The sequence below is a fragment of the Ancylobacter sp. G4_0304 genome (assembly GCF_047501495.1).
GTDB lineage: Bacteria > Pseudomonadota > Alphaproteobacteria > Rhizobiales > Xanthobacteraceae > Ancylobacter.
This window is the reverse complement of sequence record NZ_JAZDRM010000016.1, coordinates 1-55,926: the sequence shown is the minus strand read 5'-3', so window position 1 is coordinate 55,926 and position 55,926 is coordinate 1. Positions and strand designations below refer to the sequence as shown.

Annotated in this window: 55 protein-coding genes (1 of these 55 only partly in view); 27 read left to right on the top strand and 28 right to left on the bottom strand. The window is 66.6% G+C overall.

What is annotated here, in order from left to right:
* Both VRZ77_RS11095 and VRZ77_RS11090 read right to left on the bottom strand, forming a co-directional pair.
* Positions 1-1,253, bottom strand: the 5' portion of a protein-coding gene (locus VRZ77_RS11095) for a putative bifunctional diguanylate cyclase/phosphodiesterase (protein ID WP_414592716.1). It extends 244 nt beyond the left edge of the window; only the first 1,253 of its 1,497 coding nucleotides appear in the window; the start codon lies at positions 1,251-1,253; its stop codon lies beyond the left edge, outside the window.
* 50 nt (positions 1,254-1,303) lie between these two features.
* On the bottom strand, positions 1,304-1,918 hold the full coding sequence (locus tag VRZ77_RS11090; RefSeq protein ID WP_414592715.1) for a PAS-domain containing protein: 615 nt from the start codon (positions 1,916-1,918) through the stop codon (positions 1,304-1,306).
* Between the two features lie 159 nt (positions 1,919-2,077).
* Here VRZ77_RS11090 and VRZ77_RS11085 point away from each other — a divergent pair, with 159 nt between their 5' ends.
* The 4 genes from VRZ77_RS11085 to VRZ77_RS11070 all read left to right on the top strand — a co-directional run bounded on the left by VRZ77_RS11085 (position 2,078) and on the right by VRZ77_RS11070 (position 5,668).
* The gene (locus VRZ77_RS11085; RefSeq protein ID WP_414592714.1) at positions 2,078-2,302 is read left to right on the top strand and encodes a hypothetical protein; all 225 of its coding nucleotides are present in this window, start codon (positions 2,078-2,080) and stop codon (positions 2,300-2,302) included.
* A gap of 60 nt (positions 2,303-2,362) precedes the next feature.
* Positions 2,363-2,953, top strand: a complete 591-nt coding sequence (locus VRZ77_RS11080) for an SCO family protein (RefSeq protein WP_414592713.1) — start codon at positions 2,363-2,365, stop codon at positions 2,951-2,953.
* A gap of 299 nt (positions 2,954-3,252) precedes the next feature.
* On the top strand, positions 3,253-4,743 hold the full coding sequence (locus tag VRZ77_RS11075; RefSeq protein WP_414592712.1) for a hypothetical protein: 1,491 nt from the start codon (positions 3,253-3,255) through the stop codon (positions 4,741-4,743).
* A 67-nt stretch (positions 4,744-4,810) separates the two neighbouring features.
* Positions 4,811-5,668, top strand: coding sequence for a DNA adenine methylase (locus tag VRZ77_RS11070; protein ID WP_414592711.1), 858 nt, complete (start codon positions 4,811-4,813; stop codon positions 5,666-5,668).
* Positions 5,669-5,867: 199 nt separating this feature from the next.
* On the opposite strand, the gene VRZ77_RS11065 is transcribed toward VRZ77_RS11070, so the two are convergent.
* The 9 genes from VRZ77_RS11065 to VRZ77_RS11025 form a co-directional block, all read right to left on the bottom strand.
* Positions 5,868-6,881 carry a phage late control D family protein gene (locus VRZ77_RS11065; RefSeq protein ID WP_414592710.1) on the bottom strand — a complete coding sequence of 338 codons (1,014 nt, stop codon included), beginning with the start codon at positions 6,879-6,881 and terminating at the stop codon, positions 5,868-5,870.
* Entirely contained in the window at positions 6,881-7,114 is a 234-nt protein-coding gene (locus tag VRZ77_RS11060; RefSeq protein ID WP_414592709.1) for a tail protein X, read from the bottom strand. The genes VRZ77_RS11065 and VRZ77_RS11060 overlap by 1 nt, the downstream gene beginning before the upstream one ends.
* Positions 7,111-7,848, bottom strand: coding sequence for a hypothetical protein (locus tag VRZ77_RS11055; RefSeq protein WP_414592708.1), 738 nt, complete (start codon positions 7,846-7,848; stop codon positions 7,111-7,113). Before VRZ77_RS11055 ends, VRZ77_RS11060 begins: the two co-directional genes overlap by 4 nt.
* Positions 7,848-8,606, bottom strand: a complete 759-nt coding sequence (locus VRZ77_RS11050) for an AAA family ATPase (RefSeq protein ID WP_414592707.1) — start codon at positions 8,604-8,606, stop codon at positions 7,848-7,850. The genes VRZ77_RS11055 and VRZ77_RS11050 overlap by 1 nt, the downstream gene beginning before the upstream one ends.
* A gap of 24 nt (positions 8,607-8,630) precedes the next feature.
* Positions 8,631-10,757, bottom strand: coding sequence for a DDE-type integrase/transposase/recombinase (locus VRZ77_RS11045; protein ID WP_414592706.1), 2,127 nt, complete (start codon positions 10,755-10,757; stop codon positions 8,631-8,633).
* Positions 10,757-11,221 carry a hypothetical protein gene (locus VRZ77_RS11040; RefSeq protein WP_414592705.1) on the bottom strand — a complete coding sequence of 155 codons (465 nt, stop codon included), beginning with the start codon at positions 11,219-11,221 and terminating at the stop codon, positions 10,757-10,759. The genes VRZ77_RS11045 and VRZ77_RS11040 overlap by 1 nt, the downstream gene beginning before the upstream one ends.
* Positions 11,218-11,439, bottom strand: a complete 222-nt coding sequence (locus VRZ77_RS11035) for a hypothetical protein (protein WP_414592704.1) — start codon at positions 11,437-11,439, stop codon at positions 11,218-11,220. The genes VRZ77_RS11040 and VRZ77_RS11035 overlap by 4 nt, the downstream gene beginning before the upstream one ends.
* 1 nt (position 11,440) lies before the next feature.
* Positions 11,441-11,728 (bottom strand): hypothetical protein, encoded by a 288-nt coding sequence (locus VRZ77_RS11030; protein ID WP_414592703.1) that lies wholly within the window; start codon positions 11,726-11,728, stop codon positions 11,441-11,443.
* Between the two features lie 156 nt (positions 11,729-11,884).
* Entirely contained in the window at positions 11,885-12,223 is a 339-nt protein-coding gene (locus VRZ77_RS11025; RefSeq protein ID WP_414592702.1) for a helix-turn-helix domain-containing protein, read from the bottom strand.
* Positions 12,224-12,362: 139 nt separating this feature from the next.
* Between VRZ77_RS11025 and VRZ77_RS11020 the strand changes: the two genes are divergently transcribed.
* Positions 12,363-13,037 carry an XRE family transcriptional regulator gene (locus tag VRZ77_RS11020; RefSeq protein ID WP_414592701.1) on the top strand — a complete coding sequence of 225 codons (675 nt, stop codon included), beginning with the start codon at positions 12,363-12,365 and terminating at the stop codon, positions 13,035-13,037.
* Positions 13,034-13,504 carry a hypothetical protein gene (locus VRZ77_RS11015; RefSeq protein WP_414592700.1) on the top strand — a complete coding sequence of 157 codons (471 nt, stop codon included), beginning with the start codon at positions 13,034-13,036 and terminating at the stop codon, positions 13,502-13,504. Before VRZ77_RS11020 ends, VRZ77_RS11015 begins: the two co-directional genes overlap by 4 nt.
* A 162-nt stretch (positions 13,505-13,666) precedes the next feature.
* On the opposite strand, the gene VRZ77_RS11010 is transcribed toward VRZ77_RS11015, so the two are convergent.
* Positions 13,667-15,313 carry a glycosyltransferase gene (locus VRZ77_RS11010; RefSeq protein WP_414592699.1) on the bottom strand — a complete coding sequence of 549 codons (1,647 nt, stop codon included), beginning with the start codon at positions 15,311-15,313 and terminating at the stop codon, positions 13,667-13,669.
* Between the two features lie 237 nt (positions 15,314-15,550).
* Between VRZ77_RS11010 and VRZ77_RS11005 the strand changes: the two genes are divergently transcribed.
* The 4 genes from VRZ77_RS11005 (at position 15,551) to VRZ77_RS10990 (ending at position 20,123) form a co-directional block, all read left to right on the top strand.
* Positions 15,551-16,315, top strand: coding sequence for a transporter substrate-binding domain-containing protein (locus tag VRZ77_RS11005; protein ID WP_414592698.1), 765 nt, complete (start codon positions 15,551-15,553; stop codon positions 16,313-16,315).
* A gap of 149 nt (positions 16,316-16,464) precedes the next feature.
* Positions 16,465-17,715, top strand: coding sequence for a mechanosensitive ion channel family protein (locus VRZ77_RS11000; protein ID WP_414592757.1), 1,251 nt, complete (start codon positions 16,465-16,467; stop codon positions 17,713-17,715).
* A gap of 149 nt (positions 17,716-17,864) precedes the next feature.
* Positions 17,865-19,538, top strand: a complete 1,674-nt coding sequence (locus tag VRZ77_RS10995) for a lysine--tRNA ligase (protein WP_414592697.1) — start codon at positions 17,865-17,867, stop codon at positions 19,536-19,538.
* Between the two features lie 87 nt (positions 19,539-19,625).
* Positions 19,626-20,123 carry a cupin domain-containing protein gene (locus VRZ77_RS10990; protein WP_414592696.1) on the top strand — a complete coding sequence of 166 codons (498 nt, stop codon included), beginning with the start codon at positions 19,626-19,628 and terminating at the stop codon, positions 20,121-20,123.
* Between the two features lie 110 nt (positions 20,124-20,233).
* Here VRZ77_RS10990 and VRZ77_RS10985 read toward each other — a convergent pair whose 3' ends face one another.
* From VRZ77_RS10985 to VRZ77_RS10920, 14 genes are all read right to left on the bottom strand, one after another.
* The gene (locus VRZ77_RS10985) at positions 20,234-21,919 is read right to left on the bottom strand and encodes a thiamine pyrophosphate-binding protein (protein ID WP_414592695.1); all 1,686 of its coding nucleotides are present in this window, start codon (positions 21,917-21,919) and stop codon (positions 20,234-20,236) included.
* Positions 21,920-21,997: 78 nt separating this feature from the next.
* Complete coding sequence (locus tag VRZ77_RS10980; RefSeq protein WP_414592694.1) at positions 21,998-22,462, bottom strand: DUF6644 family protein; 465 nt, start codon at positions 22,460-22,462, stop codon at positions 21,998-22,000.
* 7 nt (positions 22,463-22,469) lie between these two features.
* Positions 22,470-22,856 (bottom strand): DUF6152 family protein, encoded by a 387-nt coding sequence (locus VRZ77_RS10975; protein ID WP_414592693.1) that lies wholly within the window; start codon positions 22,854-22,856, stop codon positions 22,470-22,472.
* 295 nt (positions 22,857-23,151) lie between these two features.
* A complete protein-coding gene (gyrB, locus tag VRZ77_RS10970; protein WP_414592692.1) occupies positions 23,152-25,575 on the bottom strand; it encodes a DNA topoisomerase (ATP-hydrolyzing) subunit B in 2,424 nt (807 codons plus the stop codon).
* 57 nt (positions 25,576-25,632) lie between these two features.
* Positions 25,633-26,247 (bottom strand): LysE family translocator, encoded by a 615-nt coding sequence (locus VRZ77_RS10965; RefSeq protein ID WP_414592691.1) that lies wholly within the window; start codon positions 26,245-26,247, stop codon positions 25,633-25,635.
* 58 nt (positions 26,248-26,305) lie between these two features.
* The gene (locus VRZ77_RS10960; protein ID WP_414592690.1) at positions 26,306-26,698 is read right to left on the bottom strand and encodes a VOC family protein; all 393 of its coding nucleotides are present in this window, start codon (positions 26,696-26,698) and stop codon (positions 26,306-26,308) included.
* A 2-nt stretch (positions 26,699-26,700) separates the two neighbouring features.
* Positions 26,701-27,873 (bottom strand): DNA replication/repair protein RecF, encoded by a 1,173-nt coding sequence (gene recF, locus VRZ77_RS10955; RefSeq protein WP_414592689.1) that lies wholly within the window; start codon positions 27,871-27,873, stop codon positions 26,701-26,703.
* Positions 27,870-28,985, bottom strand: a complete 1,116-nt coding sequence (gene dnaN, locus VRZ77_RS10950; protein WP_414592688.1) for a DNA polymerase III subunit beta — start codon at positions 28,983-28,985, stop codon at positions 27,870-27,872. Before dnaN ends, recF begins: the two co-directional genes overlap by 4 nt.
* 226 nt (positions 28,986-29,211) lie before the next feature.
* Positions 29,212-30,708 carry a chromosomal replication initiator protein DnaA gene (gene dnaA, locus VRZ77_RS10945; protein ID WP_414592687.1) on the bottom strand — a complete coding sequence of 499 codons (1,497 nt, stop codon included), beginning with the start codon at positions 30,706-30,708 and terminating at the stop codon, positions 29,212-29,214.
* 1,166 nt (positions 30,709-31,874) lie between these two features.
* Positions 31,875-32,141 carry a 30S ribosomal protein S20 gene (gene rpsT / locus VRZ77_RS10940; protein WP_414592686.1) on the bottom strand — a complete coding sequence of 89 codons (267 nt, stop codon included), beginning with the start codon at positions 32,139-32,141 and terminating at the stop codon, positions 31,875-31,877.
* A gap of 179 nt (positions 32,142-32,320) precedes the next feature.
* Positions 32,321-33,094 carry an enoyl-CoA hydratase gene (locus VRZ77_RS10935; RefSeq protein ID WP_414592685.1) on the bottom strand — a complete coding sequence of 258 codons (774 nt, stop codon included), beginning with the start codon at positions 33,092-33,094 and terminating at the stop codon, positions 32,321-32,323.
* 31 nt (positions 33,095-33,125) lie between these two features.
* Positions 33,126-34,007, bottom strand: a complete 882-nt coding sequence (mutM, locus tag VRZ77_RS10930; RefSeq protein ID WP_414592684.1) for a bifunctional DNA-formamidopyrimidine glycosylase/DNA-(apurinic or apyrimidinic site) lyase — start codon at positions 34,005-34,007, stop codon at positions 33,126-33,128.
* Positions 34,008-34,040: 33 nt separating this feature from the next.
* The gene (locus VRZ77_RS10925) at positions 34,041-34,664 is read right to left on the bottom strand and encodes an HAD family hydrolase (RefSeq protein WP_414592683.1); all 624 of its coding nucleotides are present in this window, start codon (positions 34,662-34,664) and stop codon (positions 34,041-34,043) included.
* A gap of 10 nt (positions 34,665-34,674) precedes the next feature.
* Complete coding sequence (locus VRZ77_RS10920) at positions 34,675-35,190, bottom strand: invasion associated locus B family protein (RefSeq protein WP_414592682.1); 516 nt, start codon at positions 35,188-35,190, stop codon at positions 34,675-34,677.
* 315 nt (positions 35,191-35,505) lie between these two features.
* Here VRZ77_RS10920 and coxB point away from each other — a divergent pair, with 315 nt between their 5' ends.
* The 16 genes from coxB (at position 35,506) to VRZ77_RS10840 (ending at position 50,334) form a co-directional block, all read left to right on the top strand.
* Positions 35,506-36,414 carry a cytochrome c oxidase subunit II gene (gene coxB / locus VRZ77_RS10915; RefSeq protein ID WP_414592681.1) on the top strand — a complete coding sequence of 303 codons (909 nt, stop codon included), beginning with the start codon at positions 35,506-35,508 and terminating at the stop codon, positions 36,412-36,414.
* 78 nt (positions 36,415-36,492) lie between these two features.
* Entirely contained in the window at positions 36,493-38,088 is a 1,596-nt protein-coding gene (gene ctaD / locus VRZ77_RS10910) for a cytochrome c oxidase subunit I (protein WP_414592680.1), read from the top strand.
* Between the two features lie 164 nt (positions 38,089-38,252).
* Positions 38,253-39,209 carry a heme o synthase gene (locus tag VRZ77_RS10905; RefSeq protein WP_414592679.1) on the top strand — a complete coding sequence of 319 codons (957 nt, stop codon included), beginning with the start codon at positions 38,253-38,255 and terminating at the stop codon, positions 39,207-39,209.
* 25 nt (positions 39,210-39,234) lie between these two features.
* Positions 39,235-39,417, top strand: coding sequence for a hypothetical protein (locus tag VRZ77_RS10900; protein ID WP_414592678.1), 183 nt, complete (start codon positions 39,235-39,237; stop codon positions 39,415-39,417).
* Between the two features lie 17 nt (positions 39,418-39,434).
* On the top strand, positions 39,435-40,088 hold the full coding sequence (locus VRZ77_RS10895) for a cytochrome c oxidase assembly protein (RefSeq protein ID WP_414592677.1): 654 nt from the start codon (positions 39,435-39,437) through the stop codon (positions 40,086-40,088).
* Positions 40,089-40,185: 97 nt separating this feature from the next.
* Positions 40,186-41,037: a cytochrome c oxidase subunit 3 gene (locus VRZ77_RS10890; protein WP_414592676.1), complete on the top strand. Its 852-nt coding sequence runs from the start codon at positions 40,186-40,188 to the stop codon at positions 41,035-41,037.
* Between the two features lie 151 nt (positions 41,038-41,188).
* Positions 41,189-41,575: a DUF983 domain-containing protein gene (locus VRZ77_RS10885; RefSeq protein ID WP_414592675.1), complete on the top strand. Its 387-nt coding sequence runs from the start codon at positions 41,189-41,191 to the stop codon at positions 41,573-41,575.
* Positions 41,572-42,321, top strand: coding sequence for an SURF1 family protein (locus VRZ77_RS10880; RefSeq protein WP_414592674.1), 750 nt, complete (start codon positions 41,572-41,574; stop codon positions 42,319-42,321). The genes VRZ77_RS10885 and VRZ77_RS10880 overlap by 4 nt, the downstream gene beginning before the upstream one ends.
* 136 nt (positions 42,322-42,457) lie before the next feature.
* Positions 42,458-43,864 (top strand): threonine synthase, encoded by a 1,407-nt coding sequence (gene thrC, locus VRZ77_RS10875; RefSeq protein ID WP_414592673.1) that lies wholly within the window; start codon positions 42,458-42,460, stop codon positions 43,862-43,864.
* Positions 43,861-45,162, top strand: a complete 1,302-nt coding sequence (locus VRZ77_RS10870; protein WP_414592672.1) for a M16 family metallopeptidase — start codon at positions 43,861-43,863, stop codon at positions 45,160-45,162. The genes thrC and VRZ77_RS10870 overlap by 4 nt, the downstream gene beginning before the upstream one ends.
* 35 nt (positions 45,163-45,197) lie before the next feature.
* Positions 45,198-45,863 carry a GNAT family N-acetyltransferase gene (locus VRZ77_RS10865; protein WP_414592671.1) on the top strand — a complete coding sequence of 222 codons (666 nt, stop codon included), beginning with the start codon at positions 45,198-45,200 and terminating at the stop codon, positions 45,861-45,863.
* Positions 45,864-46,022: 159 nt separating this feature from the next.
* Positions 46,023-46,259: a bacterioferritin-associated ferredoxin gene (locus VRZ77_RS10860; RefSeq protein ID WP_414592670.1), complete on the top strand. Its 237-nt coding sequence runs from the start codon at positions 46,023-46,025 to the stop codon at positions 46,257-46,259.
* Between the two features lie 130 nt (positions 46,260-46,389).
* Positions 46,390-46,866, top strand: coding sequence for a bacterioferritin (gene bfr / locus VRZ77_RS10855; RefSeq protein ID WP_414592669.1), 477 nt, complete (start codon positions 46,390-46,392; stop codon positions 46,864-46,866).
* Positions 46,867-47,052: 186 nt separating this feature from the next.
* A complete protein-coding gene (locus tag VRZ77_RS10850; RefSeq protein ID WP_414592668.1) occupies positions 47,053-48,105 on the top strand; it encodes an extracellular solute-binding protein in 1,053 nt (350 codons plus the stop codon).
* Positions 48,106-48,213: 108 nt separating this feature from the next.
* Complete coding sequence (locus VRZ77_RS10845) at positions 48,214-49,878, top strand: ABC transporter permease (protein WP_414592756.1); 1,665 nt, start codon at positions 48,214-48,216, stop codon at positions 49,876-49,878.
* Positions 49,879-49,950: 72 nt separating this feature from the next.
* The gene (locus VRZ77_RS10840) at positions 49,951-50,334 is read left to right on the top strand and encodes an Ig-like domain-containing protein (protein WP_414592667.1); all 384 of its coding nucleotides are present in this window, start codon (positions 49,951-49,953) and stop codon (positions 50,332-50,334) included.
* A gap of 9 nt (positions 50,335-50,343) precedes the next feature.
* On the opposite strand, the gene VRZ77_RS10835 is transcribed toward VRZ77_RS10840, so the two are convergent.
* Positions 50,344-52,323, bottom strand: a complete 1,980-nt coding sequence (locus VRZ77_RS10835) for an acetoacetate--CoA ligase (RefSeq protein WP_414592666.1) — start codon at positions 52,321-52,323, stop codon at positions 50,344-50,346.
* Positions 52,324-52,577: 254 nt separating this feature from the next.
* Between VRZ77_RS10835 and VRZ77_RS10830 the strand changes: the two genes are divergently transcribed.
* Positions 52,578-54,377: an AsmA family protein gene (locus VRZ77_RS10830; protein WP_414592665.1), complete on the top strand. Its 1,800-nt coding sequence runs from the start codon at positions 52,578-52,580 to the stop codon at positions 54,375-54,377.
* Positions 54,378-54,385: 8 nt separating this feature from the next.
* Here the strand turns inward: VRZ77_RS10830 and VRZ77_RS10825 are convergent.
* A partial coding sequence (locus VRZ77_RS10825; protein WP_414592664.1) for a PAS domain-containing sensor histidine kinase occupies positions 54,386-55,926 on the bottom strand: 1,541 nt, incomplete at its 5' end.

The window sequence follows — 55,926 nt, the reverse complement described above, 5'->3', positions numbered from 1 at the left end:
AGCTGCTTGAGCGTCTCGAACGAATTGTAGCCATGGCCGAAATCATCGAGATAAAGCCGCAGGCCGCGTGCGCGCAGCACATCGAGGAAGGCGACGGTCTGCTGAAGGTCGTCGACCTCCTCGGTCTCGGTGATCTCGACGCGCAGGGCCTGCTCGATGCCCGGTGTCATCTCCAGCATGCCGATGAAATTGCTCTGGAATGCGGGGTCCGCCAGCGTGCCGGCGCCGATGTTCACCGAGACATATTGATGCCGGCCGCGCGCCAGCAGCCGGTTCGCGACCTCGGCGGCCCGCCGGCACACCCAGAGGTCGATGCGGCCCATCAGCCCGAGCCGGCGCGCGGCGGGAAGGAAATGGGCCGGGCTGCAATAGGCGCCGTTCTCGTCGCGCATGCGCAGCAGTGCCTCGTAGCCGAGTACCGCGCGGCTGTCGTCGACGATGGCTTGCAGGTGCAGCTCGAAACGGTCGTGCTCCAGCGCAAGGCGCACGCGCTCCGCCCAGCTCAGGCGCTGCTGCGTGACGTTCACGCGCGGATCGGCGAGGTCGTAGAGCTGCACCCGGTCGCGGCCGGCTTCCTTGGCGACGCGGCAGGCGGTGTCGGAAGTGGCGAGCAGGCTGGAGACGCTATGGCTGCCGGGCGTAGCATGGACCAGCCCGATGCTGAGCGTGAGTGAAAAGCTCCGCCCGCCGCCGACAAAGCTGTGGCCATGCGCGGCGGCGTTGATGCGGCGCATGATGCGCACCACCTCAGTCTCGTCGAGCTCGGTCAGGATCACCACGAATTCGTCGCCCCCGACCCGCCCCAGCATGTCGTCGGCCCGCAGCAGGCCGCGCAGGAAATGGGCGACGTCGCGCAGGAGATCGTCGGCCGCGGCGTGGCCGAGCGCGTCGTTGACGCCTTTGAAATGGTCGATATCGATGAAGCCGACCCAGATTCGCCGGGTCTGGCCGTCGCGCAGCACGCTGTCGAGTCGCTCTTCCAGCGCGAAGCGGTTCGGCAGGCCAGTCAGCTGGTCGGCACGGGCCTGGCGGGCGATCAGCCGCGCGAATTCCGCCAGCGCTTCGCTCTGCTGTTCGAGCTGGCTGCGCAGCAGGATGAGCTCTATCTCGCGCTTCTTCTGGGCGGTGACGTCGGTCCAGATGCCGACCGTATTGCCGTCGGCCATGCGGTGGTGGCTCACCAGCATCCAGTCGCCGTTGCTCAGCGGAATTTCGAAGCGACGCTCCTCGGCCTCGCCGAACCGGGCGCCCATGAAGGCGATCAGGTGCTCGGGATCGTTGACCGGCTCGGCGAACAGCCCTTTCAGCGCGGCCTGATGCAGAAGGTCGGGCAGCCGCCGGCCGGTTTGTAGGCTGACCCCGGCATGGCGAAAAGCTGCGCCATGCGCTGGTTGAACAGCAGGACGCGCTCGCCGGCATCCAGCAGCAGGAAACCTTCATTGATGCCGCCGATGGCTTCGAGCAGCTTGCGCTCGGCGAGCTTGTGCTGGCTGATGTCGGTCCAGGTGGACACGATCCAGCCTTCGCGGGTGCGCCGCTCGCGCACGCGCGCAAAGCCGCCGCCGGCGAGCGGAATGTCGAAGGGTTCGCCGTCGGCAAGGTCATGGCGCTGGAGCCGCTCGGACAGCACGGCTTGGCGCTCGTCGATCCCGCCCAGGGCGTTCTGCGGCACGCTGGCCATTTCGTGCGCGGCGATTTCCGCGAAGGTGAGGCCCTGCATGTTGCCGAGGAACGGAAACAGTTCCTCCAGCCGGCGGTTGTGCACCACCAGCCGGTCGGCCTCGTCGAACAGGGCGAAGCCTTCGCTCATGGCATCGAGCGCGGCGTTGAGGCCGATCAGCCGTGCCGGCACGGCGACCGAACGCCCCGGCGAGGGGTCGCGTTCGCTCAGACGGCCGGAACGTCCCGCCTTGCTCATGTTGACCGGCTCGCCCGCTTTGCTCGCCTCGGGTGGTGTTGCCAAGTCCGCCCGAAACACGTCCCACCCGCTCTTCACGCCTGCTTTATCGCTCTGTTCAGGCCTGAGCGTATTTGATTACTATTCGTCGGACCGGGCAAGCCTCATCGGAGACGAGGTTTGGTTTTGAACCAACAGGCTTTACATCGTGCAAACGCGCGATGGCTGGAGGCGACATTGGAGGCGAATCGTTCCCCTGCGGAAGCGTCCGGCACGCGCGCCAGCCGCTGGATTCTGGGCGCTGCCGGCGTGCTGGTTCTGGCTGCGGCGATCGGCCTGTGGGCGCGTCACGGTGCCGCCGTTTTCTTCGACTTGGTGAGCGCCGGCATCGCCTATTGCTTCTGATGCCTGCCTGACGGCGCCTGACTGCCGCCGCCCGTTCCTCCTCAATCTGCCGTGGTGCCCATGTTCAAAGGCCGTCTTCTGCTGCTGTTCGCCGCCTTCCTCGTGGGGGCCGCCGCCATCGTGGCGGGCGCCCTTGCGCTGCTGCCGCAGCCCGCGAACAAGGTTGCCGCCCCCTCCGCGGTCGGCGGGCCTTTCGAGCTGGTGGATCAGGACGGCCAGACGGTGACGCAGGAGACCTTCGCCGGCCAGCCCTTCCTGGTGTTCTTCGGCTTTACTCATTGCCCCGACGTGTGCCCGACCAGCCTGTTCGAGATGTCGCAGGCCTTCGAGGCGCTGGGGCCGGATGCGCGCAAGATCACCGGCCTGTTCATCACGGTGGACCCGGAGCGGGATACGCCGGAGGTGATGAAATCCTATCTCGGCAGCTTTCACCCCAGCATTCAGGGCCTATCCGGGACGCCCGAGCAGGTGGCCGCCGTCGCAAAGGCCTATCGCGTCTATGCCAAGAAGGTGCCGACCCAGGGTGGTGACTACACGATGGACCACACCGCGATCATCTATCTGATGGGCAAGGATGGCGAGTTCATCGCGCCGTTCAACCTTAAGCGCCCGTCCGAGGCCGTCGCCGAGGATTTGCGCCGCTATTTGTGAGCCGGCGGACCGTCAGCCGTCCGGTTCGGATGCGCGCGCGCCGCGACGTGCGGGCGAGGCCGTGCTCGGTCTTCTCCCAGCGCTGCGGCGCCACGATGATGTAGCGCGCAAGATCATATGTCAGTCCGCGCAGGATCAAATGTCAGCGTGCGATGGGGCTCAGGCGTGGTCATACGACCGTTAGATCAGAACGCTGTGTGATTCCTGGGAAGCCGCTCGCGGCATGCGGTCGGCGCTTCAAATTTTGACTCATCGCTGGGTTGTCTATACCTAGCGATAAACATTCAGGAGCCGATTCAGTGGCAGATCAGGCGGTGAGCAGCACGCGACGCACTGTCAGTGTGGCCGACGTAAAGGTGTTTCGCGTCGTTAACCTTTTGGTTGATGAGGACAACTTCAGAATGGAGCCGAACCTCGATCAACCATCTGCTATCAAAGCAATGCTTAGAAAGCAAGGCAAGAAACTTGTTGCATTGGCCGAGGAAATTGTTGAGTTCGGCCTAAGCCGGGGTGAGTTCATCTGGGTTGCACCAGATCCGAGGCCTGAATTTCTAGGTAAATACGTTGTTTGCGAGGGAAACCGCCGAATTACTGCTCTCAAGATATTGGGACACCCGGCGCTCGCTGAGGGAACCGAATGGGCGAGGCGCTTTCGAGAGCTTTCGGTCGATTACAAGAAAAGAAAGATCACTCAGGTGCGCGCCGTACTCTATCCATCGACGGAGGCCGCTCGCCCCGATGTGTATCGTCGCCACACAAATGATCAAGATGGAAAGGGATTAGAAGCTTGGGACCCGTTTGCGCAGGACCGAGCCAACAAGCATAAGAAGGTTCGACGCAATTTATCCATGGTTGTAATGGAGCATATTACTTCAGGTACGATCGAATCTTTCGCCGAACATTTGGGACTTTATGAGCGCACGACGAATGCAGACCGCCTCCTGAGTACATTCTCTCGATCAAAAGCCGGGGACTACGGCATCAAAATACGAGCCACTCATCCTTATACGGTCGAATTTGGCGCTGACGGCCAGCGGGGAGCACAGATCCTGAAGGCAGTGCTCGCCGGTGCGGCTGTTTCAGTGAACAAGATAAAGTCGGAAGAGGAACGACTGACCACCCTCGAAAAGTTGCTCGCGCCCTTTCACCGAGAGGACCGCGACAGCGGTGAGGAGTTCGAAGAAGGAGCGCTCCGGGACGAGAAGACAGAAGCCGACGATTCAGGCGGCGGTCATGTATCCGAGGGCGGCGACACATCAGCTACCACGCGAAGCAAAACAGCTGACGCTCGCGCAGATAGCGCAAAATCCTCTCGTCGGTCATCTCATCGCGATCCTCTGAGCCGCGCTACGTTGGCGCCCACCGAAGGTGAATATGCCCTGCATGTCAAAGGCGTGCGGTTGCCGGGCCTCTATAAGGAATGCAAACAGATTAAAGTTGAAGAGAGACCGAATGCCGCCGCTATGTTATTGCGCGTTTTTTTGGAACTCTCGTGCGAAGCATACCTGGAGCATCACAACGTGAGGCCTTCAGGGCCTGGTTGGAGTGCGATAGGTACTGGCTTGGAAGTTAAAGTTCGCAAGGTGCTCGCGCGGGTCGACCCAAATAAGGACGAGCCTGATCTCCGTGACGCCCAAAATGGGATATCGGAGGATTTTGGACATATGCATTCGGTGCGCTCCCTTCATCGTGCGATGCACGACCGAAATCACTTACTGAACGCGCAGGAGCTGAAGATGGCATGGCAGCGCTGGCATCCGCTCCTAAAACGCATTCATGAGAGCATATAGTGGCGCTCTCGTGCTGGCCAGCATCCGCCTTCCCCTGTAAACTGTCACATATTCCTGAGGGGCAGCGATGCAGTTCAACACGCCTTTGAGATATCCGGGCGGCAAAGCGCGCTTGGCACAATATGCAGTTGAAATCCTGAGACTGAACGACCTCGTTGGTGGCCACTACGTAGAGCCCTACGCCGGCGGAGCAGGCATCGCACTAACGTTGCTATATTTAGAATATGTTCAGGACATCCACATTAACGACTTAAATCGATCCGTCCATGCCTTCTGGAAGGCCGCACTAGATCATAACGATGATCTATGTAAGCTTATCCGAGATCGTCCGGTCACGTTGGACGAGAGAGCCCGGCAGAAACTCATCCAAAGAGACCAAGATGCCGGAGTTCTGGAGCTTGGATTTTCTACGTTCTTCCTCAACCGCACCAACCGATCTGGCATCATTTCGGGCGGCGCTATTGGTGGAAACGATCAAAGCGGCATGTGGAAAATTGACGCTAGATATAAAAAAGATGACCTAATTTCCCGAATCGAAAAAATAGCTGACTATAAAAGTCGGATACACCTATACAACCAAGATGCATCATATTTTATTACTAGTACTCTGAAAAAAATTCCAAAAAGATCGCTTATATATCTTGATCCTCCATATTACACAAAAGGTAAAAAATTATATCAGAATCATTATAAAGAATCTGATCACATATCTATTGCAAAAATTGTGAGCAATATTCGTCAAAAATGGATCATGTCATATGATCATGTCCCAGCCATTCTTGAGCTGTATGATTCTTATAGGAAGGAACAATTCGCACTCAGTTGGTCCGCCCGTGCACGATACGAAGGTTCAGAAGTTATGATCTTCGGACCCGGTGTCGTTTCCCCCCCCAAGCTGGAGGTTTGGAGAGGTATCGCTGCATGACGGGACCAAGACGCGCAGATCGTTATGACCATTGATCAAGCTTGGCAGTGACGTCTATGCCGCGCGCGAGCCTCTCCACCTTCCGGAAAAACTCGATAACAATAGCCGTCAGGGTATTAAACTCGCCGCCCAACCACGCGGCACGGGGTGGCGGTCATGTCTGTGCACTGCTCGCGGCGCCGGTGAAAGCCGGACCCCGTCACTCGTCTCCCTCCTCTCCGCCCTCGGGCTTCTGCGTCACGTCGATCGTGCTCATCACCGCGTCGCCCTTGCGCCATTCGGTCGAAATCCGCTCGCTTGGCCAGCTCCCGTCGACCCCGTCGCCGAACCCGCTCGCTTCCACCATGGCGCCGGCAGAGAAGGCCGGATCGAACTCGGTGACGAAGAAGCCGCTGCCGGTGAGCATGTTGAGCTCCCGCGCCCGCGCCGCTGCCGCTGCCGCCGCTTCGGTTTGCGAGGCGCGAGGGTGCATCACGCTATGCATCGGCCCCCGGCGTCCCGTCGCCTGCTGCGCGCTTTCGCGCCGCCCGCCGCCGGCATCGTGCCAACTGGCCGCCACGGTGCCTTGCTGCGGTCGCGGCTCGCCCTCGATATTCCAACCGCCGCTGCCGAGCCGGCTCACGCGAATGAGGGGTAGCGATGCGCCCTTCGCGTCAGTTCCGGCGCCCTGGCGCACGACCGAGAGCCGCTCGCCGGCGGGCTTGCCGACGCCGCCATATTCGGCGGCGAGCCGCATTGCGAAATCGATCGGGCTGGACTCCCATCGCAGCGCGTAAGGGATGGTGATATCCGCCAGCGCCGGGTCGACCGCCAGCGTCAGACCGGCAGCGCGGGCGGTATCTGACAGGATCGCGCCGAGCGTGGTGTCATCCCAATGCTGCGCCCCGCCGGCCTTCACCGGCCCGGTATAGGTCGCGGCGCGGGCCGTCATCGTCATGGCCTCGACAGCGCCCGGCTGCCAGCCGGTTTGCCAGCCCTGCACCTTGAACGCGCCGAGCGGAAAGACGCCGGTCTCCGCATAGCCGGCGTAAGGGAAGATCAGATCGTCTTTCTTCGGCAGCGGCAGCTGGCGCAGATAGTCGTTCAGCGTGACGGCGAGCTCGTCGTTCTTCCATCCCACCTCGTCGGTGAGCGAGGCGCCCAGGAAATAGGGCGCCATCGAGGACATGAGATTCTGCCCGCCTTTGAACAGCTGGAAAATCGGCGTGCGCATCAATCGCCCCAGATACGCGGCACGCTGGCGCGCTTTGGTTCGGCCGCGGCGCGGGGCGGCAACTTGATGCGGGTGCCGGCGGCAAAGAATGGCCCCTTCGCCGCAAGGCCGGGATTGAGATCGAGGATCGCCTCGACCGTGCCACCCTTCTCAGTCCCCAGCTGGTCACGGGCGATGCGGTCCAGGCGCTCGCCGTCGCTCGCCACGCGATAGATGCGGTCCACCGTGCTCATGTGGTCCTCAGCTCGACATCGAAGCCGATCATCTGGCCGTCGAATTCAGAGAGATCGGTCACCCGCTCGACGACGTAGGATCCGAGCACGCTCGCCACGAAGCCGCTGCCCATGGAAAGCATGGGGAGGGCGAGCCCCATCAACTGGCTGACCCGGATCGGGTCCCACACGAGGCGCGTGTGCATGACCTTTGGCGCCGCCGGCCCGGTGTTCATGGCGGGCTTCAGCCGCCAGAGCGCCAGCGTGCGGCCGTTGCTCGGGCGAACCTCGATCAGGTAGCCGGCCGCATTGAGCCGGGCGACGTAGCTCTTCGCGGCAGCGAGGTTAACCCGCACCACGTCGGTGCTCGCGGCGTAAGCGAGCTCCCGCGCGTCGAACTGCGCGAGGTTGCGCATCGCCACCCACATCTGCTCCTGCTGGGTCGGTGGGCACTGCGAGCCATCCTCGCGCAGGCGCGGGGCAGCCGAGGGACGCGAGGTCAGGCGATACTGAGGGACAGCGGGCATTCCGCCGCGGTCGATATGACCGACGACCTCGGCAAAACCACCCTTTCGGAGCCGGCGCACATAGCGGCCGACGACCTCGTGATGCGTGCGGGTCTGCTGGACGATCATCGCGATCGTCCACGGGCCGGCCGTGTCGAGGTCGCGGATGATCGACCAGTAATCCTCGAAGCCAAGCGGGATCGAGAGGCGGATTTGATGAAGCTCCGGCATGGAGCGGCGCCCGGTCATCACGCCACCGCCAAGTCTTTGGCTTCGCGCACCCGAGGCGCCTTGGCCGTGTAATAGTCACGGCGCCCCCAAGCTACCCGGTCGACATGAGTGATGCCGCGATTGCGCGCGATCTCGGTCACCGCGTCTAGGTTGACCACGATACGCCGGGCGCGCCCGGCGCTCTGCCGGCGGATTTCGTCAAGCAGAGCGGGCTCGATCGTGAGCCCGGCACAGAAAGCTGCGGCCAGCGCGGCCGTATCCTCGATGTCGCATGCCTGAGCCGGCATCCAGTCGAGGACGCGGTTCGCCACGCGTTCAACGCGCTCGATCTTGGAGGCAAGCTTCTCCTCGCCGATCAGGATGACCGGCGCGCCGGAATGCTCCTGAATCTCGCGTACCAGCTCGATAAAGCCCTTGTCGACCAGCTTGTCGGCCTCGTCGATGATCAACGGTCGGCGCGGGTCGCTGCCGAGCTCGCCCTTCACCTTTTCCGCCATGGTGGCGACAGTTCCACGAGGCTCGATACCGAGCTCGAACATGATCGCGCGCAGCAGCGTCGAGCGCGTCCAGCTCTCGCCAACCTCTACACGCACCGCGCGCGTCCGGTTCTGAGCGAAGATCGAGGCATAGGTTTTCCCGTAGCCCGATGGCCCGTGGCAGACACCGATGCCCGGAAGGTGCGGCTTCCGATCGATCAGCTTCGAGGTCAAAGCCATGAAGCTGGCGACATTCTTGAGTGCAATCGGCCCCTTGACCTGCCCCATGCTCGTCGTCATTCTGCCTTCTCCTTAATTTGACTTTCAAATCCCGGCTTCGGCCGGGTTTTCTTTTTCCAGCGGGTCGCCATAGGTCAGGGCGAACCCCCTGAATTCCGAACCCTCGCGGTAGCCGCCCAGCCAAAGCACATCGGCCGGCGCGACCGGCTGACCGGCGCCCATGCGCTCGGCGATGGCCACGGCGCGCTTCCAGCGGTCATGCGGGTTTTCTTCGCGGCGGATCGGGGTGACGTTTTCCTCGGCCAGCAGGCGCTGCTGGAGCTCGCGGATCTCAATCGGCATCGGCGCGGGCGGCGCCGGCGGAGCCATCGCCTCGGCGGCGGCGTCAAGTGCCGGCGTGGTGTAGGCGGCTTCGCGTTTCGGGAAGGACAGCAGCGTCGCCGCATGGCCGGACGCCTCGCGGCGGATCGCATCTGCAACGTCGCGCGGCTTGATCTTGATTTTGCGCAGCTCTTTGGTGCGCTCCGCGATCAGCACCTTCTGCTCGGCCTGAGCGCGGCGGACCGCCTCGGCCGGGTCAATGCCGGCGAGCTCGGGGGCGATCGCCTCGCCGAGATAGGCCTCTCCAGCCGTATCGAACAGGAAGGCTCGCCCCAAGTTTGCCGGGTCCATGCGCACCAGCACTTCGGTGCCGACAGGCACCGCCGCGACGACGTACTTGGTGTAGTCGATCTGGACGCCTTCCTTGCCGACCACGCGGATGCCGTTGGAGCCGGCGATGGGCGCCAGCAGCATGTCGAGCGCGCGGATATCCGGCCGACGAACCGTGGTGCGGTCGGCGCTGACGACGGCAAAGGGGGTTTGACCGCCGAGGCCGCTGTGCGGCCGATGCGCATAGCGATCCTCGGCCCAACGGGTGGCGTAGTCCTGGAGCTCGTCCGGCGTCAGGTCGACCACGAACGCCTTGTCCGGGTCGCAGCCGAGGCGTTGGGCGAAGGCGCGGCGCCCCTCGATCGCCTTGCGGTCGGATACCGAATGACCGATGAAGCCCGGCAGCGTGCGCATCAGGTCGCGCTGCACCGTGCCGATGGCCCGCTCGATCGTGCCCTTCTGCCAGGGCGAAAAGGGAGCGGAGAGCTCGACCTCGATGCCGAGGCCGGCCATGACGCGCTGGGTGGCCTTCGCCACGAAGTCCGAGCCGTTGTCGGTTTTCACCCGCTCGGGCACGCCCCAGGCGATGATGGCGCGGCGCATGAGCATGCACACCGCTGCCGAGCGGGGCGTCTTGGTCACATGGATCATCAGGCGGCGCGAGAACACGTCGATCGCGACATAGATGCTGTAGCGGCCATCTTTGGTGAGTACATCGGCCGGCGACGCGTCGATCGCCCAGAGTTCGTTGCAGCGGCTCACAAGATGCGCAGTGCGCCCCGAAACGCGCAGGCGGTCCTTGAACGCGTCGGGATTGGTCAGCGCCATCAACTCGGCGGCGTAGGTCCGGCGCCACGTCTTCAAAGCGATTTGAAAGGTGCGAACGGACGGCAACGGCACCACGTCGTCGCCGATATCGAGCACCTCGCCGAAGCGGTCCTTCACCACGGTGCGGATATGGTCGGCCGAGAGGAACGGGTTCTGCGCCATATGGGCGAGGATCACCGCCCTGACATCGCCGTCATTCGCCACGTCGAGCGCGCCACGGCCGCGACGGGCGGCGCCTTTGTCGACGCCGAGGCGGTGCGTCTCTCCGGCCTTTCGGGCGGCGCGCCAGCGGAAAAGCGTGCGCGGCGTGATGGAGCGGACGGACGCGCGGACCCATTCCGCGATCTCGATCGAGCCCGCCTCATAGCCTTTGCAGAACAGCGCGTCGGCGCGGGCGCGCGACAACCCTCCCTCTCGGGTGAAACGGTCAAGCGCCACCATGATGGCCAGCCGTGCGTCCCGCGCCTCGGCGGCCGCGCTGGAGAGCCGTTCGGCTTCCGGCTCGGCCTCGGCGGCTTGAGCCACCGGCAGCGGGACGTCGATCGCCGAAAGCTGCGCCGACGCACAGGCGATACGAACATCCTGGGGCAGATCAGCGAGGTCGTAGAAGCGAGGCCGGCCGGTGCCAGTGCCAACGCGATAGCGCCAGCTTTCCCGGGTTGCGCGCATTTCGGTCGCACGCTTGGTCAAACTGAGGATGTCGGCGATCTCGCCGATCGACAGCTCCCGCATCAGCGCACACCCCGCCATTGGCGGCGCCCGGCGCGGGCAATGCGGTCAAGGCGCTCCATCTGCTCGCGCGCCATGGCCTCCTGAATGGCGCCGACATAGCGCGTCTCGATGCTGACCCGGTCGAGCGGATCGAGGGCGAGCTGGAGCGGACGATGGTCGCCGGTGACCGCACACAACGCGACGAGGCGGCCGTAGGAAATGGTGTGTTCGTCCTTGGCCTGAGAGGCGTAATTGTCGAGCATGGCTTTGGAGACCGCCTCGCCGCCGAGGTACTCGGTCATTTCCTCGGCGATCTGTTCGCGCGACTTTTCTTTGCAGCCGTCCAGCACCTCGGCGACCGCCAGCGCGATGCGCTCGCGCAGGGTGCGGGCGCACAGCACGCGTTCGTCCGGCCGGTCGGTGACCGCCGGCGGCGTCCAGTCGGCGAACAGGTCAAGGGTCCGGGTGTCGCGGCGGCGGTTCATTCCTCGCCTCCGAACAGTTCGGGGCACCGCTGGCGGATCAGCATCTCGTTGCGCTGGAGCCATTCGAGCGTCCGTTGCGCGGCCGTGAGGCGGCGCACGCGGAAATCGGCAAGCGAAACGCCGAGCTGCCGGCGTGCGATCTTGCTGCTGTACTCGACGCGCCGCTCTTCGAGCGTGGTGCCGACTTCCTCGATCTGCTGGGCAAGGACAACGCGCATATCAGCGACTTCCCTCACGCGCAGCCATCCCGAACTCTTCTGGAAGCGGCATGGCGCGCCAGAGCGGCACGCCCGGATGGCGCGTGAGTGCTGGCGACGTGTTGAGCCAGAGCGCGAGGCCCGCCGCGACATCGGCATCGCCGATCACGAGCACGTTGTGGCGCGTGACAGCTTCACCAATAAGCATGGTGGCGCTGTCGGCCGGGCCGGGATCGATGGTCACCGACCCGCTCCAGTAGATGCAGCCGGAGCGGTGTTCGGGCTCAAAGCGACCGATGACGTACATCATGCTCACCACCCGATTCCGTGCCGGCAGAGGTCGGCCATAACGGTCGCCAACCCGATCACCAGCGCGGCGACGACCAGCACTTGGGAGATCGCGTCACCTACCGAGGTACGGCGACGGCTGTGGCGGCGTGTGCGTAGGCGCGGATTGAGTGTCATGTCAGGCGACCTCGCGCTTTTGGACATGGACGGGGGGCTGCAAAACGTTATTTTTGGCTCGCCAGAACGCGGGCCTTTCGACGGGGATTCGTGCTCCGTCGGTCGACCAGTGCTCGGGAAAGAGCTCCTGCGCGGTGAAGCCGAGCGTCCGTGCGAGCGCCTCCTCGATCGGGATGGAGGAGCGGCCGCTCGCGGTCTGCTGAATGGCTTGATGAGACACGCCGATCTGCCGCGCTAAGCTGCGCCAGGTGTGACCGGCGAGACGAAGGCGCATGCGGATCCACTCCCGCCGCTCGGCGGGATTTTTTGGGATGTCAGAGGTTGAACGTGCGATTGCCATGGCAATCATTCATACACGGATTTTCGTGCACGGAAACGGCGTTTTCGTGCTTCGCAAAGGCGCGCGATCGCTTTAGGCACGAAAATTCGTTCATATTGTTGATTGAGCACGCTAATTCGCGTCCGCGGAGCGTGGTTCGATGACTGCGAAAATTGTTCGCAAAGCGAGCGGCCTGGATGTCGAACTTCGCGAAAGGCTGAAAGAATTCCGCGAATCACTCGGTTTGGAGCAAAAGCAGCTCGCCGAGCTGACGGGCACGGCTTTCCGTACCTATCAGGACTATGAGCTCGGAAACTCGCCGCCGAAGATCGGCTTTGTTCGGAAGCTCGCTGAGCTGGGGTGCGATCCGACCTGGTTCTTGACGGGTCTCACGCATGGAGCCCAGGAACCGTTAGCGACGCATGTTCCCGACGTCGAGAGGCTTTCCTTTCGGGCCTCCGCGGGAAATGGCCGTACAATCCTTGAGGCTACGGGAAAGAAGGTGGCCGTTCGGGCAGAAGTCTTGCAACGGCTCAATTTGCGCCCGGATTACGCGCGCTATGTTGAGGCAGATGGCGACAGCATGGCTCCGACTATCTGCCATGGCGACCCCATGATCATTGATGTCTCACCGGAAGCTCGCGGACGCATTCGCGACGGTTCAATTTACGTGTTCACGATAGGTGATGAAGCCTATGTGAAGCGATTGCGCCGGGAGCCCGGTGCAATCATTATGATGTCGGACAACAAAGAGGCATTTCCCGAGCGCACCGTTCCGCCGGGAGAGATATTTTGTATCGTCGGCCGGGTGCGTTGGGGGGAGCGAGAACTTTGAAACGTTGGACTTTACTTATCACCTTGCTGCTTCCACTGGAAGCCAAAGCCGCAGAGGTCAGGGTAGATCGATACGACAAGGGATTTAACGCTGCTGCGGATAAGGTGGGCGCCCCCTTCCGCATCAACCCTCCCGACTGCCATGAGCGCACGTGCAATTATGTCGGAAACCACGGCATTTCAGTTGCAACGGCGGCACCGGCAGCTGGAAGAAACCTAAACGACAGCGTAATCCGCGTCCCGCTCTCGGTTTCGAACATCGAATTCGCGTCGATCCTGCTGGCCACCTTGGGCATGTTTTCGCCGGATCACAGCGATGCTGCGCGGGCTACCTTTGCCCAGACGCTCTCGGCGCAGCTCGTCCGGGATAAGGCTCGCGCGGAGGGACGTTTGGGGGGCTGGATCTACGTTCTGCGTCTCGATCCCGGTGAGCGTTGGCGCGTCATCGTTCGCAAGCCGGACGCCTAATGCTGACATCCGATCCTTCGCGGCTCGGCAACTGCCCGGATCACTGACATCTGATCCTTCGCGGCTCGGCAACTGCCCGGATCACTGACATCTGATCCTTCGCGCTCTGCACCGGGGACAGCCTTCGCGCCGCCGCCCGCAAACGCCCGCCGGATAACGCTTTCAACCGCTCGATCCCGCCTCTTCTCGCCTAATCCCGCCAAAGCCCCTGCTGACATCTGATCCTTCGGTTAACACAAGGCCGCCGCCGAGCATGAAGGCGAGGGCGAGCGCGCCGCCGATCCCGGTCTGCCGCACCAGCTGGAGCGGTTGGCGGCCGTGCACCAGCAGCGTCTGCATCCAGCCTTTGTACCAGCGCGAGCGCTGCCGCAGCCAGGCGCGGGCACGGCGTGGGGCTTCCTCGTCGGTGGTCGAGGCGATCACCATAGTCCGCCAGTCGTGACGGGCGAGGCGCACGCCAAGATCGGCGTCCTCCGTGACGTTATAGGGATCCCATCCCCCTATGCGCTCCAGCGCCGCGCGGAGAAAATGGTTCGAGGTGCCGCCGAGCGGCAGCGGCAGGTTGTAGCCGGAGAGCATGGGCAGCACCACGTCGAAATGGGCGGCGTATTCGGCCGCGAACTGCCGCGTGATCCATGAGTCCGCAAGGTTGTCGATGGTGAGGCGCGCCTGGACGCAGGCGAGGTTCGGCCCCCCGCGCCGAAACGCGGTGCAGACGCGGCGGAGCTGCTGCGGCTCTGGAATGTCCTCGGCGTCGAAAATGCCCACGATGTCGCCGGTGGCGAAGGCCAACGCGGCGTTGAGCGCCTTGGGCTTGGTGCGCGGGCCGAGCGTCGGCGCGACGATGATGTCGAAGCCGGGCCGGCGCAGATGCGCGGCCAGCGCGGCGGCGGTCTCGCGATCGTCCGCCTCGACCACGAGCAGCACCTGCAGCTTCTCGGGCGGATAGTCGAGCGCCTCCAGCGCGTCCACGAGTTGGGGCACGACCCGCGCCTCGCGGTACAGCGGCACGAGCAGGCTGTAGCGCGGCAGGGCGCGCTCGTCGCGCATCGGCGGCGGATCGGGGTCCGGCACATAAGTGCAGGCCGCGATCCGCAGACCCGACCAGCCCAGCACCAGCGCCGCGAGCACCAGCGCCACCGCCACCATTGCGGCCGAGGGCAGGAAATGCATGGCGACGGGCAGCATCACCAGGAGCAACGCGAGTCCCGCCAGCAGATAGCGTGACGCGCCGAGCGTGCGGGCCGACAGCGCGGGAAAGTCTTGCCACAGGCGGAAGGCGGCGTGCCCGGCGAGTTCCGTGGCGAAGCGCGCCCTGACATGACCGATGAAGCGTTCGGGCGTGGTCAGACACAGCCTTGCCGCCAGTTCCGGCCGCTCCGCCAGCTTGTCCATCAACGCTCGCAGCCGAAGGCCGCGCGCGGCGACGACGATGCGGCCGTCCGGCAGGCGGGCGGTGCCGGAGCGCAGCATGTCGAGAACGGTGCGCGAAGCTATCCGCCGAGCCGGGGAGGCCGGCGCCTCTTCCAGCGGCAGGAAATCGACCTCGGCCTGCCGCGCGGCGCCGCGGGCCAGCTCGTCGGACGTGGAGAGGCTGGCGGCGAGCAGCACCTCGTCCGCGCCGACGCCGAGGCGCCCGGCGCGGTCGGTGGCTTGGACGAGGATGTAATGCGCTCGCGAACCGGCCAAACCGGCGATTTCGGCCGGCGCATCGGCGGGGGTAGCGGGCCGGGAATGCGGGCCGCCCAGCTCCGCCCCCCCGAAATCGATGCGCTCCGCGCCCGGGCACTCCAAGCCTGTGCGCTTCATTATTGCGCCGCCCCGCACGCCCCTCGCATCGCCGCGATTGAAGCGTTACAACGGCAGCGCGGCAATCTCAGTTGCCACGCGGAGAGGCGTCAGGTGCGGTCTATTGTATTAAAACAACTGTGGCGTTGTATTTTTATCGCGCTAATTTTGTACAGTTCGTCCCCTTCGGCATACGCCCAGCAGCCCGCCGCCGCTCCTGAGGTCCCTTCCGCCCCTTCTGCGCAGGCGGCCCCGCCGGTGTTCGTGCCCGGCTTCTGGGACCCCAAGCGCCGGCCGGAGCGGCCGGATGTCACCCGGCTGCCGACCCAAATCCGCTTCGTGACCACCGAGGACTACCCGCCCTTCAGCTTTCGCGGCGAAGGCGGGCGGCCGGTGGGGTTCAATGTCGACATCGCCCGCGCCATCTGCGTCGAGCTGGCGATCAGCTGCACGCTGGAGGTGATGCCGTTCGACCAGTTGGTCGCCGCGCTGGATTCCGGGGCGGCGGACGCGGCGATCGCCGGCATCGCCATCACCGCCACCAGCCGCGAGGCGCTGGATTTCACTGATCGCTATTTCCGCTCGCCGGCGCGCTTCGTGGGGCGAAAGGTGCAAGCCTTCAAAGGCGTAGCCCCGCCCGATCTTGCGGGGCTCAACATCGGCGTGGTCGGGGGCACCGCTCATGAAGCCTTCCTGCGCGACCAGTTCTTCGAGGCGGTGGTGCGCCCGTTCCCGACTTCCGAAGCCGCGCGCGAGGCGCTGAAGAAGGGCGAGATCGACCTCGTTTTCGGTGATGGCGTGCAGCTCGCGCTCTGGCTGAACGGTACCTCGTCGGAGAATTGCTGCGCCTTCATCGGCGGCCCGTTCACCGAGAGCCGCTATTTCGGCGAGGGCATGGGCGTGGCGGTGAAGAAGGGCAACGACGCCCTGCGCCAGTCGCTGAACTACGCGTTCGCCCAGCTCTGGGAAGAGGGCGTCTATACCGACCTCTATCTGCGCTGGTTTCCGATCAGCGTCTATTGACGATGAACCGGTTGCCGGCGGCTCGATCGAGCCGCTCCTGCGTTTTGTGAGCCCGCGAGGTTCAATTGTCGTGCCGGATTGGTCTATAAGGTATTATGCGGCGTCACTCCCGACGCGCAAGGCCAGTTCAGGAGACGACATACCTTATGATGGAGACGGTTCAGAGGTTCCTCTTCGAGCATCAGTGGCTCTACACGATCCTTGCACTGACGGTGCTGATCCTCATTGCCTCGTTCGCGAATTTCGTGGTGAAGAAGATACTTCTGCGTATCGTCGATCGTCTTCTGGGCCGAACGATCTTCCGCAGGGACGCCGAGATCCGGCGTCATAGCGTCATTGAGCGGCTCGCCAACATCATGCCCGCGGTGGTGATCGCGGCGGGCATCTCGATGGTGCCGGACCTGCCATTCGCCGTGGTCACCGTCGTCAAGAACGTCGCGCGCGCCTTTGTCATCCTGACGCTGGCGATGGCGCTGGCCTCGGCGCTGAGCATCGCGGACACGCTTTATCACCGGCGACCCGACGCCCGGCTGCGGCCGATCCGCAGCTACATCCAGATCCTCAAGATCGGCATCTATATTTTCGCGGCGATCCTGATCATCGCGACGCTGATCGACCAGTCGCCGCTGATCCTGCTGTCCGGGCTCGGCGCCATGGCGGCGGTGCTCATTCTGGTGTTCCAGGACACGCTGCTCTCCCTCGTCGCCTCGATCCAGATTTCGTCCACCGACATGGTGCGGGTGGGCGACTGGATCGAGATGCCGAGCCTCAACGCCGATGGCGACGTGGTGGAGATCGCCCTGCATACGGTGCGGGTGCAGAACTGGGACAAGACCATCACCACCATCCCGATCCGCAAGCTGGTGTCGGATTCCTTCCGCAACTGGCGCGGCATGCAGGAGGCGGGCGGACGGCGCATCAAGCGCTCGATCTATCTCGACCAGACCAGCATCCGCTTCCTGAACGACGAGGAAATCGCCCGGCTCAGCCGCTTCCGCCATCTGGAAGCCTATCTGGAGCGCAAGCAGCGCGAGCTGAAGGAATGGAACAGCCAGCTTGGCGAGCGCAGCACCATCCGCGCCAATATGCGCCGCATCACCAATGCCGGCACGTTCCGGGCCTATGTCGAGGCCTATCTGCGCTCCCACCCGCAGCTTCACCAGAACATGACCCTGCTGGTGCGGCAGTTGCCGCCGAGCCCCGAGGGCCTGCCGCTGGAAATCTACTGCTTCACCAGCACCACCGCCTGGGCCGCCTATGAGAGTATTCAGGCCGACATCTTCGATCATCTGTTCTCGCTGCTGCCGGAATTCGGGCTCTCGGTGTTCCAGAGCCCGAGCGGCGCGGACTTCAAGCGCTGGGCATCCGACCCGGCGCCGCTGCAATTGAGCGGGGCCTGACGGCAGGCCGGCACGTGCGGCCGCCGCCCCCACACGGTGGCTCCGCGCGGAAAAGGCGTTCAGTTTTGCGCCAACTTGCTCTAGAGCATGTCGCCTTGGGCGCGGGCGCCGAGCCGCCCGCGCGTGAAAACGTTTCAGGAGAGCCTGTCATGACGGCGACCGCTCCGGTCGAGGATGTTGCAAACGAACTGCGCGCGCAGGCGGAGACCGCCGGCGCCTGGCCGTTCGAGGAAGCCCGCAAGATCGTCGAGCGCCTGAAGCGGAAACCCAAGGCGGAAGTGCTGTTCGAGACCGGCTACGGCCCCTCGGGCCTGCCCCATATCGGCACCTTCGGCGAAGTGGCGCGCACCACCATGGTGCGCCACGCCTTCCATGTGCTGACCGATGGCAAGATTCCGACCCGGCTGCTGTGCTTCTCCGACGACATGGACGGCATGCGCAAGGTGCCGGACAACGTGCCGGACCCGGCGGCGCTGAAGCCCTATCTGCAACTGCCGCTGACCAAGGTGCCCAACCCGTTCGGCGGTGGCTATGCCAGCTTCGGCGACCATAACAACGCCATGCTGCGCCGCTTCCTCGATACGTTCGGCTTCGACTACGAATTCGCCAGCGCCACCGAGTATTACGCTTCCGGCAAGCTCGACGCGGTGCTGCTGAAGGCGGCGGAGAAGTACGACGAGATCATGGGCGTGATGCTGCCGACGCTCGGCGAAGAGCGGCAGGCGACCTATTCGCCGTTCCTGCCGATCTCGCCGACCTCGGGGCGCGTGCTCTACGTGCCGCTGAAGAACGTGGATGCCAAGGCCGGTACCATCACCTTCACCGACGAGGACGGGGTGGACAAGACCGTGCCCGTGACCGGCGGCCATGTGAAGCTGCAGTGGAAGCCGGATTTCGGCGCCCGCTGGGCGGCGCTCGACGTCGATTTCGAGATGTTCGGCAAGGATCACCAGACCAACGCCCCGGTCTATGACGCCATCTGCAACATTCTCGGCGGGCTGGCGCCGGAGCATTATGTCTACGAGCTGTTCCTCGACGAGGTCGGCCAGAAGATCTCGAAGTCGAAGGGCAACGGCATCACCATCGACGACTGGCTGACCTATGCCAGCCCGGAGAGCCTGGCGCTGTACATGTTCCAGTCGCCGCGCTCGGCCAAGAAGCTGCATTTCGACGTGATCCCGAAGGCGGTGGACGAGTATTTCAACTTCCTCGCCCGCTACCCCTCGCAGGACTGGAAGACCCGGCTCGGCAATCCGGTATGGCATATCCACGCCGGCAACCCGCCGCAGATCGAGCTGCCGATCAGCTTTGGCCTGCTGCTCAAGCTGGCTTCCGCCTCCAATGCCGAGGACAAGGCGGTGCTGTGGCGCTTCATCGAGCGTTACGCGCCCGGTACGTCGCCGCAAAGCAACCCGACCATGGACCAGCTCGCCGGTTATGCGGTGCGCTACTTCATCGATCGCGTGAAGCCCTATCGTCAGTTCGACGCGCCGACGCCGTTCGAGGCGCAGGTGCTCGGCGAACTGGATGCGGCGCTGGCCGGGCTCGGGGCCGTGGACGATGCGGAGATCCAGAATGTGATCCTCGACGTCGCGCGCGTGCATCCCGAGTATCAGAACCTCAAGGCGAAGTCGCCGACCGGTGGTCCGGGGGTCTCGCGGGCGTGGTTCGAGATGCTGTACCGCACGCTGCTCGGCGAGAAGGAAGGCCCGCGCTTTGGCTCCTTCGTCGCGGCCTACGGCATTCCCGAGACCCGCGCCCTCATCGCCCGCGCGCTCTCGGGCGAATTGGCCAAGGCCGCCCCGTCTTCGGACGCGGCGTGATGGACAATCCCGCGGCGGCCTGACCGTCGCGGGAGCTTCCATGGAGACCCGACGCGGCCTAACCTCGGGAAAAACGGGGAGGACGCGATGACCGACGACACGCCGCACCACCATTCCCACGACGGCGAGCGCTGGAAGCATGACGGCGTGCGCGTCATCAAGGGCGACCAGCTGGATGCGAACACCGCGCAGACGCCGGGCATGTTCCGTCAGGCAGCGATCAACCATGCCCGCGTCGGCGCGCAGAAGATATGGGCCGGCACCGTCACCATCCAGCCCGACGCCAAGACCGGCGTGCACCACCACGGCGCGCTGGAAAGCGTGATCTATGTGGTGCGAGGCAAGGCGCGGATGCGCTGGGGCGACCATCTCGAATATGTCGCCGAGGCCGGTCCGGGCGATTTCATCTTCGTGCCGCCCTATGTGCCGCATCAGGAGATCAACGCCGACCCGGGCGCGCCGCTGGAATGCGTGCTGGTGCGCTCCGACAATGAGGCGGTGGTGGTGAACCTCACCGATGTCGCGCCGGTGGAGCAGCCGGAAGAGGTGTACTGGGTCGACCCGATCCACAAGGCACCGGAATAGGCCGGGGGCGTCATCCCGGATGGGCCGCAGCACCGAGCCGGGATCGTTTCGCGCGCGCGGTACGCGATCCCGGCTCTCCGGCCTCGCCTCCCGCCGGGATAACGGTGTTGCTATCCCTTCGCCTGCGCCGCCAGCGATTTTTCGCGTAGCGCGGTGAGCGAGGTCGTGGGCGAGAGCGCCTCCGGATCGAGCTTCATGTGGACGATCGCCGGCATGCCGCTCGCCCGTGCCGCCTCCAGCGCTGGCACCAGTTCCTCGTCGCGCTGCACCGTGATGCCGAAGCCGCCAAAGGCGCGGGCATAGGCGGCAAAGTCCGGGTTCTTCAGCGAGGTGCCGAATACGCGGGTGGGATATTCCCGCTCCTGATGCATGCGGATCGTGCCGTACATGCCGTTGTCGACCACCACGGCGAGGATCGGCACCTCATATTGCACGGCCGTCGCGAACTCCTGGCCGGTCATCAGAAAATCGCCGTCACCGCACACCGCCACCGCCAGATGATCGGGCCGGGTGCGCTTGGCCGCGATCGCCGCCGGCAGGCCATAGCCCATCGAGCCGGAGGTCGGGGCGAGCTGGCTGCCGAAGGCGCAGAAGCGGTGAAAGCGGTGCAGCCAGATCGCGAAATTGCCGGCGCCGTTGCAGATCGTGCTGTCCACCGGCAGGTCGCGCAGCCATTTCACCAGCGTCGCCATCTGCACCGGGCCGGGATTGGCCGGCGGCTCCTCGGTCCAGGCAAGATAGTCGGCCCGCGCGGCCTCGCGCCACGCTCGCCAGCCGATCGCGTTCGGCGGCTGCACGCCTTCCAGCGCGGCGGCGAAGGCGGCCGGGGAGGCGTTGATGGCGAGCGTCGGCTGGTAGACGCGGCCGAGCTCTTCCGGGTCGGCGTGGATGTGGACGAAATTCATCGCCGGGGAAGGGATGTCGAACAGCGTATAGCCCTGCGAGGGCACCTCGCTGAGCCGCCCACCCAGCGCGATCACGAGGTCGGCCTGCTTCAGCCGGGCGACCAGCTTCGGATTGATGCCGAAGCCGACATCGCCGGCATAGCTGGCGTGATCCTCGGGGAACAGCATCTGGCGGCGGAACGAGGCGCAGACCGGCAGGTCGAACCGCTCGGCGAAGCGCTTGACGCTGGCCATGGCGTTCGCGTTCCAGCGGCTGCCGCCGAGCATGAGGATCGGGCGCTCGGCGCTCCACAGCAGCTTCTGCAGGCGCATCATGTCGGTGAGGCCGGGCCAGGTCTCGGCGGGCTCGACCGGTGGCGCGTCCGGCACGCTGGCGACTTCCGCCAGCATATCCTCGGGCAGCGCCACCACCACCGGACCGGGCCGGCCCTGCATGGCGACGCGGAAGGCGCGGGCGACGATCTCGGGGATACGGGCGGCCTCGTCGATCTCCACCGCCCATTTGGCAAGCGTGCCGAACACGGCGCGGTAATCCACCTCCTGGAACGCGCCGCGCCCGCGCATCGAGCGGCCGATCTGCCCGACGAACAGGATCATCGGCGTGGAATCCTGCTCGGCGATGTGCACGCCGGCGCTGGCGTTGGTGACGCCCGGCCCACGCGTGACGAAGCAGATGCCAGGCCGGCCGGTGAGCTTGCCCACCGCTTCCGCCATCATCGCCGCGCCGCCTTCCTGCCGGCACACCACGAAGTCGAGCGCGGTATCGGCCATGGCGTCCAGCACGTCGAGATAACTCTCGCCGGGAACGCCGAAAGCGCGGGTGACGCCATTGGCGATAAGCGCGTCGACCAGGATGCGCGCGCCGGTACGGGGAAGAGGGGTTTTGCTCATGGAACGGCTGCTCAACGGAAGGAAAGGCGAGGAGGGAGGCGCCATCCTAGGCGCCGCCACGGACGAAGGCGAGGGCGGTCACAGGAAGCCGATCCACCGCCCTGCGACCAGCGCGCCGAGCCACAGAAGGGCGGAGGCGAGGGCCAGCAGCCGCACGCGCAGTGTGAGCGGGCCGCCGGCCAGCGCCTGCCGGAAACCGGCTCCGGCATGCTGGATCCCGACATTGCCGAGCGCGAGCGCGATGAGGCCGAGCTTCCACAGAAAAGCGGCGTTGCTGGCATATTCCGCGGGCCGCACCGTGAACAGCCATAGTCCCGTCGGCAATGCGAGGCACAGGCCGATGAGCGCGGCGCGGGAGAGAAACGGGCCGATCACCGCCAGCGGCACCGTGCGGAAAGCGCCCATCAGCCGCAGGTCCAGCGGCAGAATGGCGCCGAGCAACAGGCCGATGCCGAGTATGTGCGCGGCATTGATGAACAGATAGGCCGTGCCCGAGCCCTGGAGCCACACCGCTCCCGGCCAGTTCCCCAAAGCCGCCAGCATGGGCCGCTCAATTGCTGGGGAGCCGCTCGGGATACATGTCGTAATTGCGCCCGGCGATGGTGACGCGCACCGCCTTCATGTGCGGCTTCGCCTCGTCACGCGAACGGTTGCCGAGCACGGTGATGGCGTCGCCCTTCTGCGCGCTCATGGGCGTGAAGCCGGAGGCCTGGGTCTGCCGCGGATTGCCGAGATCGACCTGCCAGACCTTGCCCTCGCTATCGCGCACCTGAATCATGGGATGCGGCGGGGCGATGGCGACGCTCTCGACCGTGCCTTCCAGCGTCATCTGTTCGCTCTGCGCCCACGACCAGCCGTGATGGGCGAGGGCCGGGGACGCGGCGAGGAGAAGGCAGAGCGCGGGAACGCGAAGGATTCGCGCGGTGAAGATCGGCATGGGAGGCTCCTGTCGCTGCGGACGTCTCCCAGACTTATGGGGCGCAGGCGCGCCGCGACGAGCCGTGCCGGCCTCACATTTGCGCCAGCGCGCGCCAGCCCACGTATCCGGCCGGAGCGGGGGCTCCTTCATGCCGCGCATGGTTCCGCGATGCCGGGATCGCTCCAGCGGACTGTCCGGCTCACGGTGCGGGGCCGGCAGCGCGGGCCGGGAGACAGTCGCGACCCGCCCGCCAGCGTCCCCGGAGGCCGAAGCCGGGCCGGGGCGCATGAGCGCAGGCGGGTGAGGCGCGGCGCTACACGTCCACGCTGGCGCGCAGGGCGTTGTCCTGGATGAACTCACGGCGCGGCTCCACCACGTCGCCCATCAGCCGGTTGAACAGGTCGTCGGCATCGGCGACCTCCTTCACCTTGACCTGAAGCAGCGAGCGGGCGTTGACGTCGAGCGTGGTCTCCCAGAGCTGCTCGGCATTCATCTCGCCAAGGCCTTTGTAGCGCTGGAGCGTGACGCCCTTGCGGCCGGCATCGGTGGCGGCGTCGAACAGGTCCATCGGGCCGTGGACCACGATTTCCGTGCCCTTGCGGCGCAGCGTGGCGGCGTCGGCATGGACTTCCTGAAGCTCGGCGGCGAGCGAATCCAGCCGGCGCGCCTCGGCCGAGTTGACGAAAGTGGCGTCCAGCAATGCCACTTCCTTCACGCCGCGCACGGTCCGCACGAAGCGGAAGCCGGTCTCGTCGACCTCGGCGACCCAGCCGCGCTCGGTGTCCTCGGCGATGACGTCGAGACGCTGAGCCACCGCCGCGCCGACCGTGGCGCGCTGCTCCTCGTCCAGCAGCAGGCCGGGGGCGAAGGCGCCGGCAATGGCCGCCTGCTCGACCACGGCACGGTTGTAGCGCGGGTGCAGGCCGTTCATCACATTGCGGAACGAGCGCGCGCTTTCCAGCACGGCATGCAGGTCGGCGCCGGCGCGGACCTCGCCATTGGCCACCAGCAGCGAGGCATCGTCGAGGCCCTGCGCGATCAGGTAGTCTTCCAGCGAGCGCTCGTCCTTGAGGTACTGCTCGGACTTGCCGCGCGTCACCTTGTAGAGCGGCGGCTGGGCGATGTAGATGTGGCCGCGGTCGATGAGGTCGGGCATCTGCCGGAAGAAGAAGGTCAGCAACAGGGTGCGGATGTGGGAGCCGTCCACGTCCGCGTCGGTCATGATGATAATCTTGTGGTAGCGCAGCTTGTCGACATTGAAGTCGTCGCGGCCGATGCCGGTGCCCAGCGCGGTGATCAGCGTGCCGATCTGCTCGGAGGACAGCATCTTGTCGAAGCGGGCGCGCTCGACGTTCAGGATCTTGCCGCGCAGGGGCAGGATGGCCTGGAAGGCGCGGTTGCGGCCCATCTTGGCCGAGCCGCCGGCCGAGTCGCCCTCGACGATGAACAGTTCGGACTTGGCGGGGTCACGCTCCTGGCAGTCGGCGAGCTTGCCGGGCAGGGAGGCGACGTCGAGCGGGTTCTTGCGCCGGGTCAGTTCGCGCGCCTTGCGGGCGGCCTCGCGGGCGGCGGCGGCTTCCACCACCTTTCCGACCACGGCCTTGGCCTCGGCGGGGTGCTCCTCCAGCCAGTTGTTCAGCGCGTCATTGACCAGCGCCTCGACCACCGGGCGCACCTCGGAGGAGACCAGCTTGTCCTTGGTCTGCGAGGAGAATTTCGGGTCCGGCACCTTCACCGAGAGCACGGCGGTCAGCCCTTCGCGGCAATCCTCGCCGGTGGGGTCGACCTTCTCCTTCTTGGCGATGCCTGAACGCTCGGAATAGCCGATGACCTGGCGCGTCAGCGCGGCGGCGAAGCCGGTGAAATGGGTGCCGCGGTCACGCTGGGGGATGTTGTTGGTGAAGCACAGCACATTCTCGTGGTAGCTGTCGTTCCACGAGAGCGCGCATTCCACCGCGATGCCGTCCTTCTCGGCGCGGATGACCACGGGGCTCGGCAGGAGCGCGGTCTTGGAGCGGTCGAGATACTGCACGAAGGCCTCGACGCCGCCCTCATACATCATCTCCTCGCGCTTCACCTCGGCGCTGCGGGCGTCGGTCAGCACGATGCGGACGCCGGAATTCAGGAAGGCGAGCTCGCGCAGCCGGTGCTCCAGCGTGGCGTAGCTGAATTCGATGTGGGTGAAGGTCTCAGGGCTCGGCACGAAGGTGACCATGGTGCCGCGCCGGCCCTCCAGCGCCGGGCCGACGACCCGGAGCGGGGCCTCGGCGTCGCCGTGGCGGAAGCGCATATGGTGCTCCAGCCCGTTGCGCCAGATCGTCAGGTCGAGCGTGGTGGAGAGCGCGTTCACCACCGACACGCCGACGCCGTGGAGGCCGCCCGAGACCTTGTAGGAGTTTTGGTTGAACTTACCGCCGGCATGGAGCTGGGTCATGATGACCTCGGCCGCCGAAACGCCTTCCTCGGAATGGATGTCGGTCGGGATGCCGCGGCCATTGTCGGTCACGGTGACGGAGCCGTCCGGGTTCAGCGTGACGGTCACCTCGTCCGCATAGCCGGCCAGCGCTTCGTCGATGGCGTTGTCGACCACCTCATACACCATGTGGTGCAGGCCGGAGCCGTCATCGGTGTCGCCGATATACATGCCCGGCCGCTTGCGCACGGCGTCCAGCCCCTTCAGCACCTGAATGGACTGCGCGCCGTAATCTTCCGGCGTCGGGCTTTCGGAATCGGCCATGTGATCAGCTCGTCGAATCGTTAAAACGTTGAATTCACTTGTAGCGCACTTGCGCGGTTATTTCGCGGCAACCAGCACCGCCGCGCCCGCCATGGCGGAGCCGCAGGCGCGGTTGATCAGCTTGATCGCGCGGGTGTCGGCCACCAGATGCCGGGCGCGATGGGCGAGCGTGACATAGCTCGCGAACACCGCGCCGAGCACCACAAAGATGACGCCGCACAGCTCGGCGAAACCGAGCGTCGTCAGGTTCGCCACGTCGACGATGGTCGGCAGCAGAGCGAGGTAGAACACCATCGCCTTGGGATTGCCGAGTGTCATGCCAAGGCCAGTGAGGAACAGGCCGAGCGGGGATTCCGAGCGGCCCACCGTCTCCGCCTGCGCGGCATGCGCCGGGGCGGTCCACAGCTTCCAGGCGAGGTAGAGCAGATAGCCGGCCGCCGCCAGCCGCACCACGATGAACAGCGAGCCAAGCGCCGCCGCGAGCGCGGCGAGGCCGAGCACGGCCGCGGTCAGCCACACCATGTCGCCGAGGATGATGCCCAGCACCAGCGGGAGCGCACCCTCGCGGCCACGCACCAGCGTGCGGGCGATCACCGCGATGACGCTGGGGCCCGGGGAGGCGGCGGCCAGCGCGAGCGCGGCGGCGAAGACGGTGAGACCGACCAGATCCATGATGGCCCCTACGTGCGCGCGCGTGCGCGAAAGGTCAAGAGCCGCGGGCGGCGACGCTTCAAGATGCCGCGCGGTGGCACACCGCCTCGATGCGGTTGCCGTCCGGGTCCAGCACGAAGGCGGCGTAATAGGCCGCGTGATAGGCCGGGCGCAGGCCGGGCGCGCCATCGTCGCGCCCGCCATGGGCGAGAGCGGCGGCGTGGAAGGCGTCGACCGCCGCCCGGTTCGGCGCCCGGAAGCACCAGTGGCGATTATCCGCCACCACCGCGCCGCGGGAGGCGAGCACGGACAGATAGCTGTGGCCGTCATCGCCCGTTCGGTTGCGGATGCCGTAGCCCACACGGTCCTCGGCGCGGTTCACGCACGGCACGCCGAGCGTGGCCATGATCGCGTCGTAGAACGGCAGGGCGCGGGAAAAATCCGAGACGGTGATGGAAGCATGGTCGAGCATGTCTAATCCCCCCGAGCCGGCGCGACCTCGCCCGGCCGCACGTCGAACCGCTCCGCCGCCGTGCCGAGCGCCGCGAAGGCGGCCGGATCCGCCCCGGTCATCCACACCTGCCCGCCCAGCGCGTCCAGCGCCGCGAACAGGGCGGCGCGGCGGGCGGGGTCGAGATAGGCGACGACGTCGTCCAGCAGCATGACCGGCACGCGGCCCGCCATCTCGCCGACCAGTCGGGCATGGGCGAGGGCGAGGCCGATGAGCAGCGCCTTCTGCTCGCCGGTGGAGCCCTGCGCGGCGGGGATCGCCTTGGGGCCGTGGCCGACGGAAAGGTCGGTGAGGTGCGGGCCGTCCAGCGTGCGGCCGGCAGCGCGGTCGCGCGGACGGGAGGCGCGCAGCGTGGCGCGATAGGCGTCCTCCACCATCGTGGCCGGTTCGCGCGTCAAGGCGCGCTCCACCTCGCCTTCCAGCGCCACGGTGGCCCAGGGAAACAGGGAGGTGTCATCCCTTCCAGCCTGAATGCCGGCGTTCAGCCGCCGCACCGCTTCGAGCCGCGCGGCGGCGACGGCGATAGCGAGCGCGGCGAGTTCCTGTTCCACGGCATCGAGATAGCGCGGGTCGGTATCGATCTCTTCGAGCAGACGGTTGCGGGCACGCAGCGCCCGCTCCAGTGCGTTCACGCGGGCGCCGTGTTCGGCGTCGACGGCGAGCACCAGCCGGTCGAGAAAGCGGCGGCGCTCGGCCGGCGGGCCGGTGAACAAGCCGTCCATTTCCGGGGTGAGCCAGACCACTCGCAGATGATCGGCAAAGGCGCTCGCCGAGCCGACGCTCTCGCCATCGATCCGGCAGCGCCGCGTGCGGGCGCCTTCCGCGCCGTCCTCGACGCCGGTGCCCAGATGCACCTCGCCGAACGCGCCTTCAACCGTGGCGGAAACCGCCCAGCCGGTGGCGTGCGGTGCCTCGCCCGGCAGCCGCGCGGCGAACTGGTCGAGACTCGCCCGGCGCAGGCCACGACCGGGAGCGAACAGCGAGATGGCTTCGAGAAGATTGGTCTTGCCGGCCCCGTTGGGGCCGATGAGCACGACAGGGCCATGCCCCACCCCAACCTCCGCCGCGTGATAGCTGCGGAAATGGCTCAGCCTCAGGCGGGTGATGCGGGCGGGGGCAGTGACAGGCGGGCTCACACGCGCATCGGCATCAGCACATAGAGCGCGCCGCGCTTCTCCGGGTCCTGCATCAGCGTGGGGGAACCGGGATCGGCGAGCTTCAGCTCCGCCGTGCCGCCTTCGATCTGCGAGGTGATGTCGAGCAGATAGCGACTGTTGAAGCCGATATCGATCGGCTCGGCCGCGTATTCGACCTCCAACTCCTCGGTCGCACTGCCGGAATCCGGGTTGGTGACCGAGAGGGTGAGCTTGCCGTCGCCGATCGAGAGCTTGACCGCGCGGCCGCGCTCGCTGGCAACCGTCGACACGCGGTCGACGGCGGCGGCGAAGTCGGCCTTGTCCACCACCAGCGTCTTGTCGTTGCCGGTCGGAATCACGCGGCCATAATCGGGGAAGGTGCCGTCGATCAGCTTCGAGGTCAGCACCACGCGGTCGAGCGAGACGCGGATCTTCGAGGTGGACAGCTCCACCGTGACGCTGGCTTCGCCATCCTCGGCAAGGCGCTGGATTTCGGCGACCGCCTTGCGCGGCACGATCACCCCCGGCAGGCCCTCGGTGCCGGCGGGCGCTGCGGTCTGCGCCTGGGCGAGACGGTGGCCGTCGGTCGCCACCGCGCGCAGCACCGGGCCGCCGGCGTCGGCGACGTGGAGGTAGATGCCGTTCAGATAATAGCGGGTCTCTTCGGTCGAGATGGCGAACTGGGTCTTGTCGACCAGGCGCTTGAGCTCGGCGGCGGAGAGGGTGAAGCGGTGCGACAGCTCGCCGGCCGCGAGGTCCGGGAACTCGTTTTCCGGCAGGGTCTGCAGCGCGAAGCGCGAGCGGCCGGCACGCACGGTGAGCGTGCCGCGATCGCCCGACGTCTCGATCTGCACCTGAGAGCCCTCGGGCAGCTTGCGCACGATGTCGTAGATGGTGTGCGCGGGCACGGTGGTCGCGCCTTCCTGGCCGACTTCGGCGGGAATGGTCTCGACAATCTCGATGTCGAGATCGGTGGCGCGCAAGGCGAGGCCACGCGCATCGGTGCGCATCAGCACGTTGGCGAGGATCGGAATCGTATTGCGACGCTCGACGACACGATGAACGTGGGCGAGAGACTTGAGCAGCTCGGCCCGCTCGACAGTGACCTTCATGGCCGCAACACCCGTAAACTCGGAGAAACGGAAGGCGCACGGGGCGGATGCGCGGGGACGGACCTAACGCAAACGCCCCGGCGGGCAGCGCGGGCGCGCCGCCGGGGCGACGACATTGCCGCCCCTGCTGCCGCATGGCAAGGCAGGGGGCGGGCGTACGGTCGAATTAGTGGGGATAATAAGCGGAGAAAACGGGGAAAACCGGCGGTTTCCCCGTGGAAAGGGCCTATTCGTTGACGAGGCGCTTCAGGGTTTCGACCTCATCAGCCAGCGCGCGGTCGCTGCCGACCAGACCCTCGATCTTGCGGACCGCGTGCAGCACCGTGGTGTGGTCGCGCCCGCCGAAGCGGCGGCCGATCTCGGGCAGGGAGCGCAGCGTGAGCGTCTTGGCCAGATACATCGCCACCTGGCGCGGCTTCACCACATTGGCGGTGCGGCGCTGGGAGAGGATGTCGGCGCGGGTGACGTTGTAGTGCTTGGCGACGATGCGCAGAATATCGTCGACGCGCACGCGCTTGGGCTCGGTGGAGCGCACGAGGTCGCGCACCGCGGTCTCGGCCATTTCCAGCGTGATGGCGCTGGAGGTGAGCTGGTTATGCGCCAGCAGGCGGTTCAGCGCGCCGTCGAGGTCGCGCCCGTTCTGCCCGCAATTATGCGCGATGAAAGACAGGACGTCGGACGGTACGTTAAAGCCGGGGTGCTGCTGAGCCAGCGCGTTGACGCGGGCGGAGAGGATGTCGAGCCGCAGTTCCTCGTCGAGCGGGGCGATCTCCACCACCAGGCCGCCGGCAAGGCGCGAGCGCACGCGCTCTTCCAGCGCGTCGAGCTCCGCCGGCGGGCGGTCGGCGGCGATGACGACCTGCCGGCCGGAATCCATCAGCGCGTTGAGCGTGTGGCAGAATTCCTGCTGCACCGACTTGCCCTGAAGGAACTGGAGGTCGTCGATCACCAGCGTGTCGATGCCGCGAAGCTGCTCCTTGAAGGCCAGCGAGGACTGGTTCTTCAGGGCCTGCACGAAGCCGTACATGAAGCGCTCGGCGGTGAGGTACACGACGCGGCGGCCGTGCTCGGGGCCGGCGGCGGTGATGGCCTGCAAAAGGTGCGTTTTGCCGAGGCCCACGGCGGCATGAAGATAAAGCGGGTTGAACACCGGGCCGCTGCCGGCCGGCGCTTCCGCCAGCTTGAGCGCGGCGGCATGGGCGAGCCGGTTCGAAGAGCCGAGCCGATAGGTGTTGAAGGTCAGGCGCGGGTCGAGCGGCGAGCCGGCGCCGGCCGGGGCAGCCTCGACGAGGATCGGGGCGGCGCGGCTTTCCTCATTCGCGGCCGGCTGTGGCGCCGGGCGCACCACGGTACGCACCGGGGTGGCGGTCGCGCCGGGCGTGCGCAGCACGGCGGTGCGCACGATGAGGTCGACGCGCGCGTCCGGCATTTCTTCCTGCCAGAGCGCGTTGAGCCGCTCGATATAATGCTGCTGAATCCAGGTCTTCAGGAAACGCGTGGGCACCGAGAGCCGCACCGTGCCGCCGTGGATGTCGTCCAGTTCGAGCCGGGGGAACCAGCTCGAATACACCTCTTCACCGATCTCCGCGCGCAGGCGGCGGCGTACCCGCTCCCACGCATCACGCGCACCACCGTCGATACCGTCGAAAGCACCGGCACGTTCAAGGGGTCCACCAAGCGCCGCTTTGGAACTCGGGACCTCAAGGCTGCTGGACTTCATCATGGTCTTCTCCGCGCGTTTTTGCGGTTTATTGGGACCGTCACGAACAAAGCGCCACATCGGCGGCAGGCGCAGGCCCGCCGTCGGAGCTCAGCATTCGTGTCGGAGATGAAAGGCGTTCCGCCGGGGGACGGCGGTGAAGGCTGTTGAGCCGCTACGCGGGGTAGCGGAACGACGGGGCCGGTTCGATCAGACAGATTTCAGGCGAAGTCGAGGCGAAGCCTGAGACAGAGGCGACGCGCCTGGTGCCGTCCGGCGCGACCGCGGGGGTCATCCGGCTCGCGGTCCCGCCATGTGCGACACCGACACATCCTGCGCGCGCATTCGGCCGCGCGCTCCTGCCATTGATCATAGTCGCCCCTTCGCGGCAAGATGCTTGCCGTCCCTGTAGAAGATCTCGTTTTTATAAAACACAACTACAAGAGAACGCTGGAAGAACAGGTTACCAACATAACGTCTTTCGCAACGTCATGCTTATGTAGTTCCTCAGGCAGAGCGTTCCGAGAAGTGGGGATGGATACAAGAAGCGCACAGAAATCCCCTCCCACTCCAGAATGAGTAGTTTTTGAACTCAACTTTTCGCTGAGGTGCCCGACGGATCGGATGAAGAGAACATACACAGCAGCCCGACCCGGCGCAACGCTCTTGGCGCATCTCGGCTCTGCGCCGAGGGCTTCGAGGCGGTGATTCGGCCCCTTGGGAAACGATGGTTATTCGGCAAATCTCTGACTCCCTTGCGAGAATCAGGGGGCTGCAAATTGGTGCGGCATGAGGGCTATTTTTTCCGCAGTGTCACCTCGCCGGGGAAGGGGAGGGGCGATTCTCCACCGCTTTGATCATCTGCCTCGTAATTAATTGATTTTATGAGATAATTTTTGCGCGACGTGTGCTGGTTCTTGCCGGTTGCAGCCGTGCCCGAGGCCTGCTTCGAGGCCATTTTTGAGTCAAGTAGGGATTCGCCGGACCATCCGGAACGCCAGGGCGAACCGGGTGTCATGTGACAGTTCTGCAACGCATTTTCCAGCGTCCGGCTGCGCATCTGCCTCAAGGGAAAGACGGGCCTTTCAGCGGGCAAAGTCGCAGCAGCGCGGGGCGGCAAACGCAAAAAGCCCGGCATTAAGCCGGGCCTTGCATTCTACTTGTGATTGCGCCCCGAAAACGGGCCGCGATCAGGCGCCGAGCTTGGCGAGGCGCTGGGCGAGACGGGACACCTTGCGCGACGCGGTGCTCTTGTGGAGCACGCCCTTCTGGGCAGCGCGCATGATTTCCGGCTCGGCAGCCTTGAAGGCAACGCCGGCAGCGGCGCTGTCGCCGGAAGCGAGGGCTTCCTCGACCTTGCGCACAAAGGTCCGCATCCGCGAGCGGCGGTCCTTGTTGATCTCCGTGCGGCGCGCGATCTTGCGGGCTGCCTTCTTGGCGGAGGGCGTATTGGCCATCGGCCGTCCTCTTCATCGTCGCAAGGGCGAGGGCGAGCCTCTCCATTGCCTGGAATGTCTGTGACTGGTGATACGGGGCCGGCCCAAGGGACGCCCCGCGTGAGTGGCGGGCTTATAGTCGGCGCCCGCCCTTCCGTCAATATGGAAAGCCTTCACGAGGAAGGCTCCGCGGGCCGCGCCTACGCGTTCTTGAACGACGCCGAGCGCTTTTCGCTGAAGGCGGCCATGCCTTCCTTCTGGTCGGCAGTGGCGAACAGGGCCTGAAACAGGCGCCGTTCGAATCGAATCCCCTCCGCGAGCGTGGTCTCGAAGGCGCGGTTCACGCTCTCCTTGGTCATGATCGCCGCCGGCAGCGACAGGTCGGCGATGCGCTCCGCCACCTTCATCGCCTCGGTCATGAGATCGGCGAGCGGGACGACGCGGGAGACGAGGCCGTAGCGGTCAGCTTCTTCGGCAGTAAGATTGCGGCCGGTCAGGCACATCTCCATCGCCTTGGCCTTGCCGATGGCGCGGGTGAGGCGCTGCGAGCCGCCGGCGCCCGGCATGATGCCGAGCTGGATTTCCGGCTGGCCGAAGCGCGCATTGTCGGCGGCGAGGAGGATGTCGCACATCATCGCGATCTCACAGCCGCCGCCAAGCGCATAGCCCGCCACCGCCGCCACCACCGGCTTGCGGCAGCGCGACAGCCGCTCCCAGCTGGTGATGAAGTCGTCGACATAGGTGGCGGGGAAAGTGAGGGCCTGCATCTCCTTGATGTCGGCGCCCGCCGCGAAGGCGCGCTCGGAACCGGTGAGCACGATGCAGCCGATGCCGGCATCGGCCTCGAAGCCGTCCAGCGCCCGGTTGAGCTCGGCGATCAGCGCGCCGTTGAGCGCGTTCAGCGCCTTGGGGCGGTTGAGCGTGATGACGCCGACGCGTCCATTGGTCTCGACGAGGATAGTGTCATACGCCATGGCGGGCGCGTCTCCCGTGTTGGACTGCCGCCTATCGCTGGCAGGCGGCACAATAAAAGGTCGACCGGGCGTTCTGCACAAGCCGTGCGATCTGCCCATGACAGCCCGGCATGGTGCAGGGCTCGCCCTCGCGGTCATAGGCGCGGAAGCTGTGCTGGAAATAGCCGAGCGTGCCGTCGACCTGCGCATGGTCGCGCAGGGTGGAGCCGCCGGCGAGGATGGCCTCGTTCAGAATCAGGCGGATCATCTCCACCAGCCGCTCGGCTTCCGCCGCGGTGAGCGTGGAGGCCGCGCGTTCCGGCGCGAGCCCGGCGCGGTGCAGCGCCTCGCAGACATAGATATTGCCGAGCCCGGCGACGACCTTCTGGTCGAGCAGCGTGGCCTTCAGCGAGGCGGCGCGCTTCGCGCTCGCCTGTATCAGGCGCCCGGCGTCGAAGGCGTTGCCCAGCGGCTCCGGCCCGATGTCACGGAACAGCGGATGCGTCTCGATCTCGCCGCGCGGCACCAGCAGCATGGCGCCGAAGCGGCGCGGGTCATTATAGACCACGCGCGCACCGCCCTCGATGTCGAACACGACGTGATCGTGGGTCTCCAGCGTCGACCGCGGCAGGGCGAAGGCACCGGGTGTCACGACGTCCACCTCGGGCATCTCGATGCGGAACGAGCCGGACATGCCCAGATGCATGACCAGCACCTCGGCGGGGGCGTCGCCCATGGGCGAGAGGTCGGCCATGAGATACTTGGCACGGCGGCCGAGGCTTTCGATGCGCCGCCCGGAAATCCGCTCCGCGAAACGCTCGGGCAGCGGCCAGCGCAGGTCTGGCCGGCGGGCGATCGCCTGTGTGACGAGGCGACCTTCCATCACCGGTGCGAGGCCCCGGCGCACGGTTTCGACCTCGGGAAGCTCGGGCATGAAGGCGTCCTGTCCGTGGGTAAGCGCGACCCTCTATATAAGAGAGAGCGAACGCAGATAGGCGTCGAGCTCCGGGGCGGCGCGGAAGCGGTGGGCGTAGAGGCCCGCCTCGCGGGCGCCGGCGGCGTTGACTTCCTTGTCGTCGATCATCACCGCCTGTTCCGGGGCGGCGCCGTAGAGCGCGGCGAGGCGCCGATAGATCGCCGGGTCCGGCTTCTTGGTGCCGAACTCGGCGGCGACATGCATGTTGGTGCCGAACACCGCGCGCAGCTCCGGCACCAGCGTGTCGAAATAGGTCTTCATCAGGTGGCCGTTATTGGTCAGCAGCGCCACCGGCGTGCCGCGCGCCACCGCCGAGGCGAGGCCGATGGTGTCGGGCGTCAGCGTCATCGCCAGCGCGCGGGTGCGCAGCCAGTCATCCTCGCCGAACGGAACGCCAAGCGTCTCCGCCACCGCATCGAGATAGGCCTGCGCGGAAAGCCGGCCGGCATCGGCGGCATCCTCCAGCCCGCTGTCCCAGATGCGCCGGGCGACCTCCTCGGGCGCGAGCCCGGCCATGAGCGCGATGGCGGATTGGCGCGCGTGCACGTCGTAGTGCAGCAGCACGTCGTCCATATCGAAGATGACGAGACGGATGGGGGAGGGGGATGTCGCCACGGCGCCTGCCTCAGGGCAGTGCCGCGAAGCCTTCGCCGAAGCCCTTGAGACTGAGCGGGATGCCGATTCCCTCCTCCGGCGTCTGAAAGACGATGAAGGTGGCGTTGGTGCCGTTGCGGAGCTGGTCGATCAGCTTGTCGTCCATCACCACCTCGGCAACGCAGCCATTGGGCACGCAGCGCACGAAGCCGGCGCGGCCGACATCGGCATTGTCGATCTTCAGCCCCAGGCCGGAGGGCAGCAGCACGCCGAGCGGCGCGAGAACGCGCAGGAGGCGGCTCTGCTGGTCGGCGGTCTTCAGGATGATGACGGTGAGGCCGACATTGGGCCGGTCGTCCGCCTGCACGCTCTGGAGCAGCACGCATTGCTCGGACTGGGCGCCGGGCGGCGTGTCGCAGCGGATCTGCCACTCGCCATGAACCGACTTGACCACGCCCTGAGCCATGGCGCCTCCCGCCGTGATGGAGAGAGCGGCGAAAACGAAGGCGGCCGCGATGGCGGAGCGCAGGGCCGGAAACCCGGACATGGGCTGGTCTCCCAACTGAACAAACTCAACGAACGGACTTCACAAGAATCAGGCGCGATAGGCAAGGCGAATCGCCCCTTCCGCCGTACCGCTCCCCTTGAGCGCCAAGGGGGTACAACGCATGAGCGCGATGTCAAGAATGCGGCGGAGGGGACGTGCGGGAAGATGGAACGGTTCCAGGCACCCGACGTCATGTCGCAGACGAGAGCGGCGTTGTCTCGTTGCTCGGGTGTCCTTTTTGTGTTTGATGAATGTCAAATGCCACCTGTTCGACAGGCGGTCCTGCATTGCCGCGACCATGTGGCAGGGGAGTTGATGGGAGTGACGATCGCGATGAACTCGTGGATCAGCAATGTCCGGCGCACCGGCGCCGGTCTGTTTGGGGGGATGCTCGCCGGGCTTGGCCTGTTCCTCGCCGGCATGGGCTCGGCTCTTGCCGGAACGGGTCAGCCCTCGCCTTGGGAGATCAATCTCCAGGGCGCCGCGACCCCGGTGATGGAGAGCATTCATTCTTTCCACCACTTCCTGCTGGTCATCATCATCGCCGTGGTGCTGCTGGTTCTGGTGCTCCTCGTCGTGGTGGCGCTGAAGTTCAACGAGAAGGCCAATCCGGTGCCCTCGCGCACCACGCACCACACGCTCATCGAGGTGGTGTGGACGGTGGTGCCGGTGCTGATTCTGGTCGCGATCGCGATCCCGTCCTTCCGTCTGCTGTTCCTGCAGCTCGACGTGCCGAAGGCGGACCTGACCATCAAGGTCACCGGCCACCAGTGGTACTGGTCCTATGAATATCCCGACGATGGCGGCTTCGGCTTCGACAGCATGATGGTGCCGACCGCCGAGCTGAAGCCCGGCCAGCCGCGCCTGCTCGCCGTCGACAACGAGGTCGTCGTGCCGGTCAACAAGATCGTGCGCATCCAGGTGACCGCGGCGGATGTGATCCATTCCTTCGCCGTGCCGTCTTTCGGCGTGAAGATCGACGCGATCCCCGGCCGCCTGAACGAGAGCTGGTTCAAGTCGACCAAGGAAGGCATCTTCTACGGCCAGTGCTCCGAGCTCTGCGGCAAGGACCACGCCTTCATGCCGCTCGCCATCCGGGTGGTGACGGAAGAGGCCTATGCCGCCTGGCTCGCCGAGGCCAAGCAGAAGTTCGCGAGCGCCGCGGCGCCCGCGACCTATGCCCTGAACGACATGCTGGCGCCGGAGGCCGTTCCGGCGCGCTGACGCCGGGATGCCTGTCTGCGCAAGTTCGATTCGACGTTAGAGAAGGCGCGTGAAAGCGCGCGAATGAGGGACGGTTCTATGGCCACACATGCAGCCGGTCATGCGGGCGATCCGACGGGTTGGAAGCGTTGGGTCTACTCGACCAACAACAAGGACATCGGCGTGATGTACCTGATCTTCGCGATCGTCGCGGGGGTCGTGGGCGGTGCCCTGTCCATCGGCATCCGCATGGAGCTGCAGGAGCCGGGGATGCAGATCTTCTCGGATCCGCAGACCTTCAACGTGTTCACCACCGGCCACGGCCTCATCATGATCTTCTTCATGGTGATGCCCGCCATGATCGGCGGCTATGGCAACTATTTCATCCCGCTGATGATCGGCGCGCCGGATACCGCCTTCCCGCGCATCAACAACGTGGCGTTCTGGCTGCTGCCGCCGGCCTTCGCGCTGGCCCTTCTCTCGCTGTTCGTCGAAGGCGCGCCCGGCTCCAACGGCTTTGGCGGCGGCTGGACCATCTATCCGCCGCTCTCCTCCAAGCTCGGCCACCCCGGCCCGGCCATGGACCTGCTGATTCTCTCGCTGCACATCGCCGGCGCTTCCTCGATCCTCGGCGCGATCAACCTGATCACCACCATCCTGAACATGCGCGCGCCGGGCATGACCCTGCACAAGATGCCGCTGTTCGCCTGGTCGCAGCTCGTCACGGCCTTCCTGCTGCTGCTGTCGCTGCCGGTCCTGGCGGGCGCCATCACCATGCTGCTGACGGACCGCAATTTCGGCACCACCTTCTTCGCCCCCGACGGCGGCGGTGACCCGATCCTGTTCCAGCACCTGTTCTGGTTCTTCGGCCACCCGGAAGTGTACATCCTGATCCTGCCCGGCTTCGGCATCGTCTCGCACATCGTGTCGACCTTCTCGAAGAAGCCGATCTTCGGCTATCTCGGCATGGCCTATGCGATGGTCGCGATCGGCGTGGTCGGCTTCGTGGTGTGGGCACACCACATGTACACGGTCGGCCTGTCGTCCTCGACCCAGGCCTATTTCGTGGCCGCGACCATGATCATCGCCATCCCGACCGGCGTGAAGATCTTCTCGTGGATCGCGACCATGTGGGGCGGCTCGATCTCGTTCCGCGTGCCGATGCTGTGGTCGATCGGGTTCATCTTCCTGTTCACCGTCGGCGGCGTCACCGGCGTCGTGCTCTCCAATGCCGGCATCGACCGCTCGCTGCACGACACCTATTACGTGGTGGCGCACTTCCACTACGTGCTGTCGCTCGGCGCCGTGTTCGCGATCTTCGCCGGCTGGTACTACTGGGCGCCGAAGATGTTCGGCTACATGTACAGCGAGGGCATCGCCAAGGTGCACTTCTGGCTGACCTTCGTCGGCGTGAACCTGGTGTTCTTCCCGCAGCACTTCCTCGGCCTCGCCGGCATGCCGCGCCGCTATGCGGACTACCCGGACGCCTTCGCCGGCTGGAACTTCGTCTCCTCGATCGGCTCGTATATTTCGGGCTTTGCGGTTCTGGTGTTCCTGTACGGCGTGTGGCGCATGTTCGCCGCCAAGGTGCCGGCTGGCGCCAATCCCTGGGGTGAAGGCGCGACCACGCTGGAATGGACGCTTCCCTCGCCCCCGCCCTACCACCACTTCGAAACGCTGCCGCGCATCAAGTGAGGGCCGGCGCCGCCGGAAGCTTCCGGGGCGCGTGCGAACGAGACCCGGCGCGGCATGTTTCCGCGCCGGCGTTACGGAACAGGTAAAGGCGCTGCGGAGTGCCCGTCGTGAGGCGCGGCACGGCCGGTCACAGGCCGCCGCAGGCGCCGCCGGAGTAAAGTTGAATGAGCGACGTCGCTTCGCGCGAATATGACATTGCCGAGGCCGAGGCACGCCCGGCCGACGTGCTGTCCCATGCGTCGGTGTCGGATTTCATCGCGCTGCTCAAGCCGCGGGTGATGTCGCTCGTCATCTTCACCGCGCTGGTCGGCATCGTGCGCGCGCCCGCCGAGGTGCACCCGGTGATCGGCTTCACCGCGCTGCTGTGCATCGCCATCGGCGCCGGCGCCTCGGGCGCGCTGAACATGTGGTGGGACGCCGATATCGACGCCGTGATGAGCCGGACCCGCAAGCGGCCGATTCCCGCCGGCCGCGTGACGCCCGGCGAGGCGCTGGCCTTCGGGCTCACTTTGTCGGTCGGCTCGGTGCTGGTGCTCGGGCTGCTGGTCAATGAGCTCGCGGCGGCGCTGCTGGCCTTCACCATCTTCTTCTACGCCGTCATCTACACGATGTGGCTCAAGCGCTGGACCCCGCAGAACATCGTGATCGGCGGCGCTGCCGGAGCCTTCCCGCCCATGGTGGGCTGGGCCGCCGCCTCGGGCGGCATCGGGCTGGAGAGCGTGCTGCTCTTCCTCATCATCTTCTTCTGGACGCCCCCGCATTTCTGGGCGCTGGCGCTCTACAAGTCGGGCGACTACCAGCGCGCGGGCGTGCCGATGCTCCCCGTGGTCGCCGGGCCGTCCGAGACCCGCCGCCAGATCCTGCTCTACACGCTGATCCTGGTGCCGCTGGCCATGTCGCCCTGGTTCCTGGGCATGGCCGGGCTGGCCTATGGCGTGGTGTCGGGTGTCTCCGGCGCCATCATGCTGACGCTGGCGGTCCGGGTGTTCCGCGTGCGCGAGGGCGCGCCGGCCGAGGCGGCTGCCCGCCGCCTGTTCGCCTTCTCGATCCTGTATCTGTTCCTGCTGTTCGCGGTTCTGCTGGTCGAGGCGCTGCGCGCGCCGGCATGGCTCAGCCTGTGAGCGAATGATGGCAGGGAGGATCGCCATGACTGATAACGACACGGGCAAGAAGCCGCCCACGGACGGCATCATGCTCACCGAGGAACAGAGGAAGCGCCGCCGCGCGCGCTCCGTCGCCATTGCGCTGGTGCTCGCCGCGCTGTGCGTCCTGTTCTACATCGTCACCATTGTGAAGCTCGGCCCCGGCGTACTGGTGCGGCCATTGTGAGCGGGAGGGGCGAGGACATGAGCACGGACCACGAAGCCCGGACGCCGGAGACGATCGAGACCGCCGCGCCCCGTCGCGCGGGCGAGCGTCGCCACGCCGTGGTGGCGGCGTCGTGCGGCGTGTTCGTGCTGGCCATGGTCGGCGCCGCCTATGCCGCCGTGCCGCTCTACCAGATGTTCTGCCAGGTCACAGGGTTCGGCGGGGCGACCAAGGTCGCGACCAGCGCGCCGAACCGGATGCTGGACCGCGAGGTCGAGATTCGCTTCGACGCCAATGTCGCTCCGGGCCTCAGCTGGGCGTTTGCCCCCGAGCAGCGCTCGGTGACGGTGAAGCTCGGCGAGACCAAGCTGGCCTATTACCGCGCGGAGAATCGCGGCAAGGAGCCGGTGACGGCGAGCGCGACGTATAATGTCGCGCCGGCGTTGGCGGGCTATCACTTCGCGAAGATGCAGTGCTTCTGTTTCACCGACCAGACGCTGCAGCCGGGCGAGGTCATCGACATGCCGGTCGTGTTCTTCGTCGATCCCGCGCTGGCGGACGACAAGGACCTCGATGGGCTGAAGACCATCACGCTGTCCTACACCTTCTTCGCCAAGCCGGCCTCGCTGGCCGCCGGGAAGGCCAATTCGGCGCCGCCGTCGGCGCCGGCCGGCGGCAAGACACCGCTGTAACACGGCGCTCGCGGCGGATCACGCCGCGAGACGGAACGACACATTGCGGCCGCGGGAACGGCTCGCTAGAGAATGGACTGAACGGAGAGCGCGACCCATGGCCCAGGCCCACGCTGACGCCCACGCCAAGCATCACGACTACCACCTCGTCGACCCGAGCCCGTGGCCGTTCGTCATCTCGGTCTTTGCATTCATCATGGCGGTTGGCGCCGTGTTCTGGATGCACGGCCAGCTCACCTCGCTGGTGTTCATCGCCGGCCTGCTCGGCGTCATCTACACGATGATCGTCTGGTGGCGCGACGTCATCCGCGAAGGCGAGCACCAGAAGTACCACACCGAGGTGGTGCAGCTTCACCTGCGCTACGGCATGATCCTGTTCATCGCCTCCGAGGTGATGTTCTTCGTGGCGTGGTTCTGGGCGTTCTTCGATGCCTCGCTGTTCTCCGGCGAGGAAATCAACTTCATGCGCGCGGACGTCACCGGCGGCCACTGGCCCCCGAAGGGCATCGAGACCTTCGACCCCTGGCACCTGCCGCTGCTCAACACGCTGATCCTGCTGACCTCCGGCACCACGCTGACCTGGGCGCACCATGCGCTGGTGCATGGCGACCGGCAGGGCGCCAAGTGGGGCCTGTGGAGCACGGTCGGCCTCGGCGTGCTGTTCTCCATGCTGCAGGCGTACGAGTACGCCCACGCGACCTTCGATTTCTCGGGCAACATCTATGGCGCGACCTTCTTCATGGCGACCGGCTTCCACGGCTTCCATGTGATCGTCGGCACCATCTTCCTCGCGGTGTGCCTCGGCCGTCTCTATGCCGGCCACTTCACCCCGACCCATCATTTCGGCTTCGAGGCCGCCGCCTGGTACTGGCACTTCGTCGACGTGGTGTGGCTGTTCCTGTTCGTGTTCATCTATGTCTGGGGCGGCGGCACCCCGGCGGCGCATTAGCCCCATTCTTCTGCCATTCGACGGACGGGGCGGCTTGGCCGCCCCGTTGCGTTTTGGAAAGTGGTAGAGAGGTGGGGCATCCTTATCCGCCGACGATCATGGCGCGGGCAGGTTCCTCCCGCCCGCGCGCCGAACAAGGAGCGCTCTGCGCATGGATCTCCAGCCGTTCCACACCGGCGTCTCGCCCTATGCCGCGGGCCTGACCTGCCGCTGCCCGCGCTGCGGACGGGGTCCGCTGTTCAAGGGCTTCCTCACCGTCGCGCCGTCCTGCGACAAATGCGGGCTGGATTACAGCTTCGACGATTCCGGCGACGGCCCGGTGGTGTTCATTATCCTGCTGGCCGGCTCGCTCGTGGTCGGACTGGCGCTCTGGGTCGAGCTGAGCTGGAGCCCGCCCTTCTGGGTCCACGCGCTTCTCTGGACGCCGCTGGTGCTCATTTCCACGCTCGGCCTGCTGCGCCCGCTGAAAGCCACGCTGATCGCCCTGCAATATGCGCGCAAGGCCGAGCAGGGGCGGCTCGACAAGGGTGATGCGTGACGGCGCGGTCTCCCTTGCGGGCGCTGCTGTGGCCGGGCATCGCCACCGCCATCTGCCTGTGCATCCTTCTCGGGCTCGGCGCGTGGCAGATTGAGCGCCTCACCTGGAAGCAGGACCTCATCGCCAAGGTCGAGGCGCGCATCCATGCCCCGGTCCAGCCGGCGCCCGAGGAGGCGAACTGGGGCGCGGTCGATTTCGACGAGGACGAGTACCGCCACGTCACCGCCACCGGCCGCTTCCTGCATGACCGCGAGGTGCAGGTCTACGCGCTGATCGACGAGGGCGTGAACGGCGCGCCGGGCGGGCCGGGTTACTGGGTGGTGACGCCGCTGGAGCTGGCGGACGGCGCGGTGATCCTGGTCAATCGCGGCTTCGTCTCGCCTCCCTTTCGCGATCCCGCGACCCGGACCGTGGGGCAGGTCGGGGGCGTGGTGACGGTGAGCGGCCTGCTGCGCCTGCCGGAGGCGCCGGCCATGTTCCAGCCGGCCAACGATCCGGCGAAGGGCCAGTGGTTCGTGCGCGATCCGATCGCCATCGCCGATGCCAAGGGCCTGCTGCGGGTCGCGCCGTTTCTGATCGACGCCGACGGCGCGCCCAATCCCGGCGGCTGGCCGCTGGGCGGACAGACCCGGATCACCTTTCCCAACCGGCATCTGGAATATGCGCTGACCTGGTTCGGGCTCGCGGCGACGCTGGCGGGCGTGTTCATCGCCTTCGCGGTCGCGCGCCTGCGCCGGCGCGTGTGACGGCGTGCTTTAATTCATTGCCTCGGCAAGGGTTGGACACTAGGTTGCCGGCGATTTCGGAACGGACTTTCGGCTTCCCGTTTCCATGACCCAGGCCTGACTGCCGCCGGCACGAGGGCCCCTGACGGAGGCGCCCGTGCGCTATGTTTCCACCCGTGGCGAAGCGCCGGTGCTCGCCTTTTCCGACGCACTGCTGGCGGGCCTTGCCCGTGACGGCGGCCTGTACTGGCCCGAGGCGTTTCCCGCGCTGAGCGCGGCGGAGATTGCGCGCCTGCCCGGGCATTCCTATGCCGAGGTCGCCGGCCGGGTGATCGCGCCCTTCCTCGACGAGGCGTTTCCGGCGGAGGTGCTGAAGCCGATGCTGGAGGACGCCTATGCCAGCTTCCGGCACGAGGCGACCACGCCGCTGGTGCAGATCGCGCCGAACCGCTTCGTGCTGGAGCTGTTCCACGGCCCGACGCTCGCCTTCAAGGACGTGGCGATGCAGCTTCTCGGCCGCATGATGGACCATGTGCTGATCGCTCGGGACCGCCGCGCCACCATTGTCGGCGCCACCTCGGGCGATACCGGCAGCGCGGCGATCGAGGCGTTTCGCGGGCGCGAGCGTACCGACGTGTTCATCCTCTACCCGGAGGGCCGGGTCTCCGAGGTGCAGCGCCGGCAGATGACCACGGTGCCGGACGCCAATGTCCATGCCATCGCGATCAAGGGCACGTTCGACGACTGCCAGGCCCATGTGAAGGCGATGTTCAACCACCACGCCTTCCGCGACCGGCTGGCGCTGGCAGGGGTGAACTCGATCAACTGGGCGCGCATCGTCGCGCAGGTGGTGTATTATTTCGTGGCCGGCGCGGCGCTGGGCAGCCCGCACCGCCCGGTGTCCTTCGTGGTGCCCACGGGGAATTTCGGCGACATCCTCGCCGGCTATGTCGCCAAGCGCATGGGCCTGCCGATCGCCAAGCTCACCATCGCCACCAACCTCAACGACATTCTGGTGCGCACGCTGGAGACCGGCCGCTACGAGGTGACCGGGGTGGAGCCGTCCTTTTCGCCCTCGATGGACATTCAGGTGTCGTCGAATTTCGAGCGCGTGCTGTTCGAAGCGCTGGACCGCGATGCCGGCGCGCTGCGCGGGCTGATGGCGACGCTGAACCAGTCCGACGCCTTCGCACCGAGCAATGAGGCGATGGCGGCGATCCGCGCCGATTTCGACGCCGGCCGCACCGACGAGGAGGCCACGCTCGCCACCATCGCGCGGGTCTACAAGGAGTGCGGCTACCTGATGGACCCGCACACGGCGGTCGCGGTGTCGGTCGCCGAGCGGGTGGCGCATGATCCGCGCGTGCCGCAGGTGGTGCTGTCCACCGCCCATCCGGCGAAGTTCCCCGATGCCGTGGAGCGCGCCAGCGGCGTGCGCCCGGCGCTGCCCGCCCATCTCGCCGACCTGCTCGGGCGCGAGGAGCGGACCCCGACCCTGCCCAACGACATCGCGGCCATCGAGGCCTACATCACGGCGCATGCACGCGCGGGAGTTCCGGCATGAGCGAGACCACGCCGGTGACGAAGCCGCTGCCGCGCATCACCACGCTCGACAATGGCGTGACGGTGATCACCGACGCCATGCCTCACCTTGCCACCGCCTCGCTCGGCATCTGGGCCGGCGCCGGCTCGCGCGACGAGCAGGAGGGCGAGCACGGCATCTCGCATCTGCTGGAGCATATGGCGTTCAAGGGCACGCGGCGGCGCAGCGCGCGGGCCATCGCCGAGGAGATCGAGGCGGTGGGCGGCGACATCAACGCCGCGACCAGTGTCGAGCACACCTCCTACAATGCCCGCGTGCTGGGCGAGGACATGCCGCTCGCGCTCGACGTGCTGGCCGACATCCTCACCGAGCCGGCCTTCGATCCCGAGGAGCTGACGCGCGAGCACAATGTGATCGTGCAGGAGATCGGCGCGGCGCTCGATACGCCGGACGATCTGGTGTTCGACCTGTTCCAGGAGCGGGCCTTTCCCGGCCAGCCGATCGGCCGCTCGATCCTCGGCACGCCGGACAGCGTGCGCTCCTTCGGCGCCGCCAGCCTCGGCACCTATCTCGACCGCAATTACCGTGGCCCGCGCATGATCGTCTCGGCCGCCGGCGCGGTGGAGCACGAGGCGGTGGTGGCGGAAGCCGCCGCCCGGCTCGGCAGCGTCAAGCCCGGCGACAAGCCGACCCCGGTGCCCGGCCGCTATGAGGGCGGCGTCGAGATCGGCGGCGGGCGCGAACTCGAACAGGCGCATCTGCTGATCGGGCTGGAGGGCCGCTCCTACCGCGACCCCGGCATCCATGCGCTTCAGGTGTTCACCAATGTGCTGGGCGGTGGCATGTCCTCGCGCCTGTTCCAGGAAGTGCGCGAGGCACGCGGGCTCTGCTACTCGGTCTATTCCTTCCACTGGGGCTATGGCGATACCGGCCTGTTCGGCGTCTATGCCGGCACCGATGCCGGGGATGTCGGCGAACTGGTCGACGTGGTGATCGACCAGATCGAGGAAACCGTGAACGCGATGAGCGAGGTCGAGCTGGCACGCTCCAAGGCGCAGGCCAAGGTCGGGCTGCTGGCGGCGCTGGAAAGCTCCGGCGCGCGGGCCGATCAGCTCGCCCGGCAGATGCTGGCGTTCGGCCGGCCGATTCCGCTGGAGGAGATCGTCGCCAAGGTCGAGGCGGTGACGCTGGAGGACGCCAAAGCGGCCGGGCGCGCGCTGCTGGCCGGGGCACGGCCGACCTTTACCGCGCTGGGGCCGGGAAAATCGCTTGAATCCGCCGCGCGCATCGCGGAACGTCTGACCGGGAAGAACGCCTGATCTCACCGCGCACGGCTGAACCTGCGACCTCGTCCATGGCCCTGTTCCGCACCGTCTCCTGGCCGGAGCCGCCTTCGCTGATCGAAGGGCAGGGCGTGTTCCTGCGCCTGCCGCAGATGTCGGACTACAAGGCCTGGGCCGGACTGCGCGAGGAGAGCCGCCATTTCCTCGCGCCGTGGGAGCCGCTCTGGCCGGTGCATGACCTCACGCGCGGCGCTTTCCGCCGGCGCATGCGGCGCTATGCCCGCGACGTGCGCGAGGACAGCGCCTACCCGTTCCTGGTGTTTCGCGGCGCGGATCGCGTCCTGCTCGGCGGCCTGTCGCTCTCAAATGTGCGGCGTGGCGTGACCCAGACCGCGAGCCTGGGCTACTGGATGGGCGCGCCTCATGCCGGCAGGGGCTTCATGACCGCCGCCGTCACCGCGCTGCTGCCTTACGCGCACGGCACGCTCGGCCTGCGCCGGATCGAGGCCGCGTGCCTGCCGAACAACGTGCCCTCGATCCGCCTGCTGGAGCGGGTCGGCTTCCAGCGCGAGGGGCGGGCGCGGGAGTATCTGTGCATCAACGGCGTCTGGCAGGACCACCTGCTGTTCGCGCGGCTCGGCACCGACCCGGTTCCGATGCCGGCCCCGGTGCGGGCGGAAGCGAAAGGCATCGCCTTTCAGGACGAAAACGCTCTGCGAGCGGGCGATCAAGTCTAGAACTTATAAAAACTACATCAAAAACGAATGTCCATGCGTTCAACTGATCGCCAGATCAGGTTTTCCCGATTGACGGGGCGAGGGAATAGCGCGAGAAATTAAGTGAAAAAGGTTCTTTAGAATTATTCTAAGGAGCGCATCACTTGGTAGCGCCTCGCGATGATTGTGTGTTCGTGTAATGTGCTGTCGGATCGTCAGGTTCGCGACGCCGTCGCGACTCCCGAGACTCCGTGCCGGACGGCGGGGCAGGTCTATCGCTGCCTCGGCTGCAGCCCGCAATGCGGGCGCTGCGCGCGCACCATCCGCAAGCTGATCGACGATGTGATGGCGACGTCCGGCTGCGGGGCCTGCCCGCTGGAATGCCCGGCCTCCGCCCACGCCATGCCGGCCGAATAATCCACGAAACTCGACGTCCTGCAGCGGCCGCGCCCGAGAAACTTGGGCGCGGTGCCGCTCGTTGCCTTGTGCGATTCTTGGAATTGTTCTAAACAATGCCCGGCGCATTCAAACAGGAGAGGTCGCGGCCATGAAAGGCGATCCCAAGGTCATCGAGTATCTCAACCGTGGCGTCCGTTCGGAGCTGACGGCGATCAACCAGTACTGGCTGCATTATCGCATGCTGGACAACTGGGGTTACAAGAAGCTCGCCGCCAAGTGGCGCGCTGAATCGATCGAGGAAATGCAGCACGCGGACCGCTTCATCGACCGCATCCTGTTCCTCGATGGCTTCCCCAACCTGCAGGTGCTCGACCCGCTGCGCATCGGCCAGGACGTGAAGGAAGTGATCGAGTGCGACCTCGCCGCCGAGGTCGAGGCCCGCGCGCTCTATCAGGAAGCCGCGTCCTATTGCGCCGAGGTGAAGGACTATCCCAGCCGCGACCTGTTCAAGGAACTGATGGCGGACGAGGAAGGCCATATCGACTTCCTGGAAACCCAGCTCGACCTGATCTCGAAGCTTGGCCTGCAGCTCTATGCCCAGCATCACATCGGCGATCTCGACTGAGACCGCGCGATAAAGCCACGTGACGACAAGGCCGGTCCGTCTGGACCGGCCTTTTTCATTGGGCATTCCTTGGATTTAGAATAACTATAAGTTATTGAGATCACAAATCTTTTCGTTGACCGTAGGGAATGCCTCCATTACCGCCAGCCTGACATCGCCTCATTCCGGCGGATGAAGGAGACAGGTATGGCACTTCGGTTCTCGGGCGCGCTGCTGCGCCACACGGCTTTTGGCGGCTTCCTCGCCGCTGCGGCATTCCTCGCGCCGGCCACTGTGCAGGCGGAAGAGGTGGTCAATGTCTACACCACGCGTGAGCCGGGCCTCGCCAAGCCGCTGTTCGACAGCTTCACCGAGAAGACCGGCATCAAGGTCAACAGCGTGTTCGTCAAGGACGGCCTCGCCGAGCGCGTGAAGGCCGAGGGCGCGGCCTCGCCGGCCGACCTGCTGATGACCGTGGATATCGGCAACCTGCTCGATCTCACGGACCAGGGCGTCACCCAGCCGACCACCTCCGAGGTTCTGGAAAAGGCGATCCCCGCCAATCTGCGCGGCGCCAATGGCGAGTGGTTCGCGCTTTCCGCCCGCGCCCGCGCCGCCTATGTCTCCAAGGACCGCGTGAAGGACCTGACCGCGATCACCTATGAGGATTTCGCCGATCCCAAGTGGAAGGGCGAGGTCTGCATCCGCTCCGGCAAGCACCCCTATAACGTCGCGCTGATCGCGGCCTATATCGTCCATCACGGCGAGGCCAAGGCCGAGGAATGGCTCAAGGGCGTGAAGGCCAACCTCGCGCGCAAGGCCGCCGGCGGTGATCGCGACGTGGCGCGCGACATTCTCGGCGACCTCTGCGATCTCGGCCTCGCCAACACCTACTATGTCGGCCTGATGCGCTCCGGCAAGGGTGGCCCCGAGCAGGAGAAGTGGGCCGAGGCGATCAATGTCGTGCTACCGACCTTCGCCAATGGCGGCACCCATGTGAACGTCTCCGGCGCCTCGGTGGCCAAGAGCGCCCCGAACAAGGACAACGCGGTCAAGCTGCTGGAATATCTCGTGTCGCCCGAGGCGCAGGAAATCTACGCCAAGGCCAATTACGAGTATCCGGTGGTGCCCGGCGCGCCGGTCGACCCGATCATCGCCGCCTTCGGCCCGCTGAAGGTCGACAATGTCGATCTCGTCAAGCTCGCCGCGGCCCGCAAGGCTGCCGCCGACCTCGCCGACAAGGTGGGCTTCGACAACTGACGAAACCGCGCCGGACCAAGCTCCGGCGCGCCACATGACCGCATCCCGAGCCGGCACCGTTCGGCTCGGGATGTCGTGCTTTCAAAGACATGGATGGCGAGCGTGCCCATGACCACCCTGCCGCTGCAGGCACCAGCACGGAAAGGCATCGATCTGCGCCGCGGCCTGCGCTGGGGCTCGGCGGCGGTCGTCCTGCTGGTGCTGCTGCCGCTGCTGGCGCTGGTCTGGACGGCGGCGAGCGGCTCCGGCGATCTGTGGCCGCATCTCATCCAGAACGTGCTGCCGGTTGCGCTCAAGGACACGGTGCTGCTGGTGCTCGGCGTCGGCATCCTCGCCGGCGTCGTCGGCACCGGCACCGCCTGGCTGGTCGCCACCTGCCGCTTTCCCGGCCGCGGCGCCTTCGAATGGCTGCTGCTGCTGCCGCTCGCCATACCGACCTATATTCAGGCCTTCGTCTATGTCGACGCGGTGCACCCGCTCGGGCCGATCCCGACCGCGATCCGGGGGCTGCTCGGCATGAAGAGCCCGCGCGACCTCTGGCTGCCGGAGGTGCGCTCGCTCACCGGCTGCATCGTGCTGCTCGGCTTCGTGCTCTACCCTTACGTCTATCTCTCGGCCCGCGCGGCCTTCCTGGTGCAGACCGCTTCCGCCATCGACGCCGCGCGCACGCTCGGGCTCGGCGCCTGGGAGACCTTCCTGCGCATCGCCCTGCCGCTGGCGCGGCCGGCGATCGCGGTCGGCGTGACGCTGGCGCTGATGGAGACCATCAATGACGTCGGCGCTTCGGAATTCCTCGGCGTGCAGACGCTGACGCTCTCGATCTATTCGACCTGGCTGAACCGCTCCAGCCTGCCCGGCGCGGCGCAGATCGCGCTGTTCATGCTGGTGCTGATGCTCGCGCTGGTGGCGCTGGAGCGCTGGGGACGGCGCCGGCTTTCCGTTGCCAATGTCGGCGCCCGCGCCCGTCCGCCGGTGCGCCGCACGCTGGGAGCGGGGCAGGGGGCGCTGGCGTTCCTGTTCTGCCTCGTGCCGGTCACGCTCGGCTTCCTGCTGCCGGCCGGCCACCTGCTCCACACCGCGTGGCGCCGCTTCCTGTTCAACGGCCTGCCGGAGACCGTGCTGGTCGAGGCGATGAACACTGCGCTGTTCGCGGCGGTCGGCACCGGCATCGCGCTGGCCTGCGGGCTGCTGCTGGCGGTGGCGTTCCGCAGCGGGGCGCTGTCGTCAGTGGCTCTGAGGGTGGCGAGCCTCGGCTATGCCGTGCCGGGCACGGTGCTGGCGGTCGGCCTGCTGGTGCCGCTCGCCGCCTTCGACAATGCGGTGTCGGGGGTGAGCACGCAGCTGTTCGGGGTCGCGACCGGGCTGCTGCTTTCCGGCTCCGGGGCGGCGCTGATCATCGCCTATGTCATTCGCTTCCTCGCCATTCCGGTCGGCGGGCTGGAGGCGGGTTATGGCCGGATCGGCACCACCATGGACATGGCGGCGCGTAGCCTCGGCCAGACGCCGGGCGGGGTGATCCGCCGCGTCCACCTGCCGCTGCTGCGGCCCGCGCTCGGCTCGGCGGCGCTGCTGGTGTTCGTCGACTGCATGAAGGAACTGCCGGCGACGCTGATGCTGCGCCCGCTCAATTTCGAGACGCTGGCGAGCCATGTCTATGGCGAGGCCGCGCGCGGCACCTATGAGGACGGCGCGCTGGCCGCCCTGCTGATCGTGCTGGTCGGCCTCGCGCCGGTGATCCTGCTGGCGCGGCTCTCCCGTCCGCAGGCGGAATGAGCGGCGCCGGACGTTGCGTCAAGCTGATGTAGCTGCATAATTGTTTGTGTAGAGACAAAGAGGAGAGTGGACATGCGCCTTGCCACCCGTTTTGCCGTCTGCGCCGCCGCCACCCTGTTCGCCTCCACCGCCGCTCACGCCGCCTGCACCGGCAGCAATGGGCGCGGCTGGGGCAGCGGCAAGGGGGCCGGGATGTTCGAGATGACCACGGCGGACAAGACCTGCCGCATCGGCTTCACCAATGTCATCAACGACCAGACCGGGGCCCGCATTCCGGCGAACAGCGTGACGGTCACGACCCCGCCGAAGTCCGGCAAGGTCGCGGTCACCGGCAGCGGCCTTGTCTACACGCCGAATGCCGGCTTCAAGGGCAAGGATCGCTTCTGCACCCGGAACACCACACCCAAGGTTCCGGGCACGGTGCTTTCCGGCTGCATCACCGTCAGCGTGAACTGACGCCGCCGCTCAGCTCGCCAGTTCCGGCAGATCGCGGTACAGCTCCAGCGCCTCGGGATTGGCGAGCGCCTCGGTGTTCTTCACCGGGCGGCCATGCACCACGTCGCGCACCGCGAGCTCGGTGATCTTGCCCGAGCGGGTGCGCGGGATATCCGCGACCGCGACGATCTTGGCCGGCACATGGCGCGGGCTGGCGCCGGTGCGGATCTGGGTGCGGATGCGCTTTTCGAGGTCGGTGTCGAGCCGGACACCCTCGCGCAGCCGCACGAACAGCACCACGCGCACGTCGTTGTCCCAGTCCTGGCCGATGGCGATGCTCTCGATGATCTCCGGCACCTGCTCGGCCTGGGCGTAGATTTCCGCCGTGCCGATGCGCACGCCTTGAGGGTTCAGCGTGGCGTCGGAGCGGCCGTGGATGATGAGCCCGCCATGGATGGTGGTCTCGGCGAAATCGCCGTGGCACCAGATGTTCGGGAAGCGCTCGAAATAGGCGGCGCGGTACTTGGCGCCCTCGGGGTCATTCCAGAACATCACCGGCATGCAGGGGAACGGCTTGGTGCACACCAGCTCGCCACGCTCGCCGATGACCGGCTTGCCCTCGTCCGACCAGACCTCGACCGCCATGCCGAGGCCGGGCGCCTGGATCTCGCCCTTGTAGACCGGCGCCGTCGGGTCGCCGAGCACGAAGCAGGACACGATGTCGGTGCCGCCGGAAATCGAGGCGAGGTGCAGATCGGGCTTGATCGCCTCATAGACATAGGCGAAGTCCGCCGGCGCCAGCGGCGAGCCGGTGGAGGTCAGCGCCTTGAGCGCGGAAAGGTCGTGGGTCTTCCCGGGCTTCACGCCTTCCTTGCGCAGCGAGTCGATGTACTTCGCCGAGGTGCCGAGCAGGGCGAAGCGCTCCTTCTCCGCGAAATCGAACAGGACCTCCGGGGTGGGGGAGAAGGGCGAGCCGTCGAACAGGCAGAGCGTGAGGGAGCTGGCGAGGCCCGATGCCAGCCAGTTCCACATCATCCAGCCGCAGGTGGTGAAGTAGAACAGCCGGTCGCCGGGCGCGAGATCGCAATGCAGCCGGTGCTCCTTGATGTGCTGGAGCAACGTGCCGCCCGCCCCGTGCACGATGCATTTGGGCACGCCCGTGGTGCCGGAGGAGAACAGGATATAGGCCGGGTGGCTGAACGGCAGGCGCTCATAGGTGAGGGCCTGCGCGGCGAAGGGCGTGAGGAAATCCTCCAGCGCGACGCCGTTGGCAATGCCGGACGCCACCTCGGCCGCCTCGCCGAGATAGGGCACGATCACGGTCTGGCGCACGCTGGTCAGATGCGGCGCGACGGTACGCAGCTTGTCGCCGATCGCGACGCGCTTGCCGGCGTACCAATAGCCGTCGCAGGCGAAATAGACCTTGGGCTCGATCTGGCTGAAGCGATCGAGAATGCCGCGCTCGCCGAAATCGGGCGAGCAGGACGAGAAGATCGCGCCGATCGAGGTCGCCGCCAGCATGATGGCGATGGTCTCGGGCATGTTCGGCATGGTGGCGGCCACGCGGTCGCCAATGCCGACCCCGGCGGCGCGCAGCGCCTGCTGGAGCCGGGAGACCAGCGCGCACAGCTCGCTGAAGGCGATGTGCCGCTCCACCTTGTCCTCGCCGCGGAACACCAGCGCCGTGCTTGTGGGATCGCGCGGGCGCAGCAGGTTCTCGGCGAAGTTCAGCGTCGCATCGGGAAAGAATTGCGCGCCGGGCATGAGATCGCCGTCGACAAGGCTGCGCCCGCCCTTGTCGCCGATGACCTCGCCGAGCTCCCATATCTCGTCCCAGAACGTGCCGGGCTGGGCGACCGACCAGGCGTGGAGGTCGCGGTAACTAGTTAGTGCCGTTCCGTGGCGGGCATTGACGGTCGCAATGAAGCCGGTGATCGCGCTGCGGGCGATCCGCTCGGGCGAGGGTGTCCAGAGCGGTGCGTCATTGGCGAGGTCCATCAAGGTCTCCATCCCGGTTTCCCGCCGGCTTCCCGAAGCAGGCAAGCATCATTGTCGGCTGCAAATTCATAGCGTCCGGCAGGTCGTCTGTCAGGCCATCAAACAGACACAGACGCGGGTGATGTTGCGCCTCCGTCCGGCTGTCGCGGCGGGGCGCTCCTGCGTCGGCCTCGGCCGGCGGAATCTGGTGAACAGCTTTCGCTTCGGGCCGCTGGCGGGATGGCGGCGCTATACGCGGACACCGACAGGCTTTATCGACACGCTTCATGAAGAAACTGGCCCCGATCCTTCTCCTGCCGGTCCTGCTCGCACTGGTGGCGGCGGCGCTCGCGCCCAAGCTCGCCTCCGAAGACCGGCTGCGCGCCGAGGCGCAGCGGCTGCTGAGCGCGGCGGCCGGGCATGAGGTGCGGATCGAGGGGCCGGTAAGCTTTTCCGCCTTCCCGTGGCCCGCCCTGACCCTTGACGGGCTGTCCGTCGGCGCGCCCGGTGTCGCTACGCTGGAAGCGCCGCAGGCGCGGGTCGTGCTCGACCTGTTGCCGCTGCTGACCGGGCAGGCCAAGGCCGACCATATCGAACTGCGCGAGCCGGTGCTGACGCTGGCCGAGCGCGAGGATGAGCTGGGCGCCTTGACCGAGATTCTCAACGGCCTCGGCCGCAGCCGGCTGCGCGCCGATGTCAGCCTCCAGGACGGTCGCATCCTGCGCAGGGTGAACGGCGAGGCCCGTGAACTGCTCGGTGACACCGATCTCGACCTGAGCTGGCGCGGCGGCGACCGGCTGTCCATCGCCGGCCACCTGATCTGGCGCGACGAGCCGCTGGACGTCGACCTCAACCTCTCCGATCTGGTCGCGCTCGCCGAAGGGGGGGCCGGCGGGGTTCAGGTGAAGCTCTCCGGCCCGCCGGCGGAGCTGTCCTTCGCCGGCACGATGCGGCTCGCCAGCGGCCCGGTGATCGAGGGCGCGCTGGAATGCTCCTCGCGCCGGCTGCGCGCGACGCTGGAATGGCTGGGGCTGGAGGCGCCGACCGAGAAGGGCTTCGGCCCGTTCGCGCTCCGTGCCCATGCGCTGGTGACCGCGCAAGGGGCGACGCTGAGCCAGGCGCGGCTGGAGCTCGACGGCAATGTGAGCGAAGGCGGCTTTTCCCTGCGCACCGGCAACGGACGCGCGGGCCTGCAGGGCTCCTTCGCCAGCGCTTCGGTCGACCTCTCGCCCTATGGCCAGCCGGTTCTGGCCGAGCCCGGCGGCGGCGGCTGGAGCCGCGAGACCATCGACCTCAAGCGCCTCAAGGATTTCGACCTCGACCTGCGTTTCTCCGCCGCGCAGGTGCACGCCGGCACCACCCGGCTCGACCGGCTGGCGGCCAGCGCCGTGCTGAAAGCGGGCAAGCTGACACTCGCCATCGGCGATTCGGAAGCCTGGGAGGGAGCGTTCCGCGCCATGGCGCAGATCGCGCCGCTGGAACAGGGCATGGATGTGCGGGTGGAACTGGCGGGCGAGGGCGTCTCGCTGGCGCAGGCGCTGGGCGACCTGTTCCGCTCGCAGCGGCTGGAAGGCACCGGCTCGTTCCGGATCGACCTTGGCGCCTCGGGCGCCAGCGTCGCCGAGCTGGTCGGCCGGCTGTCCGGCACCGCCAGCCTCACCGGCACCGAGGGCGCGCTCGCCGGCATCGACGTGCCGCGCATCCTCGCCCGGCTGGAACAGCGCCCGCTGTCGGGCGCCGGCGACCTGCGCGGCGGGCGCACGCCTTATGACACAATCGATTTCAGCGCGAAGATCCATGAGGGCATCGCCCATGTCGAGCGCCTGAACATCGAGAGCGCCAAGCTGCGCATCGAGCTGAACGGCGACACCGACCTCGCGCGCCGCGACCTCGACCTCGAAGGCACGGCGCAGCTGGTGCGCGCGGCCGATCCGGCGCCGTTCGACCTGCCCTTTGTGGTGCGCGGCTCGTGGGGGCGCCCGCTGCTGCTGCCCGACCCGCAGGCGCTGATCCGCCGCTCCGGCGCGGCGCGCCCGCTGTTCGGCGGCAAGCTCGACACCTTCGGCGTCGCGGCTCCGCTGCCCTAGAGGCGGGACTACTCCGCCAGCACGCGGGTCGAGGGGAAGGTGATCTCCACCAGCGTGCCGGCATCGACGGCGCTGCGGATGTGGAAATTGGCGCGGTTGGCTTCCGCCAGCGCCTTGGTCAGCGGAAGGCCGAGCCCGGTGCCGCCGGAGCCGGCGCGGCCGGAGGTGGCGAGCTGGCGGAACGGCTCCATCGCCACCGCGATGTCGGATTCCGACATGCCGATCCCGGTGTCGCGCACGCGCAGTACCACTTCGCTGCCCTCGGTCAGCGCGGTGGACAGGATGACCTGCCCGCCGGGCTTGGTGAACTTGATCGAGTTGGAGACGAGGTTCAGCACGATCTGCCGGATCGAACGCGCATCGGCCACCACCGGCGGCAGGTCGGCGGCGAGCGAGGAACGGATGATGATGCGCTCGCGGTTCGCCTGCGGCTGCATGATCGCCATGGACTGCTGCACGATCTCGTTCAGCGCCACGCTGGTGAAGGCGAGATCGAGCTTGCCGGCCTCGATCTTCGACAGGTCGAGCAGGTCGTTGATCAGCGAGATGAGATGCCCGCCCGAGGCGTGGATGTCGCGCAGATAGTCGCGATAGCGCTGGTTCTCGATCGGGCCGAAGCGCTCCTCCATCATCACTTCCGAGAAGCCGATGATGGCGTTGAGCGGGGTGCGGATCTCGTGGCTGATCTTGGCGAGGAAGTCGGATTTGGCGAGATTGGCGCGCTCGGCGAGCCGCTTGGCCTCGGTCAGCTCCTCCTCGGCGCGCTTCCACTGGGTGATGTCGCGCAGCACCGCGCAGAACTTCGAGGAATCGTCGCCGACCCGGCCGACGGTCATGAACAGCGGGATCAGCCCGCCCTCGCGCACGCGGCCGATCACCTCGCGCCCGTCGTTCAGCACGCTGGCGACGCCGTTGGAGGCGAGGCCGTCGAGATAGTCCACCGCCGCGCGCTGGCTCTCGGGTGCGAACAGCAGCGTGAAGTTCTCGCCCTGCACATCATGGGCGTCGAAGCCGAACAGCGCCTCGGCGGGGCGGTTCATCGACAGGATGGTGCCGGCGGCGTCGATCAGCACCACGCCGTCGGTGGCGGTGTCGAGAATGGCGCGCAGTTCGCGCGAGGTGGCTTCGGCCTCGCGCAGGGACAGCTCGGCCTGGCGCGCGCGCTCCTCCTGCACCGGGTTGAGCCGGCGCAGCAGATAGACCAGCGCGGCGCCCCCCTCCCATGGCGCGGACAGCATCCGGGCCTCGACCGGGAAGGCGATGCCGTCGGCGCCGACCAGCGACAGCGCGCTGCCGTCCGCGGTATCCGCCGCGACCGGCGCACCGAACAGGGTGACGAGGCCGCCCGCGGCTTCCAGCGCCGCCATGTCGGCATGGCCGGTCCAGTCCAGCAGGGCGCGGTTCGCGAACAGCAGGCGGTCGCCGCGCGTGGCGATGACGCCGAGCGGCAGGCGCTCCAGCACCGGGCGCTCGCCTTCGGCCAGCACGCGGCGCATGCCGTCGGGCTCGGGCGCGGAGGCGGCGGGGGGGCTCGCGGGCTCGGCAGGAG

What these genes read in the sequence shown, in the direction of transcription:
- VRZ77_RS11060 (WP_414592709.1), bottom strand. Translation starts at nt 7,114, where the DNA reads ATGAGCACGGTGGACCGCATCTATCGCGTGGCGAGCGACGGCGAGCGC.
- ctaD (WP_414592680.1), top strand. Translation starts at nt 36,493, where the DNA reads ATGGCCACACATGCAGCCGGTCATGCGGGCGATCCGACGGGTTGGAAG.
- VRZ77_RS10980 (WP_414592694.1), bottom strand. Translation starts at nt 22,462, where the DNA reads ATGCTGGCGGCTTTGGGGAACTGGCCGGGAGCGGTGTGGCTCCAGGGC.
- VRZ77_RS11055 (WP_414592708.1), bottom strand. Translation starts at nt 7,848, where the DNA reads ATGACCGGGCGCCGCTCCATGCCGGAGCTTCATCAAATCCGCCTCTCG.
- VRZ77_RS10995 (WP_414592697.1), top strand. Translation starts at nt 17,865, where the DNA reads ATGACGGCGACCGCTCCGGTCGAGGATGTTGCAAACGAACTGCGCGCG.
- VRZ77_RS10900 (WP_414592678.1), top strand. Translation starts at nt 39,235, where the DNA reads ATGACTGATAACGACACGGGCAAGAAGCCGCCCACGGACGGCATCATG.
- VRZ77_RS10865 (WP_414592671.1), top strand. Translation starts at nt 45,198, where the DNA reads ATGGCCCTGTTCCGCACCGTCTCCTGGCCGGAGCCGCCTTCGCTGATC.
- VRZ77_RS10990 (WP_414592696.1), top strand. Translation starts at nt 19,626, where the DNA reads ATGACCGACGACACGCCGCACCACCATTCCCACGACGGCGAGCGCTGG.
- VRZ77_RS11010 (WP_414592699.1), bottom strand. Translation starts at nt 15,313, where the DNA reads ATGAAGCGCACAGGCTTGGAGTGCCCGGGCGCGGAGCGCATCGATTTC.
- VRZ77_RS11035 (WP_414592704.1), bottom strand. Translation starts at nt 11,439, where the DNA reads ATGCGCGTTGTCCTTGCCCAGCAGATCGAGGAAGTCGGCACCACGCTC.
- VRZ77_RS11025 (WP_414592702.1), bottom strand. Translation starts at nt 12,223, where the DNA reads ATGGCAATCGCACGTTCAACCTCTGACATCCCAAAAAATCCCGCCGAG.
- VRZ77_RS10960 (WP_414592690.1), bottom strand. Translation starts at nt 26,698, where the DNA reads ATGCTCGACCATGCTTCCATCACCGTCTCGGATTTTTCCCGCGCCCTG.
- mutM (WP_414592684.1), bottom strand. Translation starts at nt 34,007, where the DNA reads ATGCCCGAGCTTCCCGAGGTCGAAACCGTGCGCCGGGGCCTCGCACCG.
- VRZ77_RS10870 (WP_414592672.1), top strand. Translation starts at nt 43,861, where the DNA reads ATGAGCGAGACCACGCCGGTGACGAAGCCGCTGCCGCGCATCACCACG.
- VRZ77_RS10885 (WP_414592675.1), top strand. Translation starts at nt 41,189, where the DNA reads ATGGATCTCCAGCCGTTCCACACCGGCGTCTCGCCCTATGCCGCGGGC.
- VRZ77_RS11045 (WP_414592706.1), bottom strand. Translation starts at nt 10,757, where the DNA reads ATGCGGGAGCTGTCGATCGGCGAGATCGCCGACATCCTCAGTTTGACC.
- VRZ77_RS11020 (WP_414592701.1), top strand. Translation starts at nt 12,363, where the DNA reads ATGACTGCGAAAATTGTTCGCAAAGCGAGCGGCCTGGATGTCGAACTT.
- VRZ77_RS11030 (WP_414592703.1), bottom strand. Translation starts at nt 11,728, where the DNA reads ATGATGTACGTCATCGGTCGCTTTGAGCCCGAACACCGCTCCGGCTGC.
- VRZ77_RS10935 (WP_414592685.1), bottom strand. Translation starts at nt 33,094, where the DNA reads ATGGCGTATGACACTATCCTCGTCGAGACCAATGGACGCGTCGGCGTC.
- VRZ77_RS10965 (WP_414592691.1), bottom strand. Translation starts at nt 26,247, where the DNA reads ATGGATCTGGTCGGTCTCACCGTCTTCGCCGCCGCGCTCGCGCTGGCC.
- VRZ77_RS11080 (WP_414592713.1), top strand. Translation starts at nt 2,363, where the DNA reads ATGTTCAAAGGCCGTCTTCTGCTGCTGTTCGCCGCCTTCCTCGTGGGG.
- dnaN (WP_414592688.1), bottom strand. Translation starts at nt 28,985, where the DNA reads ATGAAGGTCACTGTCGAGCGGGCCGAGCTGCTCAAGTCTCTCGCCCAC.
- VRZ77_RS10985 (WP_414592695.1), bottom strand. Translation starts at nt 21,919, where the DNA reads ATGAGCAAAACCCCTCTTCCCCGTACCGGCGCGCGCATCCTGGTCGAC.
- VRZ77_RS10845 (WP_414592756.1), top strand. Translation starts at nt 48,214, where the DNA reads ATGACCACCCTGCCGCTGCAGGCACCAGCACGGAAAGGCATCGATCTG.
- VRZ77_RS10975 (WP_414592693.1), bottom strand. Translation starts at nt 22,856, where the DNA reads ATGCCGATCTTCACCGCGCGAATCCTTCGCGTTCCCGCGCTCTGCCTT.
- VRZ77_RS10905 (WP_414592679.1), top strand. Translation starts at nt 38,253, where the DNA reads ATGAGCGACGTCGCTTCGCGCGAATATGACATTGCCGAGGCCGAGGCA.
- dnaA (WP_414592687.1), bottom strand. Translation starts at nt 30,708, where the DNA reads ATGATGAAGTCCAGCAGCCTTGAGGTCCCGAGTTCCAAAGCGGCGCTT.
- VRZ77_RS10850 (WP_414592668.1), top strand. Translation starts at nt 47,053, where the DNA reads ATGGCACTTCGGTTCTCGGGCGCGCTGCTGCGCCACACGGCTTTTGGC.
- VRZ77_RS10890 (WP_414592676.1), top strand. Translation starts at nt 40,186, where the DNA reads ATGGCCCAGGCCCACGCTGACGCCCACGCCAAGCATCACGACTACCAC.
- bfr (WP_414592669.1), top strand. Translation starts at nt 46,390, where the DNA reads ATGAAAGGCGATCCCAAGGTCATCGAGTATCTCAACCGTGGCGTCCGT.
- VRZ77_RS10920 (WP_414592682.1), bottom strand. Translation starts at nt 35,190, where the DNA reads ATGTCCGGGTTTCCGGCCCTGCGCTCCGCCATCGCGGCCGCCTTCGTT.
- VRZ77_RS11040 (WP_414592705.1), bottom strand. Translation starts at nt 11,221, where the DNA reads ATGAACCGCCGCCGCGACACCCGGACCCTTGACCTGTTCGCCGACTGG.
- VRZ77_RS10835 (WP_414592666.1), bottom strand. Translation starts at nt 52,323, where the DNA reads ATGGAGACCTTGATGGACCTCGCCAATGACGCACCGCTCTGGACACCC.
- coxB (WP_414592681.1), top strand. Translation starts at nt 35,506, where the DNA reads ATGGGAGTGACGATCGCGATGAACTCGTGGATCAGCAATGTCCGGCGC.
- VRZ77_RS10860 (WP_414592670.1), top strand. Translation starts at nt 46,023, where the DNA reads ATGATTGTGTGTTCGTGTAATGTGCTGTCGGATCGTCAGGTTCGCGAC.
- VRZ77_RS11065 (WP_414592710.1), bottom strand. Translation starts at nt 6,881, where the DNA reads ATGCGCACGCCGATTTTCCAGCTGTTCAAAGGCGGGCAGAATCTCATG.
- VRZ77_RS11070 (WP_414592711.1), top strand. Translation starts at nt 4,811, where the DNA reads ATGCAGTTCAACACGCCTTTGAGATATCCGGGCGGCAAAGCGCGCTTG.
- VRZ77_RS11090 (WP_414592715.1), bottom strand. Translation starts at nt 1,918, where the DNA reads ATGAGCAAGGCGGGACGTTCCGGCCGTCTGAGCGAACGCGACCCCTCG.
- gyrB (WP_414592692.1), bottom strand. Translation starts at nt 25,575, where the DNA reads ATGGCCGATTCCGAAAGCCCGACGCCGGAAGATTACGGCGCGCAGTCC.
- rpsT (WP_414592686.1), bottom strand. Translation starts at nt 32,141, where the DNA reads ATGGCCAATACGCCCTCCGCCAAGAAGGCAGCCCGCAAGATCGCGCGC.
- VRZ77_RS11050 (WP_414592707.1), bottom strand. Translation starts at nt 8,606, where the DNA reads ATGACGACGAGCATGGGGCAGGTCAAGGGGCCGATTGCACTCAAGAAT.
- VRZ77_RS11000 (WP_414592757.1), top strand. Translation starts at nt 16,465, where the DNA reads ATGGAGACGGTTCAGAGGTTCCTCTTCGAGCATCAGTGGCTCTACACG.
- VRZ77_RS10840 (WP_414592667.1), top strand. Translation starts at nt 49,951, where the DNA reads ATGCGCCTTGCCACCCGTTTTGCCGTCTGCGCCGCCGCCACCCTGTTC.
- VRZ77_RS10830 (WP_414592665.1), top strand. Translation starts at nt 52,578, where the DNA reads ATGAAGAAACTGGCCCCGATCCTTCTCCTGCCGGTCCTGCTCGCACTG.
- VRZ77_RS10895 (WP_414592677.1), top strand. Translation starts at nt 39,435, where the DNA reads ATGAGCACGGACCACGAAGCCCGGACGCCGGAGACGATCGAGACCGCC.